Annotated in this window: 60 protein-coding genes (1 of these 60 cut by a window edge); 43 read left to right on the forward strand and 17 right to left on the reverse strand. The window is 67.6% G+C overall.

Going from position 1 to position 53,772, the window contains the following annotated elements:
- The 3 genes from RQG82_RS07990 to RQG82_RS08000 form a co-directional block, all read left to right on the forward strand.
- Nucleotides 1-837, forward strand: partial view of a Gfo/Idh/MocA family oxidoreductase gene (locus RQG82_RS07990; RefSeq protein WP_311258562.1) — the 3' portion only. Its footprint begins 135 nt before the window's first position; the window shows 837 of its 972 coding nt (coding positions 136-972); the start codon falls outside the window, past its left edge; its stop codon occupies nt 835-837.
- Between the two features lie 29 nt (nt 838-866).
- Nucleotides 867-1,682: an SDR family oxidoreductase gene (locus RQG82_RS07995; protein ID WP_311258563.1), complete on the forward strand. Its 816-nt coding sequence runs from the start codon at nt 867-869 to the stop codon at nt 1,680-1,682.
- A 408-nt stretch (nt 1,683-2,090) separates the two neighbouring features.
- A complete protein-coding gene (locus RQG82_RS08000; protein WP_311258564.1) occupies nt 2,091-3,155 on the forward strand; it encodes an HIRAN domain-containing protein in 1,065 nt (354 codons plus the stop codon).
- Between the two features lie 60 nt (nt 3,156-3,215).
- Here RQG82_RS08000 and RQG82_RS08005 read toward each other — a convergent pair whose 3' ends face one another.
- Together RQG82_RS08005 and RQG82_RS08010 are read right to left on the reverse strand one after the other, a co-directional pair.
- Nucleotides 3,216-3,836 carry a DUF1349 domain-containing protein gene (locus RQG82_RS08005; protein WP_311258565.1) on the reverse strand — a complete coding sequence of 207 codons (621 nt, stop codon included), beginning with the start codon at nt 3,834-3,836 and terminating at the stop codon, nt 3,216-3,218.
- A 77-nt stretch (nt 3,837-3,913) separates the two neighbouring features.
- Nucleotides 3,914-4,354 carry a hypothetical protein gene (locus RQG82_RS08010; RefSeq protein ID WP_311258566.1) on the reverse strand — a complete coding sequence of 147 codons (441 nt, stop codon included), beginning with the start codon at nt 4,352-4,354 and terminating at the stop codon, nt 3,914-3,916.
- 229 nt (nt 4,355-4,583) lie between these two features.
- On the opposite strand from RQG82_RS08010, the gene RQG82_RS08015 reads away from it, so the two are divergent.
- Nucleotides 4,584-5,312 carry a MerR family transcriptional regulator gene (locus RQG82_RS08015; protein WP_311258567.1) on the forward strand — a complete coding sequence of 243 codons (729 nt, stop codon included), beginning with the start codon at nt 4,584-4,586 and terminating at the stop codon, nt 5,310-5,312.
- Between the two features lie 43 nt (nt 5,313-5,355).
- On the opposite strand, the gene RQG82_RS08020 is transcribed toward RQG82_RS08015, so the two are convergent.
- A complete protein-coding gene (locus RQG82_RS08020; protein WP_311258568.1) occupies nt 5,356-6,024 on the reverse strand; it encodes a GPP34 family phosphoprotein in 669 nt (222 codons plus the stop codon).
- A 221-nt stretch (nt 6,025-6,245) separates the two neighbouring features.
- Here RQG82_RS08020 and RQG82_RS08025 point away from each other — a divergent pair, with 221 nt between their 5' ends.
- A complete protein-coding gene (locus RQG82_RS08025) occupies nt 6,246-6,857 on the forward strand; it encodes a small multidrug efflux protein (protein ID WP_311258569.1) in 612 nt (203 codons plus the stop codon).
- A gap of 10 nt (nt 6,858-6,867) precedes the next feature.
- Here the strand turns inward: RQG82_RS08025 and RQG82_RS08030 are convergent, their stop codons facing one another.
- Together RQG82_RS08030 and RQG82_RS08035 are read right to left on the reverse strand one after the other, a co-directional pair.
- A complete protein-coding gene (locus tag RQG82_RS08030; protein ID WP_311258570.1) occupies nt 6,868-7,749 on the reverse strand; it encodes a helix-turn-helix transcriptional regulator in 882 nt (293 codons plus the stop codon).
- Between the two features lie 97 nt (nt 7,750-7,846).
- Nucleotides 7,847-8,209, reverse strand: a complete 363-nt coding sequence (locus RQG82_RS08035; RefSeq protein ID WP_311258571.1) for a cyclophilin-like fold protein — start codon at nt 8,207-8,209, stop codon at nt 7,847-7,849.
- A 142-nt stretch (nt 8,210-8,351) separates the two neighbouring features.
- Between RQG82_RS08035 and RQG82_RS08040 the strand changes: the two genes are divergently transcribed.
- The 10 genes from RQG82_RS08040 (at nt 8,352) to RQG82_RS08085 (ending at nt 16,707) form a co-directional block, all read left to right on the forward strand.
- Nucleotides 8,352-9,608, forward strand: coding sequence for a multidrug effflux MFS transporter (locus tag RQG82_RS08040; RefSeq protein WP_311258572.1), 1,257 nt, complete (start codon nt 8,352-8,354; stop codon nt 9,606-9,608).
- Nucleotides 9,609-9,664: 56 nt separating this feature from the next.
- Nucleotides 9,665-10,087 (forward strand): cupin domain-containing protein, encoded by a 423-nt coding sequence (locus tag RQG82_RS08045; RefSeq protein ID WP_311258573.1) that lies wholly within the window; start codon nt 9,665-9,667, stop codon nt 10,085-10,087.
- Nucleotides 10,084-10,428 (forward strand): carboxymuconolactone decarboxylase family protein, encoded by a 345-nt coding sequence (locus RQG82_RS08050; RefSeq protein ID WP_311258574.1) that lies wholly within the window; start codon nt 10,084-10,086, stop codon nt 10,426-10,428. Before RQG82_RS08045 ends, RQG82_RS08050 begins: the two co-directional genes overlap by 4 nt.
- Complete coding sequence (locus RQG82_RS08055) at nt 10,425-10,958, forward strand: cyclophilin-like fold protein (RefSeq protein ID WP_311258575.1); 534 nt, start codon at nt 10,425-10,427, stop codon at nt 10,956-10,958. Before RQG82_RS08050 ends, RQG82_RS08055 begins: the two co-directional genes overlap by 4 nt.
- 28 nt (nt 10,959-10,986) lie before the next feature.
- Entirely contained in the window at nt 10,987-11,652 is a 666-nt protein-coding gene (locus RQG82_RS08060) for an SDR family NAD(P)-dependent oxidoreductase (protein ID WP_311258576.1), read from the forward strand.
- 43 nt (nt 11,653-11,695) lie between these two features.
- The gene (locus tag RQG82_RS08065) at nt 11,696-12,805 is read left to right on the forward strand and encodes a PQQ-dependent sugar dehydrogenase (RefSeq protein WP_311258577.1); all 1,110 of its coding nucleotides are present in this window, start codon (nt 11,696-11,698) and stop codon (nt 12,803-12,805) included.
- Nucleotides 12,806-12,829: 24 nt separating this feature from the next.
- Nucleotides 12,830-13,864: a zinc-binding dehydrogenase gene (locus RQG82_RS08070; RefSeq protein WP_311258578.1), complete on the forward strand. Its 1,035-nt coding sequence runs from the start codon at nt 12,830-12,832 to the stop codon at nt 13,862-13,864.
- 149 nt (nt 13,865-14,013) lie between these two features.
- On the forward strand, nt 14,014-14,901 hold the full coding sequence (locus tag RQG82_RS08075) for an aldo/keto reductase (protein WP_311258579.1): 888 nt from the start codon (nt 14,014-14,016) through the stop codon (nt 14,899-14,901).
- Nucleotide 14,902: 1 nt separating this feature from the next.
- Nucleotides 14,903-15,796, forward strand: coding sequence for a helix-turn-helix transcriptional regulator (locus RQG82_RS08080; RefSeq protein ID WP_311258580.1), 894 nt, complete (start codon nt 14,903-14,905; stop codon nt 15,794-15,796).
- Nucleotides 15,797-15,819: 23 nt separating this feature from the next.
- Nucleotides 15,820-16,707: an aldo/keto reductase gene (locus RQG82_RS08085; protein ID WP_311258581.1), complete on the forward strand. Its 888-nt coding sequence runs from the start codon at nt 15,820-15,822 to the stop codon at nt 16,705-16,707.
- 428 nt (nt 16,708-17,135) lie between these two features.
- Here RQG82_RS08085 and RQG82_RS08090 read toward each other — a convergent pair whose 3' ends face one another.
- Nucleotides 17,136-17,681 (reverse strand): cysteine hydrolase, encoded by a 546-nt coding sequence (locus tag RQG82_RS08090; RefSeq protein ID WP_311258582.1) that lies wholly within the window; start codon nt 17,679-17,681, stop codon nt 17,136-17,138.
- Between the two features lie 26 nt (nt 17,682-17,707).
- A complete protein-coding gene (locus RQG82_RS08095; protein WP_311258583.1) occupies nt 17,708-18,727 on the reverse strand; it encodes a zinc-binding dehydrogenase in 1,020 nt (339 codons plus the stop codon).
- Nucleotides 18,728-18,790: 63 nt separating this feature from the next.
- Here RQG82_RS08095 and RQG82_RS08100 point away from each other — a divergent pair, with 63 nt between their 5' ends.
- The 12 genes from RQG82_RS08100 to RQG82_RS08155 all read left to right on the forward strand — a co-directional run bounded on the left by RQG82_RS08100 (nt 18,791) and on the right by RQG82_RS08155 (nt 31,878).
- Complete coding sequence (locus RQG82_RS08100; RefSeq protein WP_311258584.1) at nt 18,791-19,735, forward strand: LacI family DNA-binding transcriptional regulator; 945 nt, start codon at nt 18,791-18,793, stop codon at nt 19,733-19,735.
- A 221-nt stretch (nt 19,736-19,956) separates the two neighbouring features.
- The gene (locus RQG82_RS08105) at nt 19,957-21,189 is read left to right on the forward strand and encodes an ABC transporter substrate-binding protein (RefSeq protein WP_311258585.1); all 1,233 of its coding nucleotides are present in this window, start codon (nt 19,957-19,959) and stop codon (nt 21,187-21,189) included.
- A gap of 30 nt (nt 21,190-21,219) precedes the next feature.
- Entirely contained in the window at nt 21,220-22,095 is an 876-nt protein-coding gene (locus RQG82_RS08110) for a branched-chain amino acid ABC transporter permease (protein WP_311258586.1), read from the forward strand.
- The gene (locus RQG82_RS08115; protein WP_311258587.1) at nt 22,092-23,114 is read left to right on the forward strand and encodes a branched-chain amino acid ABC transporter permease; all 1,023 of its coding nucleotides are present in this window, start codon (nt 22,092-22,094) and stop codon (nt 23,112-23,114) included. Before RQG82_RS08110 ends, RQG82_RS08115 begins: the two co-directional genes overlap by 4 nt.
- The gene (locus RQG82_RS08120; RefSeq protein ID WP_311258588.1) at nt 23,111-23,878 is read left to right on the forward strand and encodes an ABC transporter ATP-binding protein; all 768 of its coding nucleotides are present in this window, start codon (nt 23,111-23,113) and stop codon (nt 23,876-23,878) included. The genes RQG82_RS08115 and RQG82_RS08120 overlap by 4 nt, the downstream gene beginning before the upstream one ends.
- Entirely contained in the window at nt 23,871-24,653 is a 783-nt protein-coding gene (locus RQG82_RS08125; protein ID WP_311258589.1) for an ABC transporter ATP-binding protein, read from the forward strand. The genes RQG82_RS08120 and RQG82_RS08125 overlap by 8 nt, the downstream gene beginning before the upstream one ends.
- 99 nt (nt 24,654-24,752) lie before the next feature.
- On the forward strand, nt 24,753-26,225 hold the full coding sequence (locus RQG82_RS08130; RefSeq protein WP_311258590.1) for an aldehyde dehydrogenase: 1,473 nt from the start codon (nt 24,753-24,755) through the stop codon (nt 26,223-26,225).
- Between the two features lie 50 nt (nt 26,226-26,275).
- Entirely contained in the window at nt 26,276-27,874 is a 1,599-nt protein-coding gene (gene tcuA / locus RQG82_RS08135) for an FAD-dependent tricarballylate dehydrogenase TcuA (RefSeq protein WP_311258591.1), read from the forward strand.
- Nucleotides 27,871-28,770, forward strand: a complete 900-nt coding sequence (locus RQG82_RS08140) for an NAD(P)-dependent oxidoreductase (protein WP_311258592.1) — start codon at nt 27,871-27,873, stop codon at nt 28,768-28,770. Before tcuA (RQG82_RS08135) ends, RQG82_RS08140 begins: the two co-directional genes overlap by 4 nt.
- Nucleotides 28,770-29,558 carry an N-acyl homoserine lactonase family protein gene (locus RQG82_RS08145; protein WP_311258593.1) on the forward strand — a complete coding sequence of 263 codons (789 nt, stop codon included), beginning with the start codon at nt 28,770-28,772 and terminating at the stop codon, nt 29,556-29,558. Before RQG82_RS08140 ends, RQG82_RS08145 begins: the two co-directional genes overlap by 1 nt.
- A 27-nt stretch (nt 29,559-29,585) precedes the next feature.
- On the forward strand, nt 29,586-30,671 hold the full coding sequence (locus tag RQG82_RS08150) for a PrpF domain-containing protein (protein ID WP_311258594.1): 1,086 nt from the start codon (nt 29,586-29,588) through the stop codon (nt 30,669-30,671).
- Between the two features lie 28 nt (nt 30,672-30,699).
- Nucleotides 30,700-31,878: an MFS transporter gene (locus RQG82_RS08155; protein ID WP_311258595.1), complete on the forward strand. Its 1,179-nt coding sequence runs from the start codon at nt 30,700-30,702 to the stop codon at nt 31,876-31,878.
- A gap of 73 nt (nt 31,879-31,951) precedes the next feature.
- Here the strand turns inward: RQG82_RS08155 and RQG82_RS08160 are convergent, their stop codons facing one another.
- From RQG82_RS08160 to RQG82_RS08170, 3 genes are all read right to left on the reverse strand, one after another.
- On the reverse strand, nt 31,952-32,668 hold the full coding sequence (locus RQG82_RS08160) for a GntR family transcriptional regulator (RefSeq protein WP_311258596.1): 717 nt from the start codon (nt 32,666-32,668) through the stop codon (nt 31,952-31,954).
- A gap of 90 nt (nt 32,669-32,758) precedes the next feature.
- Entirely contained in the window at nt 32,759-34,243 is a 1,485-nt protein-coding gene (gene tcuA / locus RQG82_RS08165; RefSeq protein ID WP_311258597.1) for an FAD-dependent tricarballylate dehydrogenase TcuA, read from the reverse strand.
- A gap of 94 nt (nt 34,244-34,337) precedes the next feature.
- The gene (locus RQG82_RS08170) at nt 34,338-34,658 is read right to left on the reverse strand and encodes a TraR/DksA C4-type zinc finger protein (protein ID WP_311258598.1); all 321 of its coding nucleotides are present in this window, start codon (nt 34,656-34,658) and stop codon (nt 34,338-34,340) included.
- Nucleotides 34,659-35,199: 541 nt separating this feature from the next.
- On the opposite strand from RQG82_RS08170, the gene RQG82_RS08175 reads away from it, so the two are divergent.
- From RQG82_RS08175 to RQG82_RS08185, 3 genes are all read left to right on the forward strand, one after another.
- Entirely contained in the window at nt 35,200-35,751 is a 552-nt protein-coding gene (locus tag RQG82_RS08175; protein ID WP_311258599.1) for a hypothetical protein, read from the forward strand.
- A 137-nt stretch (nt 35,752-35,888) separates the two neighbouring features.
- Complete coding sequence (locus tag RQG82_RS08180) at nt 35,889-36,023, forward strand: hypothetical protein (RefSeq protein ID WP_311258600.1); 135 nt, start codon at nt 35,889-35,891, stop codon at nt 36,021-36,023.
- Between the two features lie 149 nt (nt 36,024-36,172).
- On the forward strand, nt 36,173-36,307 hold the full coding sequence (locus tag RQG82_RS08185) for a hypothetical protein (RefSeq protein ID WP_311258601.1): 135 nt from the start codon (nt 36,173-36,175) through the stop codon (nt 36,305-36,307).
- Between the two features lie 149 nt (nt 36,308-36,456).
- On the opposite strand, the gene RQG82_RS08190 is transcribed toward RQG82_RS08185, so the two are convergent.
- Nucleotides 36,457-36,765: an NIPSNAP family protein gene (locus RQG82_RS08190; RefSeq protein WP_311258602.1), complete on the reverse strand. Its 309-nt coding sequence runs from the start codon at nt 36,763-36,765 to the stop codon at nt 36,457-36,459.
- 90 nt (nt 36,766-36,855) lie between these two features.
- Between RQG82_RS08190 and RQG82_RS08195 the strand changes: the two genes are divergently transcribed.
- The 7 genes from RQG82_RS08195 to RQG82_RS08225 all read left to right on the forward strand — a co-directional run bounded on the left by RQG82_RS08195 (nt 36,856) and on the right by RQG82_RS08225 (nt 44,281).
- Complete coding sequence (locus RQG82_RS08195; protein WP_311258603.1) at nt 36,856-37,740, forward strand: aldo/keto reductase; 885 nt, start codon at nt 36,856-36,858, stop codon at nt 37,738-37,740.
- Nucleotides 37,741-37,920: 180 nt separating this feature from the next.
- Nucleotides 37,921-38,853: an ATP-binding cassette domain-containing protein gene (locus RQG82_RS08200; RefSeq protein WP_311258604.1), complete on the forward strand. Its 933-nt coding sequence runs from the start codon at nt 37,921-37,923 to the stop codon at nt 38,851-38,853.
- A complete protein-coding gene (locus RQG82_RS08205) occupies nt 38,850-39,692 on the forward strand; it encodes a hypothetical protein (protein WP_311258605.1) in 843 nt (280 codons plus the stop codon). Before RQG82_RS08200 ends, RQG82_RS08205 begins: the two co-directional genes overlap by 4 nt.
- Nucleotides 39,689-40,876, forward strand: coding sequence for a histidine kinase (locus tag RQG82_RS08210; RefSeq protein ID WP_311258606.1), 1,188 nt, complete (start codon nt 39,689-39,691; stop codon nt 40,874-40,876). Before RQG82_RS08205 ends, RQG82_RS08210 begins: the two co-directional genes overlap by 4 nt.
- Nucleotides 40,873-41,565 carry a response regulator transcription factor gene (locus RQG82_RS08215; RefSeq protein WP_311258607.1) on the forward strand — a complete coding sequence of 231 codons (693 nt, stop codon included), beginning with the start codon at nt 40,873-40,875 and terminating at the stop codon, nt 41,563-41,565. Before RQG82_RS08210 ends, RQG82_RS08215 begins: the two co-directional genes overlap by 4 nt.
- 89 nt (nt 41,566-41,654) lie before the next feature.
- A complete protein-coding gene (locus RQG82_RS08220) occupies nt 41,655-42,620 on the forward strand; it encodes a TIGR03885 family FMN-dependent LLM class oxidoreductase (protein ID WP_311258608.1) in 966 nt (321 codons plus the stop codon).
- Nucleotides 42,617-44,281, forward strand: coding sequence for an alpha-amylase family protein (locus RQG82_RS08225; protein ID WP_311258609.1), 1,665 nt, complete (start codon nt 42,617-42,619; stop codon nt 44,279-44,281). Before RQG82_RS08220 ends, RQG82_RS08225 begins: the two co-directional genes overlap by 4 nt.
- 19 nt (nt 44,282-44,300) lie before the next feature.
- Here the strand turns inward: RQG82_RS08225 and RQG82_RS08230 are convergent, their stop codons facing one another.
- Nucleotides 44,301-44,552: a hypothetical protein gene (locus RQG82_RS08230; protein ID WP_311258610.1), complete on the reverse strand. Its 252-nt coding sequence runs from the start codon at nt 44,550-44,552 to the stop codon at nt 44,301-44,303.
- 127 nt (nt 44,553-44,679) lie between these two features.
- On the opposite strand from RQG82_RS08230, the gene RQG82_RS08235 reads away from it, so the two are divergent.
- Nucleotides 44,680-45,072, forward strand: a complete 393-nt coding sequence (locus RQG82_RS08235) for a hypothetical protein (protein WP_311258611.1) — start codon at nt 44,680-44,682, stop codon at nt 45,070-45,072.
- An 18-nt stretch (nt 45,073-45,090) separates the two neighbouring features.
- Entirely contained in the window at nt 45,091-45,711 is a 621-nt protein-coding gene (locus RQG82_RS08240; RefSeq protein ID WP_311258612.1) for a cyclodeaminase/cyclohydrolase family protein, read from the forward strand.
- Here RQG82_RS08240 and RQG82_RS08245 read toward each other — a convergent pair.
- Genes RQG82_RS08245 through RQG82_RS08260 form a run of 4 tightly spaced genes read right to left on the reverse strand, consistent with a single transcriptional unit; the run spans nt 45,680 to nt 49,819 of the window.
- Nucleotides 45,680-46,531 carry a glycosyltransferase gene (locus tag RQG82_RS08245; protein WP_311258613.1) on the reverse strand — a complete coding sequence of 284 codons (852 nt, stop codon included), beginning with the start codon at nt 46,529-46,531 and terminating at the stop codon, nt 45,680-45,682. The two genes, RQG82_RS08240 and RQG82_RS08245, sit on opposite strands and share 32 nt — an antisense overlap.
- Nucleotides 46,528-47,574, reverse strand: coding sequence for a hypothetical protein (locus RQG82_RS08250; protein ID WP_311258614.1), 1,047 nt, complete (start codon nt 47,572-47,574; stop codon nt 46,528-46,530). The genes RQG82_RS08245 and RQG82_RS08250 overlap by 4 nt, the downstream gene beginning before the upstream one ends.
- A complete protein-coding gene (locus RQG82_RS08255; RefSeq protein WP_311258615.1) occupies nt 47,571-48,740 on the reverse strand; it encodes a glycosyltransferase in 1,170 nt (389 codons plus the stop codon). The genes RQG82_RS08250 and RQG82_RS08255 overlap by 4 nt, the downstream gene beginning before the upstream one ends.
- Nucleotides 48,707-49,819: a glycosyltransferase gene (locus tag RQG82_RS08260; RefSeq protein WP_311258616.1), complete on the reverse strand. Its 1,113-nt coding sequence runs from the start codon at nt 49,817-49,819 to the stop codon at nt 48,707-48,709. Before RQG82_RS08260 ends, RQG82_RS08255 begins: the two co-directional genes overlap by 34 nt.
- A gap of 85 nt (nt 49,820-49,904) precedes the next feature.
- On the opposite strand from RQG82_RS08260, the gene RQG82_RS08265 reads away from it, so the two are divergent.
- Genes RQG82_RS08265 through RQG82_RS08280 form a run of 4 tightly spaced genes read left to right on the forward strand, consistent with a single transcriptional unit; the run spans nt 49,905 to nt 53,412 of the window.
- Entirely contained in the window at nt 49,905-50,834 is a 930-nt protein-coding gene (locus RQG82_RS08265) for a WcbI family polysaccharide biosynthesis putative acetyltransferase (RefSeq protein WP_311258617.1), read from the forward strand.
- Nucleotides 50,831-51,805 carry a hypothetical protein gene (locus RQG82_RS08270; RefSeq protein WP_311258618.1) on the forward strand — a complete coding sequence of 325 codons (975 nt, stop codon included), beginning with the start codon at nt 50,831-50,833 and terminating at the stop codon, nt 51,803-51,805. Before RQG82_RS08265 ends, RQG82_RS08270 begins: the two co-directional genes overlap by 4 nt.
- A complete protein-coding gene (locus RQG82_RS08275) occupies nt 51,802-53,103 on the forward strand; it encodes a glycosyltransferase (protein WP_311258619.1) in 1,302 nt (433 codons plus the stop codon). The genes RQG82_RS08270 and RQG82_RS08275 overlap by 4 nt, the downstream gene beginning before the upstream one ends.
- A gap of 15 nt (nt 53,104-53,118) precedes the next feature.
- A complete protein-coding gene (locus RQG82_RS08280; protein WP_042540001.1) occupies nt 53,119-53,412 on the forward strand; it encodes a hypothetical protein in 294 nt (97 codons plus the stop codon).
- A gap of 24 nt (nt 53,413-53,436) precedes the next feature.
- Here the strand turns inward: RQG82_RS08280 and RQG82_RS08285 are convergent, their stop codons facing one another.
- Complete coding sequence (locus RQG82_RS08285) at nt 53,437-53,718, reverse strand: hypothetical protein (RefSeq protein ID WP_311258620.1); 282 nt, start codon at nt 53,716-53,718, stop codon at nt 53,437-53,439.
- Nucleotides 53,719-53,772: the final 54 nt, after the last annotated feature.

Here is a 53,772-nt window from a genome sequence, read left to right on the forward strand (position 1 = left end):
GGCATCCCCTCGTCGACCGACGAGCGGTCCGCGCTGTTCGCTCGTGACGACGTCGACGTCGTCTACATCGCCACCCCTGCCGTCACGCATACTGCGATCACGCTCGAGGCCCTCGACGCGGGTAAGCATGTGCTGGTCGAGAAGCCGATCGCGACCTCGGCCGCCGACGCCGAATTGCTCTTCGAGCGCGCCGCACAGGCGGACCGATTTCTCATGGAGGCGATGTGGATGCGGTTCAATCCGCTGCACGTCGAGGTCTTCGACCGGATCGCCGCGGGAGAGCTCGGTGCGATCCGACACGTGCGGGCGAGCTTCGGCACCCCGTTCTTCCCGCGACCGGGCAAGGAACGGCCGGAGGACGGCGGAAGCATCCTGCGCGACAGGGGCATCTACCCGGTCACGCTGGCCCACTGGTTCCTCGGTGCGCCCGACGTGGTGCAGACGCGAGGAGTCCTCTCTGAGGGGGTGGATCTCGCGGGGCATGCCACGCTCGAGCGCGCCGACGGCGCCTTCGCGCAGCTCGCCTGGTCAGGAGTGGACTTCCTCGATCTCTCGGCAGCGATCAGCGGTGAGCGTGGCTGGATCACGCTGGATCCCATGTTCTGGGCAGGCAGCGATGCCCGCGTTCATGCAGGGTCGGCGGAGCGCATCTTCCGCGAGCCGGAGCAGGTGCGGCATCCCCGAGTGGGCAACGGCTACGGCGCGATGCTCGAGGCCGTGACCGCGGCGATCGCATCCGGTCTGCGCGAGCACCCCTGGCATGATGCGGCGGCGACGATCTCGATCACCCGTACCCTCGACCGCATCCTCGCGGACATCTCCTCCGAGTCGCGCTGATCGCGGCCCGACCCACCCAGAAGGAAACCATGGACATCTCAGGCAAGGTCTTCGTCGTCACGGGCGCAGGAAACGGCATCGGACGCGAGGTGACGCTGCGGCTGCTTTCTAATGGCGCCTCGGTCGCCGGTGTCGACCTCAACGCCGCGGGCCTCGACGCGACGGCGGCACTCGCGGCTGTCGGCACACGATTCACTCAGCACGCGGTGAACATCACCGACCGGGATGCGATCGACGCGCTTCCCGACGCCGTGATCGCGGCTCACGGCCAGGTCGACGGCGTCGCGAACATCGCGGGCGTGATCCAGAAGTTCGTCAAGGTCAATGACCTGCCGTTCTCCGAGATCGAGAAGGTGATGAACGTCAACTTCTGGGGAGTGATGAACGTGTGCAAGGCCTTCCTGCCCCACCTTCTCGCCCGGCCGGAAGCGTCGCTGCTCAACGTCGCGAGCATGGGATCGTATGCCCCGGTGCCCGGTCAGGCGGTCTACGGCGCGTCCAAGGCGGCGGTGAAGCTTCTCACCGAAGCCCTGTACGCCGAGCTGCTCGACACGAACGTGCACGTGACGGTGATCTTCCCCGGTGCGATCAGCACCGGCATCGCCGCGAACTCGGGTGTCGATCTCGGGGGCGATGCGTCAGCCGAGAACAGCGCGTACAAGACGACGACACCCGAAGAGGCCGGCCGAGTGATCGTCGACGCGATCCGCAAGGACCGCTTCCGCGCGACAATCGGTTCGGATGCCGCGGCTATGGATCGCCTGTCGCGCCTCAACCCGAAATTCGCTACGACCATGATCGCGAAGCAGATGGGAGCCCTGCTCGCTGCAGATCAGCCCGCCTGACAACATCGCCATCTTCGTCCGGGGCCACCTCGAGCGATCGCGTCCCGGTCGCGTCCCGAGAAGCGACGCTCTGATGTCAGATGAGAAGGGGCGCTCTGATGCGAGACGAGGATCCGCGGATAGTTGCGATAAGTGGTCTCATCGTCGGCAAGTGGCCAGACAGGGAAGTAAGGAGAGGGTGAGCTGCGGAGCGCAGACAGCGGCACCTCAGCGGCAATGAGCTCACGCCCGCGGAGATCAGAGTGCGACGCATCGGCGTCGCGCTAGGTCGAGCGGGATTCGTCTGAGGCGCTCGCACGCCGTCGGTCATGAGCGATCTCCTGATCACTGGGTCCTTGACCGAGGCGGTACCCGGGGCGGTAGATTCCCGATAGCGCCAGAGCCTGTCATCAGACGAGGGGATCCAGAATGACCACCGCTTCTCCGCCGGTTCCTGCCGCGTGGCATCCTGACCCGTCCGGCCGGAATCAGTATCGCTACTGGGACGGCGTCGCCTGGACCGACTGGGTCGCGAACGACGGTGTGCAGGGGACGGACTATCTTCGTCCGCCCGTCGCACCTTCCGTGGCTCAGAAGAGGAGTACCGCGGCCGAACCGCTCACGAGCAAGAAGGACCCTGAACGCGAGAGGGCGACTCGAACCGGATACCTGCTGCTTGGCGCGGACGGGTACCAGAACACCGAGGTCGCTGGCGAGTTCGCCCGGATGGAGAGCATCCACAAGGCGATCGGTCGGAAGCCGAAGAAAGACGAGGAGATCGAACGCACTGATCTGATCGCCGCTCTCGTTCCAGAACCGACCAATCCGCACGACGAGAACGCCGTCATGGTGCAGATCAACGGGCAGCACGTCGGGTATCTGGAGAAGGAGGTGGCAGCCCTCTACGTCTCCGTGATCCGTGATGTATGGGACTCTGGACACGTCGCGGTGACCGGAGCGCGCATCTGGGCGTCGGCTCGGGAACCGTGGGACTCGTCGCGCAAGCTGAAGTATGTGGCGCGAGTCTCGATCGCCTTGAGTGAGCCTCATCTCGTCTTGCCGATCAACGAGCCGCCGGCTGGGGCGTACAGCATCCTGCCCTGGGGGCCCGCACTCCAGGTCACAGGGGAAGAGCAGCATCAGGATGTCCTCGCGGACTTCACCACTGCCGTGGGTGACGGTATCGCGCTCGGCACGCTTGCGATGATCGAAGGCGGAACAGTGCGCGCACCGAAGACACTGATCGAAGTGCGACTTGATGGCGAAAGGGTCGGCCAGCTCACCCCCGCGTCGAGCCAACACTTCGTCCCGACCGTTCGTCACCTCGAGTCGCAGGGACAGGCGGCTGCGGCGTGGATCAGGGTGAAGGGCAGTGCGATCGCTGCTCAGGCTACGGTCCAGGCCGCCAAAGCACATGAGTTGCCGGCAGATTGGTTCGCAGAGCCGAGCACGATTCCAGTCCTGAACCGAAGCACAAGCCAATCGAGTCCCTGAACGGACAACTTCCCGTGTGTGTCGAAGGCAATGATGAGGGTGGGGCTGTTGGATACCGTGTCAGGAGCCGTCGCGAAGATTCCCGAGGGTCGCCGCAGCGTATTCGACGGTGTCAAACCGCACGTCGCAGCCATCTCCCATCGGACTTTGGGCTTCGAGCCCGATTGTGACTTCCTGATCTTCGGCGCCCAGTGCGAATCCCCGCACGAACTCCCACCGTGTGCCGTCGGACGATGCGTGGAAGGCGTAGACCCTTCCAATGCGTGCGATGCGCAGCCATACTTGGTCGCCCTCGACGACGAACGCGTTCGCGTCGTCCGAGACTCCACGGGTGACTACTGATACGACCATGGGCTTGCGGTCAGGGGAATACTCGAAGCAGAGCTTGGCCCACCGCGTCTCGCCGGCCCAGACGATCAGCACTCCCGCGTCGAACGTATCGACGAAGGAGACCTGGACTCGCGCAGTCAGGGTGAAGTCGCCCTCGGGCGGGCGGCCTGTCAACGAGACTGCGTTCAGCTGACTCTCTGCTGCCACACTGCCACCGCCGCTCGGGTCGATGAAGAAGTCGCTGTGCGGTTTGGCCGTCACCAAAACGGTGTCGGCCTCCACTCGCCACGGCCAGTCCTCCGAGGACTGTAGGGAGAAGGGCACGTCAGGGAGGTCGACTCGAGTGTTCATTGAACTATTGTCGCGAACTCGGCCCCCCATCACATTCTCGGCTCGATGGCGGGATGCCAAGCAAGGCAGCGCCTGGATCAGCCCTCGACGGCCGCGCTCCGCTCCCCCTCCGAGTTCGGGGTCCAGCCGTACCAGCCGTCGTCGGTGGCCATGATTGTCCAGTCACCGCAGGCGAAGACCGTCTTCGCCGTGTACGGGTCTGGAGCATCGTCGAGCACCCACGCGGGCGCCGAGAGCCGCTCCACTTCGGCGCAGTCGTCGGCGAGCGCCGACCCACTGGTGAGCAGGATGACGGCATCCGATGCCTTGTCCACCGTCGATGTTCGCACGGTGATCGCGGTCGCGTCGGCGGGAACCCAGTCGGCGTCGACGTCGGCTCCGTCGCCGAAGGCCTTCACATCGTCGAATGTCGATGTGGCGTGCTTGTGGACGAAGCTGTCATAGGCGGAGCATCCGGTCAGAGACAGCAGTCCCGCGACGATCACGGCGGGTACGGTGAGGGTCGTTCGTGCGTTCATGCACCCAGCCTCGTCGGGCGGCGTCGCCGGGGCATCGGGCGCACGAGGTATCGGCATCCTCCTCGAGGATGATCCCCGACGGCGTGCGGCGTCGACGTCGCAATCCTTGAGTGTGTGGTGACCACAGGGTTTCTACTACGACATGCACTCGACGGAACAAGGCGTCGCCACAGGCGCCGCCGACGGCCAGAATGAGTCAGGAGACGGCCGCGCAGGAAAGGGACCCTTCATGGCGTGGAGCACGAGAGAGGTCGCCGACCTCGCCGGAACCACGGTGAACACCGTGCGGCACTACCACCAGGTGGGCCTGCTCGAGCAGCCGAGCAGATCGTCGAACGGGTACAAGAGCTACGAGGTGAGTCACCTCGTGCAGCTGCTCCGCATCCGTCGTCTGCGCGAACTCGGGGTTCCCCTCGATCAGGTCGATCGTGTCGCCGTCGGTGACGATCGTGCTCTCGCGGCGCTCGAAGACATCGACGCCGAGCTCGCCGTCACGATCGAACGTCTGCAGCAGGCCCGGGTGGAGATCCGCACGATCATCGACGGCGCGACGACGACGGATCTGCCTCGGGGTTTCGAGAACCTCTCCGCACGCCTCACCGAGACCGAACGGTCGCTGATGCTCATCTACTCCCAGGTCTACGACGACGAGGCCATGCGGGACCTCCGAATGATGCTCGAATCCGATCCGGCCGACGTGCGCGCCGATTTCGATGCGCTGCCACCGGATGCCGACGAGCAGACGCGGATCCGCATGGCGGAGAGGTATGCGGTCGGGCTCGCTCATGATCTGACGACCTATCCGTGGCTGCAGGATCCGCTGGCGCATCACCGGGGGCGGCCGCAGATGACGTGGGAGGCGGTCGCGGAGTCGGTCGCCGCGCTCTACAACCCCGCCCAGCTCGATGTGATCGCCCGAGCGCATGTGATCGCGCTGGCGACGATCGCCGCCGGCTGAGCGCGGTCACGACTCCGGCGCCTCGCCTCCGGGCGCCCTCGATTCACAGACGCGGCAGCACCGTCGCCGCGATCACCGTGTTCATGATGACCGCGTTCATCGTGCGCACCACTGCGCTCGATGCCGCTGCGGCACCCCAGTCTCCGTCTTCGAGCTGCTTCGCCCGCGTGTAGACGTCGCTGCCCCAGGGGATCTCCGCGTGGAACTGGGGGAGCGTGCCGCTCGCCGACAGGAGCGCGATGCTCGCTGCGGTGCGGGGGGCCGGAGCATCGCCGTCGACGAGCGCGGCTCTCACTCTGCGGATGAGGCCCGCGCGACGTTCGCTGGCGAGTGTGATCTTCGTCGTCGGGAAGAGTCCGAGGACCTTGCCCTCCGCGCGGTCCAGGTCGCCGCGCGCGACGACACGGTCGAGGACCGGGCCGCGCAGGTGCGGACCGATGCCGGCGAGAACGGCCTGGACGTCCTGAGCCTTCTTCGACAGCGACGTCAGCGCCGGCGCGAGCAGTGGGTCGGGCGCATCGCCGTCGCCGACCGCGCGCACCCGCGTGAAGAGTCCGTGCTCCTCGGCCTCGACACGACCGGCGAGCGCCAGGTCGACCAGCACGGCACCGCCGAGCACGTAGAAGAGGATGTTCTCGCCGGCGATGGTGCCCGAATCGGGTTGGAAGAGCAGGAGCAGGGTGTCTTCGACGATCAGGGGTTCTTCCGACATGGGTGCTCCTTCGGTCTGCGGCGTCGAGGCCGCGACCTGTCGTCATGGCCGTCGCGAGCGCTCGTGGACACACAGTCAAGACGATGTTCCGACCACAGGGTCAAGCGGGTCGGCGATCGGAGAGCTCACGCTTGACCCTGTCCCGGGCACACGGTCTTGGCTGCCCTCTGACATCCGCGGTACGCACCGTCCGCGGCATCCGACAGAGAGAGAAACGACCGATGGACAACCCCTATCCCTGGTTGCAGGACTTCATCAACCAGGTTCCCGAGATCCTGCAGCCGGTCATGGTCGCGCTCGTCGCAGCCATCCCGTACATCGAGGGTGAGGGCGCCGCCGCGTTCGGCATCATCGCCGGGATCAACCCGCTCGTCGCTGCGCTCGCCGCCATCACCGGCAACGTGCTCTGCGTGATCGCGGTCGTGCTGCTCGGATCGCGGATCCGCGGTGGGGTCGTCGCGCGCCGCGCGAGGCGATCGGCGGCGGCCTCGTCCGCAGCGGTGGGCGGCTCGGCACGTGCCACGTCGACGGTGGCCACCGCGACGGCATCCGACGCCGCCTCGGTCTCCGGACCCGCGACAGCCGGCGAGGACGACACGACCCGGCGCGGGAAGGGACGCACGAAGCTGCGGCGCTGGCTGGTCAGGTTCGGCGTCCCCGGCGCCAGCATCCTGGCACCGATCGCTCTTCCGACGATGCTCACCGCTGCCTTCTTCGTCGCCTCCGGCGTGCGCAAGGAATGGGTGATCCTCTGGCAGATCATCGCGATCGTGCTGTGGACGGGAGCTGTCGCGGCCGCTGCTGCGGGACTGCTCGCGCTGCTGGGCTGGTGAGGCGGCGCGCTCAGGTCGCAGCGGGACGTGCCGCCGGAGAGGTCTCGGCGCCCCAGGAGGCCAGCAGGCGCAGCCGCTCGGCCGACGGCGAACCGGGTTCCGCCGTGTAGATGAGCAGAACCTGACCGGGCTCGGCGGTGATCGCGAGCTCCTCGTACACGAGGGTGAGGTCTCCGACGACGGGGTGACGGAAGCGCTTCGTGCCGGATCCGTGGGTGCGCACGTTGTGCGCCGCCCAGAGGCCGCGGAACACCTCGCTGCGGGTGGAGAGTTCTCCGACGAGATCTTGGATCCCCTTGTCGTGGGGGTCACGGCCCGCTTCGGCGCGGACCACGGCGACGCACATGTCGGCGAAGGCATCCCAGTCGGGGTAGAAGTCATGGGCCGCTGGGTCGAGGAACTGGAACCGTGCGAAGTTCGGCGTCCGTCCTCCGTCTCCGATCAGCGGGGAGTAGAACGCTCGGCCGAGGTCGTTGAAGGCGACGAGGTTCTGTCTCTGGTCTCTCACGACAGCGACGGCATCCGTGATGGAGGCCAATGCCCATTCGAGGCTCGGGCGGGGCGGGCCCGGCTTGGCGCTACGCCGGCGGTGACGACCGGAGGAGGGGATGCCGTCGGCATTGCGCGCCAGATCGAGCAGATGCGCGTGCTCGGCGTCGGAGAGCTGGAGGGCGCGGGAGACGGCATCGAGCACGGCCCCGGATGCTCCGGCGATCGCACCGCGTTCCAGCTTGGAGTAGTACTCCACGCTGACTCCGGCGAGGGTGGCCACTTCGCTGCGTCTCAGACCCTCGACTCGCCGGTTCGACCCGGCGGTCAATCCGACGGCTTCCGGCGAGATCCGCGCTCGGCGGGTCATCAGGAACTCGCGGACCTCTTCTCGATTCTCCATGGCACTCAGGCTAGATCGGCGGATCTCCGCCAGGGAACGCCCTGATAGGGAACCCCTCGTTCAGTTTCGCCGTGAACGGCCTCGGACGGCGACGGTCTCAGTCGTCTTCCGTGCGGACGAAACGAGCGGTGAAGCCATCGGGGAGGTCGCGGAGAGTGTCGACCGGGAGGTCGAAGCGACCGATGCGGACCAGCCCGGGCCAGGTGCCGACGGTGCCGTAGTAGAGGACGAGCGAGCGCGTAGGCGCGTAGTAGCCGATCTCGCCCGGCTGCGGAGAGTCCTTCGGCGGCACGCCCCGCAGGCGCAGAGGGTTCTCGAGCGCCGCGACCTTCTCCACACCGTTGAAGTCGGTGAAGACGGCTTCCACAGGGAGGCGTGTCGCCAGGTCCGCGGCGACGGGGTTCGCGTACAGGTCGGCATCGAATTCGAGCCCGGTCGACAGGGTCACACGCAGGTTCATGCTGATCCTCACCTTTCGTTTCCGCGAATGCGAGCTGCATCTCCGCCGATTCTCCCGGATGCCGCGCTAATCACGGGTGCCCTGTCAGTACACCCCTCATCAGAGACTCCCACTCACGGCAGTGCGAGCGGACCATGGAACCATGCACACCGAATCGCCATCTGCTCAGAGCATCCGCAGCCGTCTGCTGCCCTCCCTGCTCCTGCTCCTGACGGTGTTCGGCCCGATCTCGATGGACCTCTACCTTCCCGCGTTGCCCGCACTGACCGAAGAGCTCGGGGCCGTCACATCGGTGGCCCAGCTCACCGTGACCGCATGCCTGATCGGCCTCGCGGCCGGACAACTCATCGCGGGTCCTCTGTCTGACCGGTTCGGACGCCGCGGAGTCCTCCTGGTGGGCATCGTCGCGTACATCATCACATCGGTGCTGTGCGCGCTCAGCCCCTCGATCGAGGTGCTCATTCTGGCGCGCCTGGTGCAGGGCCTCGCGGGCGGTGCCGGAATCGTCGTCGCGACGGCCGCCGGGCGGGATGTGTTCGACGGCACGACTCTCATCCGGTTCTACGGTCGTCTCACGGTCATCGGCGGTTTCGCGGCCATCGTGGGGCCTCTTCTGGGCGGAGTGCTCACTGCCTTCACCGACTGGCGAGGTCTGTTCATCTTCCTCGCCGTGATCGGCGTGGTGATCCTCATGATCACCCTCATGGTGTTCGGCGAAACGCTTCCGGTGGACCAGCGCACTCGAGGCGGGTTCGGCCAGACGCTCGACGACTACCGCACGCTGCTTCGCGATCGAGTCTTCGTCGGTGCCGTGCTGAACCAGGGCTTCCTGTACGCCGCTCTGTTCGCATATCTCGCCGGTTCCACGTTCGTGCTTCAGGACATCTACGGGCTCACGCCGCAGTGGTACGCCGCCGCGTTCGGACTCAACTCCGCGGGACACATGCTCTGCGGCTACATCGCCGGACGCACGGCAGAGCGCTGGAGCGTCCCCGGCACCCTCGCCGTGGGCGTCGCGGTCACCGGTCTGGGATCGATCGGGCTGGTCATCGGGGGCCTCGTGACTCAGCCGCTCTGGGTCGTCATCGTCTCGCTGTTCGCGCTGTCGAGCGGCGTGGCGATCACCGCACCTCCGGCGACGACTCTCGCGCTCTCGGACTATCCGCAGATGGCGGGAACCGCCTCGTCGCTGCTCGGCATGGTCAGGTTCGGATTCGGAGGGATCGCCGCTCCCTTCGTCGGGGTCGCCGGCGCCCTCAGCATGCTCCCCCTCGGAACCGTCACCGTCGCGAGCGTGCTGCTCGCCGCCGCGGCGTGCCTTCTGCTGCTCCATCGCCGCGACCGCGTAAGCGGCGCGCGGCGGCGAGACGAGGCGTTTCACAGCATCTCCCGTCCCTGACATCGACAGAGACGCATCACCGACAAAGGCCGCGCACAACAGAGGAGAGGTAGTCCATGAACATCGAGCCGGGTCGACCGACCACACTCAACCCGCCCGAGCAGTTCGCAGGGAACGTCTGGGTCGACATGATCGTCGTCCCGCATGAGCCGGTGCAGCGCACGACCGTCGCGCGGGTGCGGTTCGAACCCGGTGCGAGGACTGCCTGGCATTCGCACGCGCGTGGTCAGTATCTGCACGTGGTCTCCGGGATCGCTCGCTTCGGGGATCGAGACGGGAACATCGTCGAGGTCCACCCGGGTCAGACCCTGTACACACCCCCCGGTCAAGAGCACTGGCATGCGTCCGCACCCGGCGTCTTCATGGAACACCTCGCCGTCCTCGAGGCGGATGACGGCGCTGACATCGCCTCATGGTGGGGCGAGCACATCACGGATGCCGAGTACGACGGCGCAACCGCAGAAAGGACCCAGTCATGACAGAACGAGGATCAGCCGCAGCGCAGATGCTCGGCGGCTTCGCCGACAAGCTCGTCTCCCTGACAGACGAGGTGCTGTTCGCCGACGTCTGGGAGCGTCCCGATCTCGCCGCGCGCGACCGAAGCCTCATCACCATCGCTGCACTCGTCGCCGGCGGGAACACAGAGCAGCTCCCGTTCCATCTGAACCTCGGCGCGCAGAACGGTCTGACCGAGAAGGAGATCGTCGAAGCCATCACACATCTGGCCTTCTACACAGGATGGCCGCGCGCGATGTCAGCGATCACGAGCGCGAAGGACACCTTCCAAATCGACGAATCCGCCGAAGGAGAGCCCGCATGAGAAACCGCATACTCGCTTCGACGGCAGCGGCCTTTCTGGTTGCAGCGCTCGCGTCGTGCGCGCAGACACCGAGCGCGCCGGTCGACGCATCCACGCCCACGCCCTCTTCGACACCGGCGACCCCCACAGCGCCGGCCACGCCCGAGCAGAGCGTGCCCACTGAGGTCGTCGGCACGGTCGTGCGTTTCACCTCCGACCGTACGAGCGTCGACGTGACGATCGGCGAAGACAGCCCCGCCGTTCGAGACTTCCTCTCGATGCTCCCGCTCGAACTGACGGTCGAGGAGTTCGCGGGCGCCGAGAAGATCGCCTATCTGCCGCGCGAACTGAAATACGAAGGCTCGCCCGGCTCCGACCCGGAGGACGGCGACCTCATCTATTACACGTCATGGGGCAACCTCGGTTTCTACTACGACACATCCGGCGTCGGATACTCCGACGCGACCCTTCATCTCGGAACCTACAGCGCTGACGAACAACAGCTTTCGCTCCTCGAAGGCAGCCCGGTGACGATCGCGATCGTCGGCTGACCACCGCCCGCAGAACGGAGACTCTCGCATGACCATCATCGCCATCATCGGCGCCGGCCCCGGCCTGGGCGCCGCCATCGCTCGCCGCTTCGGCGCCGAGGGCTACAACGTCGCCCTCATCGCCCGAAATCAGGATCGCCTCGACGCGCTCGCTGCGCAACTCGCAGAGACAGGTGTCTTTGCCCGGGGTTACTCGGCGAACGTGCGCGATGCGATGAGCCTCCGGGCGGCACTCGACCAGGCGACGCAGGATGGCGGCCCCATCGAGGTGCTGACCTACAACCCGCTGCCTCAGAAGGAGTTCCTCCGACCCGTGCTGGAGACGGCCCCGGAAGACCTCAACGGCGCGGCCGAGTTCTCGCTCTACGCTCCCGTCGCGGCCGTGCACCAGGTCCTGCAGGGCATGCGATTCCTCAAGACCGGAAGCATCCTGTTCGTCAACGGCGCCAGCGCCGTGCGTCCGCATGCCTCGTACGCCGGAACGTCGATCGCCTTCGCAGGTCAGAGCGCCTATGGGCAGATGCTGCACGAGACGCTTCAGCCCGAAGGCATCCACGTCGGGCAGCTGATCATCCCGCGCGGCATCGAGCCGGGCGACGCCACCCATGACCCCGACGTCCTCGCCGGTGTGCTCTGGGAGATGCACACACAGCGAGGCGACTTCCGACGGTACGCCGAAGCCTTGGACAGCTGACAGCCTTCTTTGCCCAGAGACCGAGCCCCGGAGAGACAGAGATATGACGAAACTTCCTTCCCGCGTGATCAGCACCGCGATCGCGGCACTCGCCGCTTCGACGATCCTGGCCGGCTGCACCCCGTCCGTACAGCCCGACAGCGACCCTGCCCCGTCAGCGACGACCACCGGAACTGTGGTGAGTCCGGCGGAACCCCAGGGGGATCCGACCGTGCTCGCGACCGGACTGGTGACGCCGTGGTCGGTCGCGTTCGCGGGCGAGACAGCGCTGATCAGTGAGCGGAACACCGGCAACATCCTCGAGCTCACCGGAGACACCACCCGGGTCGTCGGCACGATCGAGGGCGTCGTGCAGCAGGGGGAGTCGGGGCTGCTCGGAATCGCCGTCGATGACCAGCAGCGACTGTATGCGTACTCGACCGGACCCGACGGCAACCGCATCCAGCGCTTCTCCCTCACCGGAGAGCCCGGGTCTCTCGCCCTCGGAACCCCCGAGACGATCGTCGACGGGATCGCGGCAGCGAGCTACCACGACGGCGGCCGGATCGCCTTCGGGCCGGATGGCATGCTCTACGCCACCACTGGCGACGCGGGCGGTCGCGACAACGCACAAGATCTCGACAGCCTCGCCGGAAAGATCCTGCGGATGACACCGGACGGCGCCGCTCCCGGCGACAACCCGTTCCCCGGGTCACTCGTCTACAGTTACGGGCACCGCAATCCGCAGGGCATCGCCTGGGCAGACGACGGCACCCTGTTCGCGGCCGAGTTCGGGCAGGACACGTGGGATGAACTGAATGTCATCGCATCTGGAGGCAACTACGGCTGGCCCCTCGTCGAAGGAATCGGCGAGAACACGGACTACATCGATCCGGTGCAGCAATGGACGCCCGACGACGCCAGTCCCAGCGGCATCGCAGTGATCGGCGGCACGGTCTTCATCGCCAACCTCCGGGGTCAGACCCTCCGCGCTGTCCCGGTCGCCGACCCCAGCACCTCCGCCGACTACTTCAGCGGCGCGTACGGGCGGATCCGTCACGTCGCCGAGGCTCCGGACGGGGCACTCTGGTTCCTCACCAGCAACACCGACGGATACGGATCGGGACCCCGAGAGGGTGACGACCGGCTCCTCAGCGTTCCCCTCACCGACTGAACCACCACAGAAAGAGACAGCATCATGCGCGCGACACTCATGTACTCCGCCGGCGACGTCCGCGTCGTCGACGTTCCCGAGCCCACCATCGAGGCGGCCACCGACGCGATCATCCGCGTCACCTATGCCTGCGTCTGCGGGTCCGACCTGCACCCGTACCACGACCTCGGCGACACCCCCGAGGGCCGTCACATGGGCCACGAGGCCATCGGCGTGATCGAGCAGATCGGCGACGACGTCACGACCCTCGCCGTCGGCGACACCGTCATCGTGCCCTTCGCATGGTCGGACGGCACCTGTGCCTTCTGCCGCGATGGCATCACCACCTCCTGCGTGCACGGCGGCTTCTTCGACGCGGCAGCCTCCGCCACCCAGGCGGAGAAGCTCCGCATCCCCTACGCCGATGGCACCGCCGTCGCGATCCCCGCCGGCACCGATGAGGCGCTCATGCCGTCTCTCCTCACACTGTCGGACGTCTACCTCACCGGCTACCACGCGGCCATCCGCGGGGGAGTCGAGGCGGGTAAGACCGTCGTCGTGATCGGCGACGGCGCCGTCGGCCTCTCCGCGGTCCTCGCGGCGAAGCAGCTCGGTGCGGAGAAGATCATCCTGATGGGCCGCCACACAGCCCGCACGGATCTCGGTTGCGAGTTCGGCGCTACCGATGTCGTCGCCGAACGTGGCGCAGAAGGAGTCGCGAAGGTTCTGGAGCTGACTGGCGGCGAGGGTGCTCACGTGGTGCTCGAAGCCGTCGGCCACATGCCCGCCTATGAGCAGGCATACGGGGTCGTCCGTCCCGGCGGAGTGATCTCGCGGGTGGGCGTGCCCCAGTACGAGGATGCAGCGGTCGGTTTCATGTCGCTGTTCGGCAAGAACGCCACGCTCACCGGCGGGCCGGCGACCGTTCGCGCCTACCTCGAGGCGGCCATCCCACAGGTGCTCGACGGCACGATCGACCCCGGTCGGGTCTTCGACCGCGAGCTGCCGCTCGATGAGATCGCCGAGGCCTACCGGCTGATGGACTCGCGAGAGGCGCTGAAGGTGCTCATCCGGCCGTGATGTTCGCGCCGCGGTGGTGAATAGGGGTCACGGCGCTGATCGCGCTGACCGGTTGGAACGGTGTGGGGTGGTCTGGTGGACAGTGGTTCATCTGGGCCTTCCACGCTTCACCGCCGGAAGGTTGACTGGAGAGCGACGAGAGGAATGTCATGTCTGACACGATGATCACCCTGAACAACGGAGTCCTTCTTCCGACGATCGGACTCGGAGTTCTCCAGAGCGAAGGAGCGGAAGCCAGTGCTGCGGTGGCCACCGCTCTCCAAGGCGGATACCGCCTGATCGACACCGCAGCCGGGTACTTCAACGAGCGGGAAGTGGGCCGCGGCATCCGCGACTCCGGCGTGAGCCGTGAGGAGATCTTTCTCACCACGAAGCTCTGGATGACGGATTACGGCACGGATGAGACTGTGCGCGCGTTCGAAACGAGCATCGCGAAGCTCGGCGTCGACTACCTCGACCTCTACCTGTTGCACTGGCCCTGGCCCGCCGACTGGGCTCGCACGGTCGCCGCGTACCGCGCGCTCGAAGGCTTGCTCGCCGACGGTCGCGTGCGAGCGATCGGCGTCGCGAACTTCAGTCCCGAGCACCTGAGGGCCCTCACGAAGGACACGGATGTGGTGCCCGCGGTGAATCAGGTCGAACTGCACCCGAACTTTCAGCAGCCCGCCCAGGTCGCCGCTCATGCAGAACTCGGAATCGCGACCCAGGCATGGTCGCCGATCGGCGGCGTCTACGGGTGGGCAGGCGAGAACGGAGCCGTCCCTCCGCTGCAGAACGAGACCATCCGCGCCATCGCGGATGCCCACGGCAGAACGCCGCCGCAGGTGATCCTGCGCTGGCACCTGCAGAACGGCCGCAGTGCGATCCCGAAATCCGTGACGCCCGCGCGGATCGCAGAGAACTTCGCCGTCCACGACTTCAGTCTGACCGGCGCGGAGCTGGCCGCCATCGACGGTCTGGACACCGGCCGTAGGGGAGCGATCGACCCGGCTGATGTGACGCCCGAGGCCATCGATCTCACCATCGACCCGGCCTGACATGTCGACGCCTGACGAGATCAGCAGCTTCCTCGTATCCCGGCGCGCTCGGATCACTCCGGAGAAGGCGGGTGTGGTCGCCTTATCCGGGCGCCGCAGGGTTCCCGGTCTGCGGAGGGAGGAAGTCGCCTATCTCGCGGGCGTGAGCACCGATTACTACGCGAGGCTCGAGCGTGGGAAGACGCGCGGTGTGTCGCGCGAGGTTCTCGAGGCCATCGCGCGCGCCCTCCAGCTCGACGACATCGAACGCGAGCACCTGATGAATCTCGTGGAGATCACGACCACGCCCCGCAGCCGTGCTCCACGGCGCACGGCCCACGTCGCGATCTCTTCGACCGTGCAGGCGGTGCTCGATTCGCTGGTCGTGCCCGCGCTGGTCCAGAACGCGAGGTTGGACATCGTGGCGGCCAACCGTCTGGGGGCGGCGCTGTACGGGCTGACACCGTCCGACCTCGCGAGCGCGACGTTCAACGGCGCCCGTTTCCAGTTCTTGGACAGCCGCGCGAAGGATTTCTACGTCGACCATGATCGGGGCAAACGCAACATCGTGGCCTTGCTGCACCAGGCGGCAGGACAGGATCCGTACGACGAGGACACCATCCGGCTGGTCGGGCAGCTGTCGACGCAGAGTCCCGAATTCCGCGCGCTCTGGGCGCAGCACGACGTCATCCGCTATCAGCGCGGTACCAAGCGGTACAGACACCCGGCGGTCGGCGCGCTCGAGTTCGCCTACGAGTCATTCGACCTCACCACTGAGCGCGGGTTGACGATGCTCGTCTACACCTTCGAACCGTCGTCACCCACAGCCGAACGAGTCGCGCTGCTGGGGTCCCTCGCTCGGACCGACTCGATCGCCGACGTGCGCGGCGGCGACATCGCCATCGACCACACCTGAACAACTCACACCTCGGAGGAATCGTGAACGAACTGATCACGCTGAACAACGGCGTCCGCATCCCCGCAATCGGGCTGGGCGTCTTCCAGAGCGCCCCGGAAGAGACCGTCGGCGCCGTCGAGACCGCGCTGAAGGCCGGCTACCGCCACATCGACACCGCGGCCGGATACGGAAATGAACGCGAGGTCGGCGAGGGGCTCCGCCGATCCGGCGTCGACCCCGCCGATGTCGTGATCGAGACGAAGGTCTGGGTGAGCGATTACGGCTTCGACGAGACCCTGCACGCGTTCGAGAAGAGTGCGGCGAAGCTCGGCGTCTCGCAGATCGATCTCCTGATCCTTCACCAGCCCATGCCTCAGCATTTCGAGCGCACCGTCGCGGCATATCGTGCGCTCGAGCGACTTCTCGACGACGGTCGGGTGCGAGCCATCGGGGTGAGCAACTTCATGCCTCGCCACCTCGCGGCCCTGCGGGAGCAGACGACCGTGATCCCCGCGCTGAACCAGGTGGAACTGCACCCGTATTACACGCAGGATGCGGTGCAGCGGGCGAACGCAGAACACGGCATCCTGACGCAGTCGTGGTCGCCCATCGGGGGAATCACTTTCTACCCCGGATGGGGCGACGATCGCCGGAGCGTGATGGACGACGACACGATCGCCAGGATCTCGGCGGTCCACGAGAAGACACCGGCGCAGGTCATGCTGCGCTGGCACCTGCAACAGGGGCGATCCGTCATCCCCAAATCCACGAACCCCGTGCGTATAGCTCAGAACATCGACGTGTTCGACTTCGACCTCTCCGCTGCGGAACTGGCCGACATCGATGCCCTCGACCGCGGAGTCCGCGGCGGCCCCGACCCCGATGAGGTGGATCCCTCGACCTGGGGTCTCGAGATCCCGGAAGCCTGAGGAAGCCGAGAGCGCGTGAGTGGAAGCGTCGCGCCGAGCGACTAGTCCGAGCCAGCGGTCATCAGTGCACGATCGGCGGGACGAGCACCGTATGCAGCTCCCGCAGGGTGACGCCCGGGGTGCCGGGAACTCGTCGGACGGCCCCATGGCCCGTTCTCAGATCGCCGTCAAGCCCGTGGCGGTCCGTCAGGAGGTGGGCGAGTTCACCGGCATCGCCACGGCCCGACCGCCCGTTCATGGGCACTGCGACTAGGTCGTGTCCCCGCGGACGAGTTCCCGCATTCGAGGGAGGTCGAACTCATTCCGCTGGGCGTCCGCATCCGCGCGGCGAGAAGACAAGGTGCCCAGATCCTTCATGAGAGCATCCATGAGAAGAGGCTGATCGCCGATCGCTCGGAAGCGGTCTTCGCCCGCGGGCAGCTTCTCGACTAGAGCGCTCCCACCAGGTCCTGCGTGGTGGTGACTCTTCCGAGCGCCGGGAAGACCCGGGTCACCGAGCGCTCGTGCCCTGCGGGGTCGGGATCAGACACCGCGTCGACGACCACCGTGACGTTGAAGCCCAGGTCGGCTGCGGCTCGAGCTGTCGATTCGACACCGAAGGTCGTTGCGAGTCCGACGACGACGACGTCCGTGATCTGCTGCATGCTGAAGTCGCGGGCAAGGGGTGTTCCGGCGAAAGCGCTCCATCCGGCACGTGGATAGACCGGCTCGTCGTCGCGGTTCTCGATCCCGGGAGCGAGGTCGGCGAAGCCTTCCGGCCACACTCGTCCACCGGGTCCATACTCCGTCGCGCCGGCGGCCGTGCCGCTCGACACCACGAAGCTGACGTCGCGATCGGAGCGTCGGAAGGCATCGATCAACTGCTTGACCCGCGGCAGGAGGTCGTCGGCGGGCACGGTTCGCGCGTTCGGCAGCGTTCCGGTCTGCACATCGACGACGATCAGTGCCGTGGTGGGTGGTAGTCGCTCGATCACGGGCATCTCCTCGTCTCCTCTCATCGTCACGCGAAGGTGACGACGACCTTCTCGGCTGCTCCTGGTGTGGCGGCCAGCGCCAGGGCTTCCTGCACCCGGTCGAACGGGATGCGGTCGCTGATGATCAGTTCGTACTTGCGCCAGTTCGCGATGATGTCGTCGGTGACCTCGAAGATCTCGGTGGGGTACCCCATCGAGAGCGCGACGGTGAGCTCGGTCGTGAGCAGTGCGCCGAAGTCGATCTCGACCGGCTTCTTGTGGACGGCGACGATGCCCAGGGTCGCTCCCTGCTTGGCGGCCGCCGTGGCTGTGGCGATCACGGCGGGTGCGCCGGCCGCATCCAGGTACACGTCCGAATCCGGGCGCTCCCCGCGCACGCCGACGACCTGGGGGGCAGTGCCGTGCACCTCGATCAAGCGCGCGAAGACATCTTCTTCCGCCGAGTTGATCACCGCATCCGCTCCGATGAGGAGCGCTTTCTCGAGCCGGTTGGGAACGATGTCGACGACCACGACATGGCCCGCGCCGCGCGCCTTGAATCCCAGGACTGCGCCGAGTCCGATAGGTCCCGCGCCGAACACGACCACCTTGTCGCCGGGCTTCGAGCCGGTGCGGTTGGTCGCGTGCCGGGCGACGGCCATCGGTTCGTTGAGCGCCGCGACCTCCCAGGGGATCTCGTCAGGGATGACCCGGAACTGCGCTCCGGGCCGGGCGTCCTTCAGCACGATGTAGTCGCTGAACCCGCCCTGGGCTCCACCGCTGCCGAGAAGTCCGTCGACCGTGGCCATGACGTTGACCACGACGTGATCGCCGACCTTCGCTCCGTCTACCTCGGAGCCGACCTCGACGACCTCGCCGGCGGGCTCGTGCCCCAGCGGCGTGGCGCCCTGACGGGGCGGGATGCCTCCGTAGGTCGTGTACATGTGATCCGACCCGCAGATTCCGCAGGCCTTCATCTTCACCAGCACATCGCGGTGTCCCGCCGTGGGCTGCTCGACATCGAGCACCTCTGTGGTTCCCGGACCTGTGATCAGCACCGACTTCATCTCATACTCCTCGTTCAGCAGACTGGATTCACTAAACAACATTAGTGACTCTAGGCTGTCGGTGTGGCTGGGAATTCGCGCAAGACTCCGACCGTCCGGGACATCGCTCGGGCGAGCGGGGTCTCGGCGACGACCGTGAGCTTCGTGCTCAACGACACACCCGGACAGACGATCCCCGACGGCACGCGTGAGCGGGTGCGCAGCGCGGCGCGGGAACTGGGATACCCGACCGTGCTCGCCCGCGCTTTCCGCGAAGGCACCACGCGAACGGTCGTCGTCGCCATCGGCGGGCTCCCTCGTGGCACGGCGCTCGATTCGTTTCTCGATGGCCTGGGTGGTGAACTCGCTCGCCACGGCCATTCGGTCGCAGTGCTGCCCTCACGCGGTGATGCGCTCACCCGCACGATCGATGCGATCTCCCCACGCGCCGTGATCGACCTCGGTGCGATCTACTCCGGCGCGGAGAGCGACGGCCAGGACGGCGGGTGGATCGACGGCCTCGCATCGCACACTCTCACGCAGGTCCGCCACCTGGCCGACCTCGGGCACACCCGCATCGCATTCGCGCAGCCCGCATCGCAGAACGTCACTGCGATGGTCACCCTCCGTGAGCGCCATCTGTGCGAGTCGGCGGCAGTGCTGAACATCGCTCGACCGGTGCGACTCACGCTCCCCGATGGATCGGATGTAGACGCCGGTGCTCTGACGGCGATGGTGGAGGAGGGCGTCACTGCTGTGGCCGGTTTCGACGACCGCTCGGCGGCTCGCGTCCTGCGGGCGGCTGCCATGAGCGGCATCCGCATTCCGGAAGATCTGTCGCTCATCGGCTTCGACGATGCGGGGTGGGGTGAGTTCACGGCGCCTGCTCTCACCACCGTGCGGATCGAAGCGTTCGATTACGGCCGCCGCGCAGCGCGAGGCGCTCTCGGTGCATCGACGTCTACGGCGCCGTCGCCGCACTCCCATGTCGTGGAGCGCGGATCGACCGCGGCCGCAGCGCAGGTCTAGGCGGGAGTCGACGGTCGATCGCCTCGTGGCCGTTGCTCAGTTCGAACGGGCTCCGAGAGCGGTGTCGAGCGTGTGCCGGTTTCGCTCGCAGTGCCCGTCGGCGAGCGCCGTGACCATCAGGGAGTGAACCCATTCGTTGACAGCGGGTGCCGCCCTCGCTACTCTGATCTCGGGTCGGTATACCGACTGCATACAATCTTTAATCGGAGCAAGGAGGCCCCGTGAAAAGCTCGTCGAACTCACGTCCCGCAGTCACCGCCATGGCTGTCGCTGTTGCAGCAGGACTCGCGCTCACAGGTTGCGCACCTGCGAGCAGCAACGCCGAGGGCGGCTCCGGTGGTGGTGGCTCCGCCTCCGGTGACACGATCAAGGTGGGGTACATCGGTCCGCTCACGGGCGGCTCGGCATCGTTGGGCGTCCCTGCGCAGCATGGCTTCGAGCTGGCCGTCAAGCACCTGAACGACAGCGGTGAACTCGACCGCACGATCGAGCTGGTGTCGGTCGACGACGAAGCCGACCCGACCAAGTCCGCCGCCGCGGCGCAGCGGATGATCACCGAAGACGACGTCATCGCGGTCCTCGGCGGGCCGAACTCCGGCCCCGTGCTCGCGAACAACCCGGTCATCACCGAGGCGGGCGTCGTCCAGCTCGTGACGATCGCCCAGGCTGACGGCCTGATCGATCCGGAGAGTCCCGGGTACGATCTCACGTTCCAGGTCACCGAGAACAACACCTACAACGTCGGCGCGACGGTGCAGTTCTTCCTCGACGCCGACTACGCCTCGATCTGCGCCGTGGCCGACACGACCGAGTACGGACAGAGCGGAATCGCGTCGATCGAGGCGGTCTTCGCCGACAACGGCCTCGACGTCGCTCAGACCGTCTCGCACGAGGTGAACGCCACCGACCTCACGCCACAGGTGCTGAGCCTCCGCGACGCGGGATGCGAGTCGATCTACCTCTTCAGCTACGGCCAGGACGCCGCGGTGTTCATGAAGACCGTCAACCAGATCGGGTGGGATGTCGACGTCATCGGCGGACGAGCCCTCAACCAGGCGGCGTTCCTCTCGATCGCCGGCGACGCGGGTGACGGGCTCATCTTCCCGAGTGTCATCGACCTCGACAAGGCCTCGACGAAAGACTTCATCGACGCCTACACCGAGGAGTACGGCGCCGATGACGACCCTGCCCACACGTTCTCCGCGCTCGCCTACGACAGCATGATGATGCTGGCCGAGGGACTCAAGGGCAGCGACTACGAAGGTGGCCAGGCTCTCGCGGACGCTCTCGGCGAGGTGACGCTGGACGATGCCGTGTCGGGGCGAGACGGCTCGAGCCTGAGCTTCGCGTTCGGCGACCACCGCGCTCCGAGCGACGACTTCCAGACGTTCTGGACGATCGAGGACGGCGAGTTCGCGATGTACCGCAACGACGTCCCCTCGACGCGCCCGTAACGCCGACCGCACCGACAGAGGGCGACCACGATGTCTACATTCCTCCAGCTCGCAGTGAGCGGGATCGCGCTCGGTTCGATCTACGGACTGATCGCGCTCGGGTTCCTGGTGATCTACCACGCCACCGGCCTGGTCAACTTCGCCCAGGGACAGCTGCTCATGGTGGGTGCCATGACGACCTACCTGCTTCTCATGCAGGTGGGGCTCGGGTACCCGCTGGTGATCCTCGGGGTCATCGTGGTCGCTCTCCTCCTCGCCCTCCTCTTCCGATACGGCCTTCATCGGCCGATGGTGAAGAGGGGCGCTCCCGCCACGAACATGGTGGTCGCCACGATCGCCTTCGGTCTCGTGCTCACCGCGGCCGTCGAGCTCTTCATCGGCAACACGAAGTACGGCGTCGATGCCGTGTTCCCCGGCGCGCCGATCACCCTCGGCGGCATCTCGATCCAGAGCCAGTCGCTGCTCATCGTGGCGGTGTCGTGGGCGCTGGTCGGCGGAGTGTGGTTCTTCTTCACGAAGACGCTCACCGGGGTCTCCCTGCGAGCGGTCGGGTTGAACCGCACTGCTGCCGCGGTCAGCGGAGTGAGGGTGTCCCGGCTCATCACGATCGCCTTCATCCTCAGCGTGGTGGTCACCGTCATCGGCGGAATGCTCGTCGCCCCACTGATCGGTGCGGGGCCCGAGATGGGCCTCTCGATCGCCGTGAAGGGGTTCGCGGCAGCAGTCATCGGCGGGATGTCCAGCGTGTACCGGGGCATGGTCGCCGGCGTCGCGATCGGCCTCATCGAGATGCTGTCGTCCTACTACATCAGCAGCGCCTACGCGCCGGTCATTGCCTACGCGATCCTCTTCCTCGCCCTGGTACTCATGCCGGCTCGAGTCCGACAGAGCGGAGCCCACGCATGAGCACCACCGCCATCCGCACCCAGGTCGAGAACCCGCGCGCCCGACGTCACGGCGTGAAGCGCACGGGGTTCTGGGTCGAGATCGCCGTGAGCGCGATCGTCATCCTCCTGCCGACCTTCATCGGAAGCGCGTACACGATGCGTCTTCTGCAGGACGTGGCGATCTGGAGCATCCTCGCGCTGAGCCTCACACTCGTCCTCGGCTACACCGGACAGATCTCGCTCGGACAGGCGGCGTTCTACGCCGTCGGGGCCTACACATCAGTCATCCTGCAGACGAAGCTCGGCATCCCGGCACCGATCGCCTGGGTGGGTGCGATCGCACTCGGCATGGCGCTCGCCTACCTCATCAGCGTCCCGCTGCTCCGAATACACGGACACTTCCTCGCCCTCGGCACACTGGCACTCGGGCTCATCGTCGAGACGCTGCTCGTGCAGCTCGCCCCGATCACCGGCGGTCACGACGGCATCCGCATCCCCGGCGCGCAGTACCTCGGCGACTGGGTGCAGCTGCGCTTCCCCTACATCGTGCTCGGCGTGCTCGTGCTGTCGTACTGGCTGGTGCGCAACCTCACGCAGCGGAGCGCGGGGCGCTCGTTCCTCGCCCTGCGCGATGACCCGGCGGGCGCCGCGGCCCTCGGCATTCCCGTCGCACGATACAAGACACTCGTCTTCATGATCGGCGGGGGACTGGCTGCGACCGCCGGCGTCCTCTACGCCCATCACACACAGGTCGTCACTCCCGATTCGTTCGGGTTCGACACCTCGATCGAGGTCCTTCTCATCGTCATCATCGGCGGAATGTCGAGCCGCGTCGGCGCGATCGTCGGAGCAGCGGTCATCGTCTTCTTCCCGGAGTGGCTGGTGTTCCTCGAGAAGGCCGAGAATCTCGTGTTCGGTCTGGTCGTACTCGCGCTCCTGCTGTTCCTGCCCGGAGGCATCGTCGGAGGCATCCGCTCGCTCATCGCCACGATCACCCGGCGACGACGCACCGACCCGACCGAGGAGGTCGCAGCATGAGCCTGATCGTCGACGGCGTCACGAAGCGCTTCGGAGGCAACACCGCGCTGTCGGATGTGAGCTTCGAGGTCGCGAGCGGAAAGCTCACGGCGCTGATCGGTCCGAACGGGGCGGGCAAGACGACGATGTTCAACTGCATCGCAGGTCTCCACCGCCCGAGCGAAGGGACGGTCACGCTCGACGGCCGGGACATCACGGGGCTTGCGCCCGCGAAGATCCTCGACGCCGGCATCGCTCGCACCTTCCAGCTCGTCCGGTCGTTCCGGGAGCTGACGGTCCTCGAGACGATCATGGTCGCGGGGCACTGGCGCTCGGCGCAGTCGTTCTGGAACTCGATCCTCGCGTTCCCCTCGGTGCGCAGGAGCGATGAACGCCTGGAGGAGGAGGCCCGAGCGACGCTCGTGGCGCTCGGACTCGATCATCTCGCCGACAAGCGGGTGCACGAGCTTCCCTACGGTCAGCAGCGACTGATCGAGATCGCGAAGGCCCTGATGACCGGGGCGCAGACGCTGCTGCTCGACGAACCGGCGGCCGGGCTGCATCCGGAGGAGGCGCTGGCACTTCGCGGGATCCTCGCGGCGCTCCGCGAGCGCGGCACCACGATCCTGCTCGTCGAGCACAACATGCCGTTCGTGCTCTCGATCGCCGACCACGTCGTCGTCCTCGAGTTCGGCCACAAGATCGCCGACGGCACAGCCGCAGAAGTCGCCAAGGATCAGCGGGTCATCGACTCGTATCTCGGAAAGGAGGAGGACGTTGCTTGAAGCCACAGGCCTCAGAGCCGGATACGGCAAGGGACCGGATGTTCTGCTTGATGCGGAGCTGAACATCGGAACAGGCGAGATCGTCGCCATGATCGGACTCAACGGTGCGGGCAAGTCCACGATCGCACGGACCCTGGCGGGCCTCCTGCCGGTGCGGGCGGGAACGGTCGCCTTCGACGGCGAAGATATCACGACCCTCACCACAGACGAGCGCGCGCGCCGAGGACTGCTGCTCGTCCCGGAAGGACGCGAGCTCTGCGGGAGCATGACCGTCGAGGAGAATCTGACTCTGGGGACCGTTCCGCTGCCGCGTGCTGAGCGGCGACGGCGAGGCGCTGAGAACCTCGAACTCGTGTACAGCCTGTTCCCTATCCTCCAGGAGACGGCGAGACAGGATGCGGGAAGCCTCTCTGGTGGGCAGCAGCAGATGGTCGCGGTCGGGCGAGCGCTCATGGGATCGCCGCGACTGCTCATCCTCGACGAACCGTCACTGGGGCTCGCGCCGCTTCTGGTGCGCGAGATCTTCCAGGTCGTCGCACAACTGAACGCCGATGGTCTGAGCGTGCTGGTGGCCGAGCAGAACGCCGCGTTGGCGATCTCGCACAGCAAGAGGGCGTATCACATCGAACTCGGCCAGATCGCAGAGACCGACGGAGCCAGCGAGCAGCGTTCGCTCCTTCGCGGGGGTGCGCTCGGCGGTGACGAGATCGAGGTCGCGGCCCTCGAGCTGCCGGAGTACCGAGCGATGGGGCGCCGAGCGGCTCGCAGCGGATAGCCGTATACGAGAAGCGGGCCCGAGGAGAACCCCCGAGGGGATGATCCGTCGACCCCGCGACACAGACTTCCACGAACGATCAGAGAGACCAGGCAAGAGATGATCCAGGCGCAGATGGTGATCGATGGCAGGCAGGTACCCGCTTCCGACGCCGCGACGACGGATGCCGTCAACCCCTTCGACGGACAGATATGGGGCACGGTGCCGGTGGCCACGGCGGAGGACGTCGACGCTGCCGTGTCCGCAGCTCGCGCAGCGTTCCCCGCATGGCGGGCGACACCCGGTGTGGAGCGAGCTCGACTTCTGAACCGGCTCGCGGATGCCGTCGAGGAGCACGCCGACCGTCTCGCCGAGTGGGAGACCACCGACAACGGCAAGGTGATCCGCGAGACCCGACCTCAGATGAGCTTCGTCGCGAGGAACCTCCGTTTCTTCGCGGGCTACGCCGACAAGCTCTACGGGCGCACGATCCCCCTCGACAATCCCGCCGTCTTCGATTACACGGTGCGTCGGCCCCGGGGTGTGTGCGCCCTGATCACCGCGTGGAACAGCCCACTCGCTCTGCTTGCGAACAAGCTGCCGCCCGCACTCGCGACGGGCAACACCGTGGTGGTGAAGCCGAGTGAACACGCGTCCATCACGACCACAGAGCTTGCGCGACTGGCGATCGAGGTCGGATTCCCACCCGGAGTCATCAACGTCATCACGGGTGCCGGCGAGACCGGCGACCTTCTCACGCGCCATCCCGGCATCGACATGATCAGCCTCACCGGAGGCGGAGCCGTCGGCCGCCGGATCGCCGCGAACGCCGCCGAGCGTCTGATACCCGTGAGTCTCGAGCTCGGGGGCAAGTCGCCGAACGTCATCTTCGCGGATGCCGACATCCGGCGCGCGGTGCAGGGCGCGGTCGCGGGGATATTTGGGGCAGCCGGACAGACCTGCGTGGCGGGCTCACGACTGCTCGTGCAGCGGTCGGTGTACTCCGAGGTGCGGGACGCCGTCGCGGAGCGCGCCGGGCGCGTGCGGCTCGGCGACCCCCGGGATCCCGCCACCGAGATGGGGCCGGTCGCGAACCGACCGCAGTTCGACAGGATCCTCGCACTCATCGACGCTGCGAAGTCGTCTGGCGCGTCGCTCGCGGCAGGCGGCGGGCGAGCGACCGGCGCCGCGTTGGACGACGGCTTCTACGTCGAACCGACCGTCTTCGCGGACGTCGACCCCACGAGCTCGCTCGCGCAGGACGAGGTCTTCGGACCCGTGCTGTCGATCATCCCCTTCGACGACGAGGCCGACGCGATCCGTATCGCGAACGACACCGAGTACGGCCTCGCTGCGGGGGTCTGGACGAGCGACGTCTCTCGGGCCTTCCGGATGACGGAGGCCCTCGACGCCGGTGTCGTGTGGGTGAACACGTATCGCACGTCTGCTGCGCAGGCGCCCTTCGGCGGCACGAAGCAGAGCGGCTACGGCCGTGAGCGCGGCGAGGAGGCCCTCGATGACTACACGTTCGTGAAGAACGTGATGATCGACACCTCCACCGAGGACCGCGACCCGTTCGTGATCCGCACCTGACCCGCAGCACGAGCTGCCCCACACGTCACTCATCCAAAGGAGCACGACCGATGACCGAGCACCACTCGACCGACCACCGCCCGACCGCCCAGACCGAAGGACACCGTTACGACGTCATCGTCGCCGGCGGCGGCAATGCGGCACTCACCGCTGCGCTCGCCGCACATGATGCCGGCGCACGCGTTCTAGTGCTCGAGGCTGCCAGCCGCGAACTCCGCGGGGGCAACAGTCGCTTCACCGGAGCGATCTTCCGCGTCACTCACGACGGCCTCGACTCGCTGAAGCCCATCCTCGACCCCTCGAACGAGCAGTGGTACCCGCGGGTGTCGGTGGCGCCGTACTCGAGCGAGGACTACGCGGCCGATTGGAACCGCACCTCCGAGGGGCGGCAGGATCCGGAGCTCGTCCGCATCACCATCGAGCGCTCCCTCGAGACCGTCCGATGGATGCACTCGAAGGGCGTCAAGTGGGAGCTCACCGCGAACAAGCTCGTCGACCCGTCGAAGGTCGACGACGGCACCACGATCACGCTCGCTCCCGGAGGTGCGCTCCGGACCCTGCACGAGGGCGTCGGACTCATCGACGACCTGTACGCGGCGGTCGAAGCGACCGACATCGAGGTCTGGTACGACTCTCCGGCGCATGACCTGATCGCGACAGGTTCGACGGTGCACGGCATCCGCGTGCGCAAGGGAGCCGAGTTCGTCGACGTCCTCGGCACCGTGATCCTCGGCTGCGGCGGTTTCGAATCGAACCCCGAGATGCGACTGCGGTACCTCGGACCGGGGTGGGACCTCGTGAAGGTGCGCGGCACCCGCTTCAACATGGGCCAGATGCACACGAAGTCGATCGCCGCGGGAGCCCAGCCGGTCGGTCACTGGGGTGGCGCGCACGCCGTGCCCATCGACGCCGCAGCTCCCCCCGTCGGTGACCTGCGCATCACCGACAAGATGAGCCGGTACTCGTACCCCTACGCCCTGCTGCTCAACCGCGACGGACAACGGTTCATCGACGAGGGCGAGGACAACGTCTTCCTCACCTACGCCAAGACGGGGTGGGCTGTGCGCGCGCAACCGGGTGGCATCGCGTACCAGATCTTCGATCAGAAGACCGCGCACCTCCTCGAACCGCGGTACTCCACCGGCACGCCTGTCGTCGCCGACACGCTCGAAGAGCTCGCGGACAAGCTGGGAGTCAACAAGCGCGGGATGCTGCAGACGGTCGCTGACTACAACACCGCTGTCGCCTCCGACGCAGAGGATCGCGCCGACCCGTTCACGCTCGACGGCGTCTCGGCGGAACCGGTGGGGCAGCCCGCGAAGTCGAACTGGGCCCGCACGATCACCGAAGGACCGTTCGTCTGCTACCCCGTGATGTGCGGGATCACCTTCACCTACGGCGGGATCAAGATCGACGGCGACGCACGGGTCATCACCCAGGAGGGTAAGCCGATGACCGGTCTCTACGCAACCGGCGAGATCACCGGTGGCTTCTTCTTCCACAACTACGGCGCGGGTGCCGGCCTCGTGCGCGGAGCCGTCTTCGGGCGCATCGCCGGCACGAACGCGGCCGCAGAATCGCACACCGACAGCTCTGTCGCAGCGCAGGCTACAGCCGGCGAACGAGAGACCGCGGGGGTCGCATCATGAGCACGACGGTCGCGATCGAACGGATCGGATTCATCGGACTCGGGGTCATGGGCTCGGGGCAGGCATCCAACGTGACCCGCCGATCGGGGCTGCCGGTGTCGGTGTTCGACATGTCCACCGACGCGGTGGATCGCCTGGTGGAGGTCGGCGCGGAGCGCGCGGCATCCGTCGCCGAGGTCGCGGCTCGCAGCGACGTCATCTTCCTCTCGCTCCCCGGAGGCCCTCAGGTCGAGGCGGTCGTTCTGGGAGAGGACGGCGTTCTCGCACACGCACGCGCCGGAGCGGTCATCGTCGATCTCTCGACCATCCCCGTCGAGGTCGCCCAGCGGGTGGGGGCAGCCGCGATCGAGCGCGGCGCCCACTTCATCGACGCACCCGTCGCCCGCACGCGCCAGGCGGCGATCGATGGCACTCTGAGCATCACGGCGGGCGGCGACCCGGCCACCTTCGCTCGGGTCGAGCCCCTGCTGCAGACGATGGCTTCCGACGTCATCCTCTGCGGGCCGAACGGCGCTGGCGCCCTCATCAAGCTCGTGAACAACCTCGTGGTCTTCGAGACCGTCGTCGCGTTGTCGGAGGCTCTCACGCTGATCCGCCGGACCGGCATCGTCGACCCGGAGCTCGCATGGACCGCGCTCGGCCAGGGGTCTGCCGCCAGCTTCACCCTCGAGAACCACGGCCGCAAGGCGCTCCTGCCCGATGTGCACGGCGAAGGCATCTTCCCGGCGGAGTACATGCGCAAGGACATCGGCTACGCGCTCGACCTCGCAGAACAACTGGGCGTCACCCTGCCGTCGGCGATCCTGGCGCACGACCTGCTCGGGCGCACCGTCGACGCTGGATACGGTAAGGCCTACCACACGGCCGTGGTGAAGGTGATCGAAGGAGAGGTCTGATGACGCAGCCGAGCGTGCACGAGATCTACGCGGTGAAGTACGGACAGAACCTCACGGGTGTCCGTGGACACTTCTTCCTCGGCCCGGACGGCGATCCGCATGACGAGCACATGCGACTCGACTACTACGTGTGGGTGATTCGATCGCTCGGACAGGACATCCTTCTCGATGCGGGCTTCACCGCCGAGACCAATCGCACCAGGAAGCGTGACCATTGGGAGGACCCGCATCAGGCAGTGACGCGAATCGGCGTTGATCCGGCCACCGTGCCGATCGTGATCCTCTCGCACCTGCATTACGACCACTGCGGCGATCTCGATGCGTTCCCCGCGGCGAACTTCGTGCTGCAGGAGGACGAACTGGAGTTCTGGACCGGACCGTACGCGTCGCGGGGGGAGTTCGCCCGGCATACGGAAACCACGGACATCGAGCGCATCGTGAGGTTGAACGGCGAAGGGCGCGTGCAGCTGGTCGACGGATTCCACGAGGTCGTCGATGGCGTGTGGGTGCAGAAGGTCGGCGGTCATACGCCGGGGATGCAGGCGACATACGTACGGACGGAGAAGGGCGTCGTCGTGCTCGCGTCAGACTCCTCTCACTTCTTCGAGAACATCGAGCAGGACAAGCCGTTCGCCGTGCATGCGGACGTCGTCGACATGTATCGCGCATTCGACACGATGCGGGAGGCGGCGACCTCCGGGCTCGTCATCGCCGGCCACGACCCGCTCATCGAGGAGCGCTTTCCCGCCGTTCCCGGACACGAAGGCCACGTGGTCCGGATCGCGTGAGCGACGGCCCGATCAGATAGGCATCCAGTGAACGCGACATCGATTCCCGCCGTGTACATGCGAGGTGGCACGAGCAAGGGCGTGTTCCTCCACGCATCCGATCTTCCGTCCGCCGCCCCTGAGCGTGATCGTGTGCTGCTCGGCATCATGGGGAGCCCCGACCCCCTTCAGATCGACGGCATGGGCGGCACCGTGTCGAGCACCAGCAAGGCGGTGATCGTGGAGCCGGGGCCGGGAGACGCCATCACCTACTGGTTCGCCCAGGTCGGGATCGATACGGCGCAGGTCGACTGGTCTGGCAATTGCGGCAACCTCACGACGGCAGTCGGCCCGTTCGCGATCGACGAGGGCCTGGTCGCCGTCACCGAGCCGCTGACTCGGGTGCGCCTCATCAACGGCAACACAGGTGTGGAGATACTCGCCGACGTCGAGACTCCGGACGGCAGGGCGGCGACGACCGGCGACCTGGCGATCGCAGGAGTACCAGGCACCGGCTCACCCGTCGTGACTCGATACCTCGACCCCGCGGGTGGAGTGCTCGGCTCGCTGCTTCCCCTCGGGGCACCGACGAACGCGATCGAGACTCCGAACGGCATGGTGACTCTGTCTGTCGTGGACGCCGCGCACCCGAACGCCTTCGCACGCCTGGATGCTCTCGGCGAGGTGGCGGGGCGCTCCGTCGCCGAGCTGAACTCGGACGCCGTCTTCCTCGCGAATGCCGAACGAGCGCGCGCCTCGGCCACGGTGGCACTCGGTCGCGCCCTCGACATGAACGACGCGACACGGAACGCTCCGGCTGTGCCGAGGCTCATGCTCGTGGGTCCGTCCACCGATGCGGACGCCGACGTCGACATCGTCGCGTTCTCAATGGGGCGCGTGCATCGAGGCCTGCCCATGACCGGCGCCCTCTGCCTTGCGGCAGCCGCATCGATCCCCGGCACCGTCGTCGCCGAAGCCGCCGGCGGTCCCAGAGGCGGACTGCGCATCCGGCATCCGCTCGGAATCACCGAGGCGCAGGTGGAGGTCGATCCCGACGGTGCCGTTCGATCGCTCGGCGTGGTGCGCACAGCGCGCCGACTCATGGACGGCCGCGTCTACCCGCGCGAGAACTGATGGTGCTGTGACGGCGGCACGGAGACGCGTGGCCGCCCCTGAGCGTGGAGGGTGGCTGTGGCGTCCGCTGCTCGGCGCGTCACTGTCCCAGATCGTGCTCTTCGCTGTGCGACCTGCAGCCAGCTACGCAGGGCTCGAGCTCGGCGCAGACCCGGCGACGATCGGGATCATCGCGGCGTCGTTCGCCGTTCTGCCGATGCTCATTGCGCTTCCGCTGGGGGCATTCGCCGGTCGGCTGTCGAGAATCGCGATCGTGCCCTTCTTCTCGGGCATGCTCCTGATCGCAGCATGCATCGTCGGCGCGATGACGACGACGGTTGCGGGGCTCCTCGCTGCGTGCGCGCTGATCGGCGTCTCGAATCTCGGCATCCTTCTCGGTGCTCAGGCGTGGATATCCCGCTCCGCGCCGGCTACGTCGTACAACGACGGTTTCGGCTGGATGACCGCCGGCATGGCGCTCGGGCAGGCAGCAGGACCGCTGCTCGCCGGGTTCACCGTAGGACCGGTGAACCCGTCTCGAGAGGGCATCTCTCTCACCTTCTGGCTGTGCGCGGTCCTGGCGGTGCCGGTGGTAGCGGCCTTCGCAAGCGGCGCGGTGCGACGATACGCCTCGCCGGGAAACGACGATGCGGCCGGCTTCGGTTCGATCCTTCGCACGCCGGGAGTGACACGCGCGATCGTCGTCAGCGCGGCGGTGCTCACCTCGGTCGATATCCTGACCGCTTATCTTCCGGTTCTCGGCGCACAGGCAGGAATCTCTCCTGCAGTGATCGGTTCGATGCTCGCGGTGCGAGGCATCTCGTCGATGCTGTCGAGGCTGCTGCTCGGCCCGCTCGGAAGGCGATTCGGGCAGCGGTGGCTGATCGTCGCGAGCGTTCTCGGCGCGGCCGCATGTCTGGCAGTGATCGCCGCTCTCCCCGCGCCGGCGGTGATGTTCAGCGCCCTTGCGATCGGCGGGTTCCTGCTCGGTATGGGACAGCCGCTGACGATGACCGCCGTGGCGGTCGCGCTGCCGGCCCGCCAGCGCTCGAGCGGATTGGCGATGCGGCTGCTCGGAAACCGTGTCGCGCAACTCGCGACTCCGCTGCTCGCGGGCGCCGTCGCATCGGTGTTCGGGGTTGCGTCGGTGATGGTCGTGCAAGTCGCCGCGCTGACGGCATCGGGGATCTGGGAGGCCGCAGTTCGCGAGCCTCCCAGAGAGCACTGACGGGATCGCGTGCGCGACGACATCCGCAAGTCAGGCAGGCGTGGTCGAGTCGCGTGAGCGAATCGACCACGGCTCAGATCGGACGGCCGAGCAGTCGACTGAGAGACGACGTCCGAGCGCTTGAGGCGTGCGATGCGGCGGCGGCACCCGCTCTCTCCGGGTCGCCGGCGATCATCGCATCGATGATGGCAGCGTGCTCGTCGAGAACGTCGCGCATGCGCTCAGGGCTCAGCGACCGAGTGCCGAACCGGCGGATGGCGACTTCGACGGTCGCCAGCAGGCGCGACAGGTATGCGTTGTCGGCCGCGACCGAGAGCAGATGGTGGAAGTCGACGTTCGCTCGGTAGAAATCGTCGAGGTCTGTGGCAGCTGTCGCTGCCGACATGCGCTCCTGCAGTCTCTGGAACTGCTCGAAGTGCTCGGGCTTTCCCTGCCGTGTCGCGTACTCCGCCGCCAACGACTCAAGGCTGCCCCGCACCTGGTATACCGCCGACATGTCTTCGAAGGAGAGTCTCGTGACCTGAGCTCCGACACCGGGAGTGCGTGCGACGAGCCCTTCTTCCTCGAGTCGATTGAGCGCTTCGCGGACCGGGGTACGGCTGACGCCGAGGGCCTCGGACAGCACGACCTCGCGCAACCAGACATCAGGGGCGAGCACGCCGTCGAGGATCGCCTCGCGGATCGCGTAGACGGTGTCGCCGACCGCCCCGCCGCGCGATGCAGTCGTGGGGCGATACCCGGCGAGCAGCTCGCTCATGCCGTCTGCAGTCGTCGGTACCGACGAACTCATAGCTGACTCACTCTCCTGCGCGCTCCCTCGATCGTCCTGGTCGGAGATTGAAAGCCGTGCGCACGCATTTTAGCCGGGCGTCCGCCGCCGTCAGGCGATGTTCCCGGCACGTCGCCCGAACACGATCCCGGCGGCGAGGCCGGAGCCGCCCGGGTAGTTTCCGCTGAAGAGTCCGCCGAGCATCTCACCGCAGACGAGCAGGCCGGGTATGGCCGTCCCATCTGCGCGGAGGACTCGACCTTCGGTGTCGCCCCGAAGGCCGCCGAAGGTGAAGGTGATTCCGCACGTCACCGGGTAGGCGAAGAACGGGGGAGTCGTGAGGGCTGATGCCCAGTTGCTCTTCGGAGGCGCGACGTTCGCTCTGCGGCCGTCCTTGACGGTCGGGTCCAGCACGATGGTCGTGTCGATGCTCGAATTGAACGTCTCGACCGTCTCGGTCAGAGCACCAGTGGGTACTCCGATGGACCGTGCGAGATCGGCGATCGTGTCGGCTTCGTGAACGCCGACGCCAGGCATGTCGTACTCCTCCGTGCGGAGCATCGGGCGCAACTCGGCATCGAAGATCTGGTAGGCCACAGAGCCTGGCTGCTCGAGGATGACGCCGCCGTACTTCGCATATGTGTAGTTGCGGAAGTCCGCGCCCTCATCGAGAAACCGTCGGCCCTCGGCATTGACGATGATTCCCAAGGGGTAGCTCTGGCGCGTGAGGCGGTTGGTGAGTTCTCGGTTGCTCGCGTTATCCGGCGCTTCGGCGTCCCACTGCACGCTGTGCGCCGTCGACCAATCGCCGCCGCGGTCGGCGCCGATCGCGATGGCTGCTTCGAGCATTCGGCCGGTGTTGTACGGCGTGCCGCGCACGACGGCGTGCTGCCAGCCTTCGCCGAGGTGCTTTCGCCGCAGTTCTGGGCTCGCCTCGAAACCTCCGGCAGCGAGGATCACGCTCTCTGCGCGGAACTCGACGAGGTCGCCCGCAGGATCGACGGCGCAGACACCGATCACCCGCCCGTCGTCCGAGACGAGCAGATCGCGGACTTCGATGCCGTAGCGGACATCTGTTCCGAGCTCATCGGCGATGCGAGTGTGATCTGCGATGAGCCCCTCTCCGCCGCCGACGTTTCCGACGTGCAGACCTCCCCAGAACAGGAAAGAACCATCAGGGCGCTCGTAGGCCTGACGTTCGTACATCAGCCGGTATCGCAGACCGAGCCTCGTCAGCCAGCGCAGAGTCGGGCCGCTCTGCTCGACGAGCACCGCGGTGAGGTCAGGGTCGTTGCGGCCATCCGTCACCTTTGCGAGGTCCGCCGCATATTCCGTGGGGGAGTACGGCGGGACGATGGTGCGCTCATGTCGTTCGTCCGGTTCCAGGGTGTCTCGTAGATCGTCCAGGCCTCCGTGCGCGATACGGGTGGCACCGGCCGTGTAATAGCTGTTGCCGCCGTGCATTCCGACTGGTCCGCGCTCGAGAAGAAGGACTTTGCGCCCGCGGACGGCCGCTGCGTGCGCGGCAGTGAAGCCCGCGTTGCCTCCACCCACGACGATCACATCGTGAGGATTCTCCGTGAGGGTGTCGACCATGACTTCTCGTTCCCATCAGGCGGTCACCGTTAATTGTGTGCGACCTGTATGCAATTTAAGCACACGAGAAGACGTAGGCGAAGTTCTCCGTCGACTACGCGGCGTCGGTATGGCTTTGGCACCTGATGCAGGCGGACGCGTGGGGGAGGGCTTCCAGACGTGCCGGTGCGATGCGTTCTCCGCAGCGTTCGCAGCGACCGTACGTGCCGGCGTCGATCCGATCGAGGGCGGCGGTGAGCTGACGAATCACGGCTCGGTGGGAGGCCGCGGTCTGGTAGGCGACGGGATCCACGGACGGGAGCGCGTGCGGTTCGAGCGCTCGGAGAACGCCCTCACGCTCGTCACGGAGACGCTCGAGCTGTGCTCTGGTCTCCGCGATGTTCGGAAGGGTGACGACAGTGGTGAGATCGGTCATGGCTGCTCCTTGGGTACAAAAAAAGCGCCGCAGGTGCGACGCGCTGGGTGGGATGTCGGGTAGACCGAGGAACGGTTTACGGGGACGCAGCGCGAGAGACGGACCGGATCAGCAGGCCACCGTCGGTGAACTGCTGCCGGGGCGGGAGAATCTCGTGTCGGGCTCCTGCGATGTCGACTGCGCTCGTCACCACAGACGCGTCAGAAAGACGCTCCGTACGGGTGAGGGCAGCCGACATGGTCATGGCCCTCACCATAGCCTCACCCACGGAAAAAGCAACTCTGGCAGCCGAAACCCCGTGGCGCTTGCGTTCTTTGCAGCGGTGGCTATGGTGAGGGGCATGGCGGCATTTCTTTCCGCGCGATTCTCCTGTCGCAGCGGTGCCGCCTGCCCGGCTTGCTGCGGCGAATTCCTTCCTGGTGGACACCGGAACGCGATTCTTGCGCATCCGCCGCGCGCCCCCGAACGGTTGGTGAATACCAAAGGGACGGTGAGCGTGTCACTTCCGTGACGCGCTTCTTGGCGTAAAAAGGACAGGTAATTGGTAATCGAAACCGCCCCGCTCGCCCGCAAGGGATTCGAGGACGACATCCGAATGATCGATTCGTCGACCCGCGTCGTCGAGGTCAGTGGAGATCCGCTGGCATGCCTCACTCCGATCGGTCGCGCCGATCGGCCCCCGCGGCTCAGCCCGACCCTCTTCGTCATCGGGGTCGACGCACGCTGCGTGCACACCAGATCCGGCTTCGCTGCTCTTCTGCAGAGCCACAAGCGCAGTGTTCCGCGGATTCCGTCCTCGGTATCGCACATCATCATCGTGATTCACCTTGCTGACGACCTCCCCGATGCGTGGATGTCCACGCGAGTGCACCGATGGGTGCTGTCCATCCACCGACGCATGCAGCGCACCCGTGGCATCGATGCGGACGTAGCGGCTCTCTTCGTGAATCGCTCCGTGAGTTCCACGCTCATCGCCGTCCGGCTGGAAGAACTCGCACAACGTCCCCCCGGGGCGAACCCCGCAGCGGTGCTGACCCTCGATGAGATTCGAGGCCAGACGATCGCACAGGCGTCGACGAATGATTTCATCTGATAAAAGCGGCTCAGGGGTCGCGGTCGTAAGGCAGGCGAACGGGCGCGAAAGACTGCGTTTGGCAGTGATTTGACTTTCCATGGAAGTGGGTTATGGTCAAAAGTCACGCGCCAGCCAGAAAAAGGGGAAGCGATTTTATGTCCGGTAAGACACCCAACACTCGAGGGGCGAAAAAGGCCCCGCAAATGTCCATCAAGGAAAAACGAGCAGCGAAACGCGAAAAGCGCGAGCCGGAAGAATTTCTGAAGCCGCGCAAGGTGGCCAGCCGCTGATCAGCGGAGTCCGTGCACCCCTGACGATGGTCGACCAGACTCCTCACGGAGTGTTCGGCCATCGTCAGCACCCAGGCCGCGCACGGTGATGCGCTCGCCGCGCCGTCGGGGGATGCCCGCGACCGCGCGGAGTCCGTAGCGTGGACCGCATGGATATCGCTTCGATGATCATGGGCGCCTCGATCGTCTCCATCGCCTGGATCGCCTTCTGGCCGTGGACGCAGCTGAAGCGCCTTCGCGAGCTCGAGGCGGGTTCCGCTGCGGATCCTGACCAGGAGACCTAGGCCCCGGGCACCGGGGTCAGGCGTCAGCCGTGTCGTCTCGGTCGACTTCGTCGTCCTCGCTCAACGACCGGGGGAACTCCGGGGCCGTTCCGGTCGTCGAGCGATCAGCGGAGCAGCGAGACGAAACGTGATGGATGTGCGGGATCGGCTCACGCCGAGAAGACGGGGCTGAGGAAGCGTCTTTCGTAGCGGCGGATGCACTGCGTTCTGCGGGCGAGTTCGAAGGCCTCCACGCACTCGGGATCGGTCTTCGAGGCCGTGCGGTACCTTTCGTACTCGGCCAGTGAGGGGAAGGTGAACAGTGCGAACGCTTCGTCGCTGTCGCCTTCGCTCGGCAGGAAATAACCGTGGTGGGTTCCGCCGTGCTTCGCCACCAGTCGGATCCAGGCGCGGCCGTACTCGGTGAAGTCGTCGAGCTTGTCCGGGTCGATCTCGTAGCGCAGGTGAACGGTGATCATGACGTTCATCCTCTCAGAGGGCGGGGACTCGATCGTCTGCTCGTTCGGCGACCACCGGAGCGACCGCTTCGACGGTCGTAGGATCGACCCATGCAGACGCGCACACTCGGCAATGACACCGTCGGTCGTATCGAGGTCGGGGCGGTCGGGCTCGGACTGATGACGTTCGACCAGACCGGTCATCAACCCCGGGAGCAGTTGCTCGACACCGTCCGCGCCGCCCTCGACGCGGGTGTCACGCTCTTCGACACGGCCGACGCCTACGGACCCGGCCAGGAACTCGGGCCTGACGCGCAGGGCGAGAACGAGAAGCTCATCGCCTCGATCCTCGACGAGTTGGGCGTGCGCGACCGCGTGCTCCTCGCCACGAAGGGCGGCGCCTTCCGCACTGACGGCGGCGGCTGGGATCACGATGGGCGGCCCGAGCACCTGCGCCGTGCCGTCGACGCCAGCCTGTCCCGCCTCGGGGTGGAGCAGATCGCACTGTGGCAGCACCACCGCCCCGACCCCAAGATCGACTACGCCGACATCATCGGCACCCTGGCCGAGATCGCTGCCAGCGGCAAGGTTCGGATGATCGGAGTGTCCAACGCCGACCCCGGTCAGATCCGAGTGGCGCACGAGACGCTGGGAGACAGCCTCGTCAGCGTGCAGAACCAGTTCAGCCCGAAGTTCCGCAGCAGTCACCCCGAGATCGATGTCTGCACCGAGCTGGGGCTGGCGTTCCTGGCTTGGAGCCCTCTCGGTGGGCTGTCGGACGCCAAGGAGCTCGCCTCCCGGCATCCGGCCTTCCAGAAGGTGGCCGAGGCCCGAGGCGTGAGCGCCCAGCAGGTCGCGCTGGCGTGGGAGCTGGCGCAGTCGCCGGTGCTCATCCCCATCCCGGGTGCCAAGCGGTCCCAGTCGATCCGCGACTCCGCTGCGGCCGCCGACCTCGAACTGACCACGGACGAACTCACCGCACTCGATCAGGACTGAGTCAGCCGCAGGATTCGTACGCCGTCACCGGGCCGACGGCCGGCCCGCCTTGGACAGTCTGTGTGACCACCGAGGTCGGGATGTAGACCCTGGTACTGCCTCACAGTCAGGGTCAGGACCGCAGCCCGATGTGCCCGCGCGCCGTCGTTCGTAACGTCGAAGGCGAACGAAAGGCACGACATGATTCGAGTTCAGTCTCTGACGAAGCACTACGGCGAGAAGGTGGCCGTGAACGGCATCGACTTCACCGTCGAACCGGGCACGGTCACCGGATTCCTCGGACCCAACGGGGCCGGAAAATCCACCACCATGAGGATGATCGTCGGCTTGGACCGGCCGACCGCGGGCACCGCGGAGGTCAACGGTCGGGCCTACGCGGATCTGCCCGCACCGCTGCGCGAGGTAGGCGTTCTGCTCGATGCGCGCTCGGCGCACAGACGCCGCACCGCCTACAAGCACCTGCGGGCGATCGCGGCCACTCATGCCATCGGCGCCGCCCGCGTGCGCGAGGTGATCGAGATCGCAGGACTGGATGCTGTGGCGGACAGGCGGGTCGGCGGATTCTCGCTCGGCATGAACCAGCGGTTGGGGATCGCCGCAGCTCTGCTCGGAGACCCGCAGACGATCATCCTCGACGAGCCGGTGAACGGCCTCGACCCCGACGGCATCCTGTGGATCCGCGGCCTGCTGCGACAGCTCGCGGGGGAGGGGAAGACCGTGCTGCTCTCGTCGCATCTGATGAGCGAGATGACGCAGACGGCCGACCATCTGCTGGTCATCGGCCGGGGGACGATTCTGGCGGACGGCCCTCTGCACGACGTGGTCGCGGGTGTGACCCGATCCGTGGTGCGCGTGCGGACCAGAGAGGTCGAGCGACTCCTGAGCACCCTCGCGGGCCCTCAGGTCACCATGACGACGCACCCGGATGGTGCGGTCGAGATCGAGGGCGTCGCCGCCGAGGACGTGGCGCGTGCCGCGTCCGATGCAGGCATCGTGCTGTACGAGATCGCCACCGTCGAGGGCTCGCTCGAAGACGCCTACCTCGCCCTCACCGCGCACGACACCGAATACCGCGCGACCGCGCAGGACGCCACCGAAGGAGCCGGACGATGACCCTCACCACCAATCCCCGACGAGCGGATGCGCGCACTCGCCGCCCCGCGTTCGCCCACGTGCTGCAGTCGGAGTGGATCAAGCTGTTCAGCCTGCCCTCCTCCGTGCTCGCCCTCGCGGCGATCTTCCTCATCGGGGTGGGCGGCAGCCTGTTCCTCGGCGTGACGCTCGAGTCGTCGGGTGCGCCGTCGGTGCTCCTGATCGAGCGCACCATGGCCGACGTCACGGTGCCGACCGTCGTCCTCGGCCAGATCATCGCCGGTATCCTCGGAGTCATGCTGATCGGCGCCGAATACGCATCGGGCTCGATTCAGCCCACGTTCGTCGCGGTGCCCGACCGGCTGCGCGTCCTTCGCGCGAAGGCGGTCGTGGCGTTCACCGCCATCACCGCGACCGCCCTCGTCACGGTGTTCAGCGCATGGGCGCTCACCACGCCGATCTATGCACAGTTCGGCCTCGCGGCACCGCTCACCGCACCCGGGGTCGTGCTCGCGCTGCTCAGCTCGGCGGGGTATCTCGGGCTCTGCGCACTCTTCGGGGTGGGCATCGGGGCACTCGTGCGATCGACGACCGCGGGAGCGATCATCGTCTTCCTGGCCACGCTGCTGCTCCCCGTCCTGACGTCGCTGCTTCCGTACGGGCTGCTGTCCCGCGCTCTGCGCATCGCCCAGCTGGGCAATGCGGGCGATGCGATGAGTCGCGTCGGGGCAGAAGGCGGTCCGTTCCTCGACCTGTGGAGCGGTCATATCAGCGTCGGTGCGGGGTGGATGATCGCGGCTGTCTGGGCGGCGGTCGCGCTCGCCGCGGGCGCGATCGCCCTGCGCACGAGAGACGTATGACACCGCGGCGATCCGATCTCGTGGCTCTCGTCGGGTATTCGGCGGTCTCGCTGGCTCTCGGGTACCTGTCGCTCGAGTCGTCTCTGACCACCCCCGCGTGGGCGCTCGTGGCGCTCTTCCTCGCCGGCATCGCGACGATCCTCGTCTCGCGACGGCATCCGCTCGTGGCCTTCATCGCGGCGCTCGCTCTTCTGCCTCTGTCGTTCGCCGGCGGATCGGGCGCCGAAGCGGTGCTGGTCGTCGGGGCGCTGTACCGAAGCGCAGTCGTCACCAGGCCGCAGCGTGCCTGGCTGGCGTTCGCCGCGGCGGCCGTGTCGGGCACGGTCGCCGCGCTGGTGCTGTCGATCCGCGTGCGCCTCGGCCCGCCCCTGCTCGGGCTCGCACCGCGGGTGGACGTCGACGCCTGGCCTCTAGACTGGCTCGGCATCACCACCGTCGTGATCGGGGTCTCATTGATCTCCACCCTCGTCGGGGTTAACGTCGGTCACCGGCGGCGCGAGCTCCGCACGCTCCTGGACCGAGCGGATCAGATGCGCCGAGAGCGCGACCAGGAGGCGCATATCGCTGCCGCGCTCGAACGAGAGCGGATCGCACGGGAGATGCACGACGTGATCGCCCACAGCCTCGCCGTGATGATCGCGGTCGCCGACGGTGCGCAGGCCGCGGCGGCCGCTCGACCGGACGAGTCCCGCCGGGCGATCGGGCAGGTCGCCGAGACCGGACGCCGGACGCTCGTCGAGATGCGTCGCCTGCTGACGACGGTCCGCGGCGAGGGCGACGCGGTCGACCGGCAGCCGACGCAGGCGACCATGGAGCGCATTCCGTCTCTCGTCGAAGAGTCGCGCAGCGCGGGTCTGCCTGTTCGATTCGAGCAGACGGGCGTCATCGATGCCGATGCCATGGTGGGGCTGACGGTCTATCGCATCGTGCAGGAGGCGCTGACCAATGTGCTGAGGCACGCGCGCGACGTGCAGGATGTCGTGGTGCAGATCAGCATCGGCGACGACGACGTGTCGATCCTCGTGGAGGACCGCTCGGCGCCGGCTCGCCCCATCGCCGACCCGGGCCGCGGCCTGGTCGGCATTCGCGAACGAGCCGCGTTCTACGACGGGCACGTCGAAGCCGGGCCCCGACCCGGCGGAGGCTGGCGCGTGTTCGTACGACTGCAGACGGAGAACCGATGACGACATCCGATGACCACGCCTCCCGGATCCGCGTGCTGATCGCCGACGATCAGGAGCTGGTGCGTTATGGCCTCCGTCTCGTGCTCGAGGCAGAGGACGACATCCAGGTCGTGGGCGAAGCCTCCGACGGGGCAGCTGCCGTCGACGCCGCGATCGCGCTGGGGCCAGACGTCATCCTGATGGATGTGCGCATGCCCGGCACAGACGGCATCGAAGCGACGCGCCACCTCACCGCGCGGCTGCCGCGAACCCGGGTGCTCGTGCTGACCACCTATGACCTCGACGAGTTCGCCTTCGGGGCGCTGCAGGCCGGAGCCGCAGGATTCCTGCTCAAGAACACCCGACCGGCTGAACTCGTCGCCGCGATCCGCACGGTCGCGACTGGCGACGCCGTGGTCGCCCCGCGGATCACCTCCAAGCTCATCGAAGTCGCCCTGCCGCACCTGGCTCCTCGCACCCCGCAGGCTCAGGATCACGCCCTCTCGGTGCTGACCGACCGCGAACGCGACGTCTTCGTGCACATCGGGCGCGGCCTCACGAACACCGAGATCGCGAAAGCCCTGCACCTGAGCGAATCCACGGTCAAGGCCCACTTCGGCCGCATCCTCGTGAAGCTCGATCTGCCCCATCGTGTGCAGGCGGTCATCCTGGCGTACGAGCTCGGCGTAGTCAGGCCCACTGGCCAGTAACCCCGCCGCGCAGGGCCGCCCATCTTCGCAGACTCGCTGCGGAGTGTCTACCACTGCCGTGCGCCCGTGTTCGTTGTCAGACTCGGCGCATGGTCTTCATCGGTTTTCATGCCTCGCACGAGCAGATCGCACCGAGCGCGCTTCTCGACGCGGTGATCGGCGCCGAGCGCGCGGGGTTCGACGGGGCGATGTGTTCCGACCACCTCGCGCCGTGGACCAGGGCCCAGGGCGAGTCGGGCTTCGCGCTGAGCTGGATCGCGGCAGCGCTCGCCTGCACGGAGTTCTCGATCGGAATGGTCAATGCCCCCGGCCAGCGCTATCACCCGGTGATGATCGCCCAGGCATTCGCGACTCTCGAGGAGATGTTCCCCGGCCGCTTCTGGGCCGCGATGGGCAGTGGCGAGGCGGTCAACGAGCACGTGACGGGCGAGGGCTGGCCTGAGAAGCATGTCCGCAATGAGCGACTGCGCGAGAGCGTCGACGTCATCCGTCGACTGATCGAGGGCCAAGAGGTCGACCACGACGGCCTGGTGCGCGTGCACCGGGCGCGAGTGTGGAGCAGGCCCGCCGAGCCGCCGCCGCTGTTCGCGACCGCCGTGAGCGCCGAGACCGCCGAGTGGGCGGCCTCGTGGGCGCAGGGCCTGGCGACCGTGGCCCAGGAGCCGGCCGCGCTGCAGCGCGTCGTCGAGGCCTACCGCGGCGCCGGGGGCACGGGGCCCTTCGTCTTGCAGGTGCACCTCAGCCTCGCGGAGAGCGATGAGGCGGCCTTCGCCATCGCCCGCGACCAGTGGACCAACGGTCTGCTCTCACCCCCGGCGACGTGGGATCTCGAGCAGCCCGAGGACTTCGAGGCGGCGGTGGCGGGCCTCGACAAGGGCGAGCTGCGAAAGGCCGTGTTGGTCGACCACGATGCCACGGCGTTGGCCGGCCGCATCGCCGACCTCGCGGAGATCGGATTCGATCGCGTGTATCTGCACCACGTCGGCACCGAGCAGTCGTACTTCCTCGCCGCCGCAGAATCCGAGCTCATCCCCGCACTCAAGGAGCGACTGTGAAGATCACCGATACGAGCGACCTCTGGTGGAAGACCGCGGTGGTCTATTGCCTCGATGTCGAGACCTTCCTCGACTCGAACGGCGACGGGGTCGGTGACCTGCAGGGCCTCGCGCAGCGCATCGACTACCTGTCGCAGCTCGGCGTCACCTGCCTGTGGCTGATGCCCTTCTATCCGAGCCCCGACCGTGACGACGGCTATGACGTCAGCGACTTCTACGGCATCGACTCGAGGCTCGGCAGCCACGGCGACCTCGTCGAGGTCATCCGCACCGCGCGCGATCGGGGGATGCGGGTGATCGTCGATCTGGTCATCAACCACACCTCTGACAAGCATCCGTGGTTCCTCGCCGCCAAGCGCAGCGTCGACTCGCCCTACCGGGACTACTACGTCTGGCGCGACGACGCGCCCCCGAAAGGCCAGAAGAACGCCGTCTTCCCCGGCCAGGCGAACGGCATCTGGGGCAAGGACGAGAAGTCGGGGCAGTGGTATCAGCACAGCTTCTATGAGCACCAGCCCGACCTGAACATCGCCAACCCCCGCGTGCGAGACGAGATCGCGAAGGTCATCGGGTTCTGGTTGCAGCTGGGCATCTCGGGCTTCCGCGTCGATGCGGTGCCTTTTCTCCTCGAGATCCCCGAGGGCGCCGGCATCCCCGAGCCGCACGAACTGCTGCGCGACATGCGCCGGTTCCTGCAGCGTCGGTCGAGCGAGGCGATCCTGCTCGGCGAGGTCAACCTGCCCTACGACGAGCAGGCGCAGTACTTCGGTGGCGACGACGGCGACGAGCTCACGATGCAGTTCGACTTCGTCGGGATGCAGTCGCTGTACCTCTCTTTTGCCCGCAAGGATCCGGGTCCGCTGATCGAGGCGCTGCGTGCCCGTCCCGTGCTCGGCGCCGAGGTGCAGTGGGCGAACTTCCTGCGCAACCACGACGAGCTGACCCTCGACAAGCTCAGCGACAGCGAGCGGCAGGAGGTGTTCGAGACGTTCGCGCCCGACGAGCGCCAGCGGGTGTTCGGACGAGGCATCACCCGGCGGCTCCCGCCGATGCTCGATGGCGACCCGCGCCGCGTCCGCATGGCCTACAGCCTGCTGTTCACCCTGCCCGGCACTCCGGTGCTGTTCTACGGCGAGGAGATCGGCATGGGCGAGAACATCGAGATCCCCGGCAGGGAAGCGGTGCGGACTCCGATGCAGTGGTCCGACGATCGCAACGGAGGATTCTCGGATGCCGTGCCGAGCCGTCTCGTGGCTCGCCCGCCGTCCGACGGGTATGCGCCGGAGCACGTGAACGTCGCCGCCCAGCTGGATGACCGTGGCTCCCTGCTGTACTTCATCCGCGCCCTCACCTCGAGCTACCGGATCTCCCCGGAGCTCGGTTGGGGCACGTTCGAGGTCATCGACCAGCCCGCCGAGTCGCTTCTCGTGCACTCGCTGACGGCCGACGTCGGACGCATGATCGCCCTCCACAATTTCGCAGAGGTGCCGGTCACCACGTCGTTCCGACTGGCTGACGAGCCGGAGGGCACGACTCTGGTCGACCTGCTCGAGTCGTCGCGCCTGGCGCTCGATCCGAAGGGCGGGGTCGAACTCGAGGTGCCGGCATACGGCTATCGCTGGCTTCGCGTGTCGCGCCCCGGCGACGGTCGAGTGACCTGAGCCCCCGGGTTCCTCTGAGTCACAGCTCCCATTCGTCGAACGGAAGGCTCCACGGGCCGTGGTCCGGCTCGACATGGTCGTCTTTCTCGACCGAGATCACCACCCGTGTCGTCGCGCGGATCAGCACGCTGATGCTCCGCCCCTCGGCAGACATAGTGACGAACGCGGGCGGCGAGGATGCGGCCGCTTCGATCTCCGCCATGATGTCGCTCAGGGGTTGATCGTCCTGAAGCACGAAGCTCGTGCCGTCGATCTCTATGTGAGTCCTCACGGTTCTCCTTCCCCTCGTCGGCGACGTTAGGCGAGCCGGGCGAGTGTGCAGAGGGCCTTGCGCCTGAGACGCGCAGTGGTTAGCGGATTCGCCGCCGAGGGTGGGCGACACTCTCTACGATGGGGTGATGCAGGTTCTGGACACTCTCGCTCTCGTCGGTGAGGTGCTCTCCTGGGTGGGCCTCGGCGTCGGCCTGCCGCTGCTTCTGCTGGGGTTTCTCATCCGCACCGTCGAGGGAGCGTGGCTGCCCATCGAGATCGCCGTCATCGAGCGCGACGGTCTGCTGATCGGGCGCTGGTTCGCCGGCGGAGACTTTCACGAGCGGCCGCTGAAAAGACATGAGTCCGCCGATGCGGAGGACGGCTGGGCCGACGGAGTGGTCAGCGCGAACAACCCCGCCCATGCGCGGGTGGGAGAGCCGCCCCACACGCGGCGCGTCATCCTGACTCTCGGGATCGTGTTCGCCGGCGTCGGGTTCGTGGGGCTGGTCGTGTCGCTGCTGCCGCTGCTGGTGTCCTAGCTCGATAGTGTGACGCTCATGCAGGACCCCGCCGACATCCCCGCATCCACACCGATGGATGACTGGTTCGACGCATTGAGTCGTCCGACGGGCTCTCCCGGGGGAGGAGCCGCGGCCGGTGTGATGCTGGCGATCGCCGCATCGCTGATGAGCATGGTCGGCGGGTACTCCGATGACGACCCGCGAGCGGCGGACATCCTCGACCGCCTCGCCCGGCAGCGGGCCGAGGCGCTGCGGGCGGTCGAGGCGGATGGCATCGTGTCAGCGAGTTTCGGAGCGGCCCTGGCGCTGGCGACCGACGACCCCTCCCGCGATGAGCGCGTCCGTGACGCCGCCGTCGAGGGGGCCAGGTCGGCGGCGCGTGTCGGGCTGATAGGTGTCGGGATGCTGCAAGACGTGCGTGTGCTCGTCGAGGTGGGCAACCCTCACATCGTCGTCGATCTCGCGGTCGCCGCAGAGGCGCTCCTGGCCGGATTGTCGGGGGCGTCCTTGAACGTCCGCGCGAATCTGCAGATCGCGCGTCGCCACCGGTCGCCGGCCGCTGAGATCGCCGACCTCGAAGCCGAGATCAGGCGCCTGGCTGATGCGAGGCGACAGGTCGCTCAGATCATCGACGAGCTGTCCGCCCGTCTGGACTGAGATCGACGCGGCGGTATCCGTCGCCGTGCGGTTCGACCGCACCGCCCTCGATGAAGCTGTCTATCCAGCCGAGCATCGGCCACTCGCCCCAGCGCTCGGCGAACAGGGCGCCGTTGCGCAGGATGTCGTCGAGGTGACGCCACGGCGGAGAACCGGCCGGGTGCCACTGGTGGTAGGCGTGCGCGCCACCGACCCATTGCACTCGCATGCCGTGCGACCGAGCCCGCCGGCCGAGGTCGGTGTCTTCGGCGCCATACCCCTGGTACGCCTCGTCGAAGCCGCCGAGGCGCGTCCACGTCTCTGCGGTCACCGCGAACGACAGCGACCAGAACAGGTCGAACTCGTCATCGGTCGCCGCCACGATGGCCCCGTCTGAGGGCAGGGGGCGAGCCGGATGCGGCCGGGTCATGGCGCTGAGTTCGAGCATCGTCGAGGGGCGCTGCACACTGTGCAGGTAGGTCACCGGTCCGCAGAGCAGGTCGTGCGGGTGGGCCTGCGCCGCGCTGACGTATCTCTCGAGCAGGTCGGGCCCTGGCAGGCAGTCCACATCGAGGAACACCAGCAGGTCGACACCGTGAGCCAGCGCGAGGGCGGCTGCGGCGTTGCGCGCCGCACCGACGCGCATGCCGTCGCGGCCCGGAGGCACATGCGCGAACAGGGCTGACGGTGCCGAGGGTGGCGCATCGACGTCGAGCCATGCCTCGACACGCACGACGTCGATGCCCGGCGTGCGCACCTCGTCGAGGAATCGGCGCTGGCGCTGCAGGTGGTCGAGACGGTTCACCGATGCCGGGGTGATGACGGCGACGCGGATGCTCATCGCGCCAGCTCCTCGATCGCGGCCGCGGCACGTGCGGCGGAGCCCGACACCTGCCACGCCTGCCAGTCGGGTGCGGTGTCTGCTGCCCGTCGGATGCTGTCGACCACCTCGGCCGGTGACGCGTCAGCCGCGACGGTCTGGGCGAGGCCGTGCGCGGCCATCACACGGGCCATGTCCTGCTGCTCGCCGAACGGGCGCTCCTGGGCGATGACGACTGTGTGGGCATCTGCGGCCGCGAGATCGGCGATGCTGTTCTGACCCGCCGCGCTCACGACGACGGTCGCACGGCACAGCAGCGGCCACACGTCGTCGACGCGATCGTCTCGGCCCGCCCCTGCGCTCTCGACGACCCACCCGTCTGCGCTCAGCAGCTCGATCGTCTGGGCGAGTCGCAGCGGGTCGAGGGCGAGGCCGAGGAACAGCACGCGACGCACTGCGTCAGCGTCTGCGGTGTCTGTGTCTGCGTCGGTGTCTGTGTCTGCGTCGGTGCGAGCGCGGCCGTCGTAGCGCGAGATCGCGCCCACCGGTCGCACGCGGTCTTCGCGACCGACAAGGGCCTTCGCAGGGATCATGCCCGGAGCCCACGGCGCCAGGATGCGGTCGGCGAGGTCGTACCCGAGACGGTGCGGCGCGTCGGTGCGATCGCCCGGTTGCGCGACGGCGATCGTCGGCACCCCGAGCAGGCGAGCGAGCGTCGTGACCTCGACGCTGACGTCGACGACGAAGACGGAGGTCGGGTGAATGGCCACCCACTCCGCGATCGCGGCGAGACGGGCCTGGTGCCCAGGGTGCCTCAGCGGCGCCCAGTGCAGGTTGCCTCGGGCCGTGACGTCGCCGAGCTCATGCGCCTCGCGGCGCACGCCGTCGGGCCCGACGACCGCATCGGAGTCCGAGGGCAGCTGCACCCAGATCGTGCCCGGGGCCAGCGACTCGGGTTCGGGAAGGCTCGAGAACACCGTCACCTCGTCTCGGAGGTGCGGGCGGATCGCCTGCATCCGAGTCATGTGGCCCCAGCCGTGATGATGCACGTACCAGCCGATCATGCGCCGACCGCCTCTACGAGCTCGTGGGCAGGCACCGCGCTCTGAGCGGCGACGGAGAGAACCCGCTCGATCTCGCGGTGCCTGTGGTCGAGCGAGTGGCGAGCAGAGGCCGCCTCGCGCACGTCTTGGCGGCGCAGTCCGAGTCGCGACTGCCCGACCAGCGCCGCTGCGGCGTGGGCGAGAGCGTCGGTGTCGGCGGCGGGCACGATGGCGGTGCCGGGGATTCCGGCCAGCACCTCGCTGGTGCCGCCGGAGTCGAACGCGGCGACGGGCGTGCCGGTCATGAGCGCCTCGGCCATCACCAGCCCGAAGGGCTCCGACCACACCGGGGTCACGAGAGCGACCGATGCGGCGCCCACGAGGGCCGAGAGCTCGGGCTGTCGCAGCGCCCCGACATAGTCGATGCCGCCGCCGAGAAGCGGCCGCACCTCCCGATCGAAGTACGCGGAGTCGCCCACTCGGCCCGCGAGCTTCAGGCGCGCCCCGGCGCGTCGGGCGGCGATGATGGCGAGGTGCGGTGCCTTCTCGGGCACGATGCGTCCGAACCACACCCAGTCGCCTCCGCCGGGCCCCAGGCTCCACTGCGCCGTGTCGACGCCGTTGGTGAAGACGAACGCCTCGACGCCCTCGGCCGACCAGGCCCGAGCGGTGTACTGGCTGACCGCGAGAAAACGGTGCGGCGACGAGCCGGCGAGTGCGTTCGAGGCGATCACCATGTCGGCGAGGGGCGGTGTGTGCAGCGTGGTGACGACCGGCACTCCGATGTCACGGCTCCAGAGGATCGGATCCCCGTGCAGGCTGTGATTGTCGATGACGTCGACGCGGGTCGCGGGGGAGTCGAGCTGATCCCGCACGCGCGCGAAGGCGTCGGTCATGAGTCGGCGGTGTCCCTCGGGGAAGTCGGTGTCCGACGCATCCCGTGACTGATGCCACCGGGGGCTCGGCAGGTGCAGATCGATGTCGTCGCCGAGGAAGTCAGACCCTTCTGCCGCACAGAGCTGCACGTCGTGACCCCGGCTGCGCAGCCAGCGCACACGGTTCCACACCACGGCCTCGAGGCCGCCGGCGTGCGGCTGGCGAAGGGCGTGACGCTCGGGGGCCACGACCAGCACCCGCAACCGCTCGCGACCGATCACGCGCTGGCCGCCGTCGAGATCTCGGCGCATGCGGTGGCGTAGAGCCGGGCGTGCGCGTCGCGCACGCCCTCCCGTTCGGCCACTCTCTCGGCCCGTCGCCGATCGACCACCGATGCACGGGGCGACGCGGCGCGCGCGTCTGAGGCGAGGGCCACGGCCTCGACCAGCGTCTGCGGGTCGTCGAGGTCGATGACGAAGAAGTCATCGGGATGCTGCGAGCTGATGTGCCCGACGTCCGTTCCGGCCACGGGCACCCCCAGGTCGTAGCAGAGCTCGACCCATCCGGAGTGGGTTCCGTGCAGGTAGGGCAGGACGAAGAGGTCGAGTCCTCCGATCCAGGCATCGATGCCCGCGTCGCTCAGACGCGGAGTGCGTCGCACCCGCACTGCGGGGTGCGCGTCAGCGGCGGCGGTCACGCGGGCGGCTGCGGCGGCATCGCGGATGCTCTCGTGCATCAGCACCTCGAACTCGACCGCCCGCCCTGTCTGTGCGAGCAGCGCGGCGGCGTCGACGGCTGCGCGCACCGCACGTTCGGCGGCGATGTTCGGGCGCAGGTCTCGCAGGTGGATTCCGATCCGCAGGGTCTCGTCGACCGCGCGCTCGGGCGCTGCGGCGCCGTCGAGCAGGGTGGGGTGAGCCAGCACCCGGCTGCTGCGGTGCCACCGCCGTCCGATCTCCTCCGCGGCCGTCGAGGTGAGTGTGATGAGGTGATCGGCCGACGGGATGATCACGTCGAGCAGCTCTCGATAGTGCCGCTGATCGACCAGCTGCGGGTTCTCGAGGTCGTGCACGGTGTACACGACGGGCCTGCCGAGCCGGTGCGCGGTCTCGAGAGCCTCGCGCAGGTCATCGGCAGAGAACGACTCGAGACCGAAGTGCACGTGCAGCACGTCGAAGTCTGCACCGTGTGCGTCGAGCCACTGCGAGGTCAGCGCGACCGGCGGCCACCACACGTCGGCGGGTGCACCCGCGACGGCAGGGTCGGGCAGAACGCGCACACGCTGTGCGTCGGTGATCGCACGCACATAGGGGTGGGCGGCCGGAATCGAGGCGACGCGAATGAGGGCAGGTTCGGTGACGATGTGGTTCTCCGTTGGCGGGCTGAGCACCCGACGTGCGTGTATCGCGATGACGGAGGGCCGCAGGGCAATGGGGGACGCAAGACTGATGAGATCGAGGGGGTACGTTCATATCATGAGCCAAGATCACGAAGTGGGCACGGCCGTTGCGCCGGAAGGCTCTCTGGTGCTAGCGCGCCGCAGGCACTACTCGGAGTTCTACGGGCTCGACCCTCTGCCCGAGCGTTTCGGGGTCGTCCTCGGCAACTGCCAGGCCGAGTCGCTGCGCCTGGTGATGGATGCTCCCGAGCACCGCTTCGTGCGCGTTCCCGCCGTGCACGAGATGACCGCCGCCGATGCCGTGCGTCTGCACGAGATCGTCCGTGCCGCCGACACCGTGGTGAGCCAGCCGATCCGCGACGACTATCGCGATCTGCCGCTGGGCACGCGCCAGATCGCCGCCGCGACGGATGCTCGCGTGCTGACCGTCCCTCCGGTGCGCTTCGCGGGCCTGCACCCCTTCCAGGCCGCGATCCGCGTGCCCGGCGTCGAGGGCGACCCGCCGATCGTGGCTTATCACGACATCCGCACGCTCGCCGCTGCCGCCGGCATCCGCGTCGTCGCCGCGCTGACACCCGACGGGGTGCGCGCAGTGGGGGAGTCCTCGATCGACACGCTGCGCGTCCGCGAGCAGAGCGCAGACGTGCGGGTCTCCGACCTGTTCGACGCGGTCACGGCCGATCACGCGCGCACCGTCAACCACCCGGGTGACGCGGTGTGGATGCCCTTGGGGGCCCGCGTGCTCGGGGCGCTCGGCCACACCGGTGGCCCCACAGACCCCGGCCGGCCGCTGCTGAATTCGGTGCGGGCGCCGCTGCAGCCCGAGGTCGTCGAGGCGTGGGCGCTGCCCGACGAGCCTCGCGCGCACTGGATCGTCGACGGCGCACCGATCGACGATGCCGAGGTGCGGGCCGCCCACCTCGAGTGGTACGCCGCCCACCCCGAGTTCGTCGATGCCGCCCTGACCCGTCTCGCTCCGCTGCTCGACGTCTGGCGGGCGCGATGAGCGCCGCTCCGCTGCTGCTCGTGCACCCTGGCACCCACGGCGTCGCGATGTACGGGCGCGAGGTGGCCTCAGCCGTGCGCGCACAGGATCCGTCGATCGGCACGATCGATGCGGCCGATCTGGATGCCGTGCCGGCTGACACCGCGCTGCATGTGCACTTCACCGATCGTCTGTGGGGCGATTCTCCCGAGCAGGCGTCGCTGGCGTTCGGCGCGCTCGCCGCGCGCCGAGCGATCAGCGTCACTCTGCACGATGTCCCGCAGGCGTCGGACGGCGAGCGCAATCTGCCCCGCAGGCGAGCGGCATACGCGGCCGTGGCCTCAGCCGCGCGAGGGGTGGCGGTCAACAGCGAGCACGAGCATGCGCTGCTCCGCGAAGAGGGAGTGTGGTCCGGCCCCGCGGTGAGCATCCCTCTGCCCGTCGCGCTCGATCCCGACATGCAGCGGATGCCGGCGGATGGCTCCGTCGGCGTGCTCGGCTACTTCTATCCCGGCAAGGGACACGATGAGGCGGCCCGTGCGGCGGCGCAGGCGGGCATCGGCAGCATGACGGTTCTCGGCCGCGCCTCGGAGGGTCACGCCGCCGAACTCGAGGAGTTCGTCCGCCGTGCCGGTGCGCTCGGGGTCGACGTCGAGGTGACGGGCTGGCTCGACGACGCCGAGATCGCGCGGCGCGGCCGCGCCGTGTCGGTGCCGGTGATCGCACATCGTCATGTGTCGGCATCCGGCTCCCTGGCGTCGTGGATCGGATGGGGCCGGCGACCCGTCGCGGTGCGCAACCGCTACATGGACGAGATGGCGACTCTGCGCCCCGGCACTCTGCAGACGGTCGACGAACCCGAGCTCGCGGTGGCGGTGCGGCAGGCTTTCGAGCACCCCGAGTCGACCTGGCACGGGCTGACGAGGCTGCCGATGTCGTGGCCGGAGGCGGCCGAGGCATACGTGCGCTGGTGGAGAGGGCTGGCCCGGTGACGCGGCGGCCCTGGGTGGTCGGCAACAGGTGGAACACGCTCGACGGAGTCGACCCCGAGACCCTGCCGACGGTGTCGGTGATCGTCGCGCACTACGAGCAGCCGGCTGAGCTCGCTCGGACGCTGTTCGCCCTGTCGGCGCAGGACTATCCGCACGAGCTTCTCGAGATCATCGTCGCCGACGACGGCTCCGCGGGCGACGTCCGGGTGCCTGACGGGGTGATCCTCGTGCGCCAGGAGGATCGGGGCTTCCGCCTCGCGGCCGCACGCAATCTCGGCGTGCGCGCGAGCAGCGGCGACGTGCTCTGCTTCCTCGACGCCGACACCGCCCCCGAGCCCGGGTATGTGCGAGCGCTCACCCGTCTTCCGGCTCTGCTTCCCGAGGCCGTCACCGTCGGACGCCGTCGGCACGCGGACTTCTCGGGCATCGCTCCGGAGGCACCCGTGCTCGAGGCCGTCGTCGACCGTGAGCTCCCCGAGCCGTCGTGGCTCGCGCGGGAGTACTCCCGAAGCCGTGATCTGCTCGACGCCGACGACCGGTCATACCGGTTCGTCATCGGCGCGGTGATCGCCTGCTCGCGCCGCCTGTTCGACGAGACCGGAGGGTTCGACGAGTCCTTCTCGGCCTACGGGGGTGAGGACTGGGAGTGGGCGCATCGGATGTGGCAGGCGGGCGCCGTGCTCGCTCACGTGCCGACGGCCGTGGCGTGGCACGACGGGCCCGAGTGGGCAGAGCGGAGCAGTTCGGGCCTCGAGCGCGCGAACGCCCAGACGATGAGGCTCGTCTCGTCGATCCCGGTCGGCGGTTCGGCCCCGCGAGGCGTGCTGTCGGACGTGCCCGACCTCATCGTCAGGCTGCGCGGAACGCACACCCCGGCGGCGCTGTTCGTCGCCGTGGATTCGATTCTCACCGCGTTCCCGCTGGCGCGGGTGGTGGTCGACGCGACGGTGCCGGCCTTCGTGGGAGATCCGCGCATCGTGGTCGGCGGTGGGCAGTTCGACGCCCGAGTGATCTGGGAGCTCGACAGACCGGTCGTGGTGCTCGAGCCGGCCTGGATCGCCGAGCGCATCGCGGGTCTCGGCACGGGCGACGTCGGCAGGGTCGATCTCGTCGACGCCGAGGGCTCGTCGCTGGGAGTGCTGCGCTCGCGGCGAGCGATGCGCCGCGCCGCGCGGTGGGGCACGTCAGACGCCTTCGAATCGCACCGCGCCGTCGCGGACGGCATCCACCTCCTGCGCTCAGACCCGAGGGTGGAGGCCTGGGTCGGAGGTTGGGGTGCGCGCGATCAGTTCTGCTGAGCGTACAGTTCTCCTATGGGGAAACTGGAGTACAACAGCTCGCGGCCGGCGATCGAGATCGAAGAAGTGACCTTGGCGCACGTGAAGATCGTGATCGGCACGAAGCTTCGTCGCAACGAGAGCTTCATGATGACCTGGCTGCCGAAGCCGGAGGCGTCATCGGGCCGCCTGACGATCTGGGTGCACCCCGCCATCCCGCTGGTGTTCGAGTTCGATCTTCCGACCGTGCACGCGATCGACCCCGCGCGGGTCGCTCACATGATGGATCAGCTGAACTCGCGGGGCGAACTCGTGCTCGACCAGCTCTGAGCCGCACGGCTCGGTCAGTCGGGGTCAGAGCAGGTCGTAGTGCCCGCCGAAGGGGAAGTCGACGTCTCCCGTGTCGCGGGCGTCGAAGAGCACCGTTGCCACGCTGATGGACACCCGTGAGCGCGGCGTGACCAGAAGACTCACCTGACGGTTGCCGACGACGACGAAATCGACGAACGTGCCAGCCGTGGCGATCGCCTCTTCGATGCGGCGTTTCAGCGCCTCGAGGTCCTGGTCCTGGGCGAGGAGATACGTCACTCCGTCGGCCAGGATCTCCGTCTGGATCATCGTCTTCTGTTCTGCCATGCACTCCACACTACGAGGAGTGACGGCCCTGACCGCAAATCGTTATCAGTCGCA

This window comes from Microbacterium sp. WCS2018Hpa-9 (genome assembly GCF_031843745.1).
Lineage (GTDB): Bacteria > Actinomycetota > Actinomycetes > Actinomycetales > Microbacteriaceae > Microbacterium.

What these genes read in the sequence shown, in the direction of transcription:
- RQG82_RS07995 (WP_311258563.1), top strand. Translation starts at nt 867, where the DNA reads ATGGACATCTCAGGCAAGGTCTTCGTCGTCACGGGCGCAGGAAACGGC.
- RQG82_RS08000 (WP_311258564.1), top strand. Translation starts at nt 2,091, where the DNA reads ATGACCACCGCTTCTCCGCCGGTTCCTGCCGCGTGGCATCCTGACCCG.
- RQG82_RS08005 (WP_311258565.1), bottom strand. Translation starts at nt 3,836, where the DNA reads ATGAACACTCGAGTCGACCTCCCTGACGTGCCCTTCTCCCTACAGTCC.
- RQG82_RS08010 (WP_311258566.1), bottom strand. Translation starts at nt 4,354, where the DNA reads ATGAACGCACGAACGACCCTCACCGTACCCGCCGTGATCGTCGCGGGA.
- RQG82_RS08015 (WP_311258567.1), top strand. Translation starts at nt 4,584, where the DNA reads ATGGCGTGGAGCACGAGAGAGGTCGCCGACCTCGCCGGAACCACGGTG.
- RQG82_RS08020 (WP_311258568.1), bottom strand. Translation starts at nt 6,024, where the DNA reads ATGTCGGAAGAACCCCTGATCGTCGAAGACACCCTGCTCCTGCTCTTC.
- RQG82_RS08025 (WP_311258569.1), top strand. Translation starts at nt 6,246, where the DNA reads ATGGACAACCCCTATCCCTGGTTGCAGGACTTCATCAACCAGGTTCCC.
- RQG82_RS08030 (WP_311258570.1), bottom strand. Translation starts at nt 7,749, where the DNA reads ATGGAGAATCGAGAAGAGGTCCGCGAGTTCCTGATGACCCGCCGAGCG.
- RQG82_RS08035 (WP_311258571.1), bottom strand. Translation starts at nt 8,209, where the DNA reads ATGAACCTGCGTGTGACCCTGTCGACCGGGCTCGAATTCGATGCCGAC.
- RQG82_RS08040 (WP_311258572.1), top strand. Translation starts at nt 8,352, where the DNA reads ATGCACACCGAATCGCCATCTGCTCAGAGCATCCGCAGCCGTCTGCTG.
- RQG82_RS08045 (WP_311258573.1), top strand. Translation starts at nt 9,665, where the DNA reads ATGAACATCGAGCCGGGTCGACCGACCACACTCAACCCGCCCGAGCAG.
- RQG82_RS08050 (WP_311258574.1), top strand. Translation starts at nt 10,084, where the DNA reads ATGACAGAACGAGGATCAGCCGCAGCGCAGATGCTCGGCGGCTTCGCC.
- RQG82_RS08055 (WP_311258575.1), top strand. Translation starts at nt 10,425, where the DNA reads ATGAGAAACCGCATACTCGCTTCGACGGCAGCGGCCTTTCTGGTTGCA.
- RQG82_RS08060 (WP_311258576.1), top strand. Translation starts at nt 10,987, where the DNA reads ATGACCATCATCGCCATCATCGGCGCCGGCCCCGGCCTGGGCGCCGCC.
- RQG82_RS08065 (WP_311258577.1), top strand. Translation starts at nt 11,696, where the DNA reads ATGACGAAACTTCCTTCCCGCGTGATCAGCACCGCGATCGCGGCACTC.
- RQG82_RS08070 (WP_311258578.1), top strand. Translation starts at nt 12,830, where the DNA reads ATGCGCGCGACACTCATGTACTCCGCCGGCGACGTCCGCGTCGTCGAC.
- RQG82_RS08075 (WP_311258579.1), top strand. Translation starts at nt 14,014, where the DNA reads ATGTCTGACACGATGATCACCCTGAACAACGGAGTCCTTCTTCCGACG.
- RQG82_RS08080 (WP_311258580.1), top strand. Translation starts at nt 14,903, where the DNA reads ATGTCGACGCCTGACGAGATCAGCAGCTTCCTCGTATCCCGGCGCGCT.
- RQG82_RS08095 (WP_311258583.1), bottom strand. Translation starts at nt 18,727, where the DNA reads ATGAAGTCGGTGCTGATCACAGGTCCGGGAACCACAGAGGTGCTCGAT.
- RQG82_RS08110 (WP_311258586.1), top strand. Translation starts at nt 21,220, where the DNA reads ATGTCTACATTCCTCCAGCTCGCAGTGAGCGGGATCGCGCTCGGTTCG.
- RQG82_RS08115 (WP_311258587.1), top strand. Translation starts at nt 22,092, where the DNA reads ATGAGCACCACCGCCATCCGCACCCAGGTCGAGAACCCGCGCGCCCGA.
- RQG82_RS08120 (WP_311258588.1), top strand. Translation starts at nt 23,111, where the DNA reads ATGAGCCTGATCGTCGACGGCGTCACGAAGCGCTTCGGAGGCAACACC.
- RQG82_RS08130 (WP_311258590.1), top strand. Translation starts at nt 24,753, where the DNA reads ATGATCCAGGCGCAGATGGTGATCGATGGCAGGCAGGTACCCGCTTCC.
- tcuA (WP_311258591.1), top strand. Translation starts at nt 26,276, where the DNA reads ATGACCGAGCACCACTCGACCGACCACCGCCCGACCGCCCAGACCGAA.
- RQG82_RS08140 (WP_311258592.1), top strand. Translation starts at nt 27,871, where the DNA reads ATGAGCACGACGGTCGCGATCGAACGGATCGGATTCATCGGACTCGGG.
- RQG82_RS08145 (WP_311258593.1), top strand. Translation starts at nt 28,770, where the DNA reads ATGACGCAGCCGAGCGTGCACGAGATCTACGCGGTGAAGTACGGACAG.
- RQG82_RS08160 (WP_311258596.1), bottom strand. Translation starts at nt 32,668, where the DNA reads ATGAGTTCGTCGGTACCGACGACTGCAGACGGCATGAGCGAGCTGCTC.
- tcuA (WP_311258597.1), bottom strand. Translation starts at nt 34,243, where the DNA reads ATGGTCGACACCCTCACGGAGAATCCTCACGATGTGATCGTCGTGGGT.
- RQG82_RS08170 (WP_311258598.1), bottom strand. Translation starts at nt 34,658, where the DNA reads ATGACCGATCTCACCACTGTCGTCACCCTTCCGAACATCGCGGAGACC.
- RQG82_RS08180 (WP_311258600.1), top strand. Translation starts at nt 35,889, where the DNA reads ATGTCCGGTAAGACACCCAACACTCGAGGGGCGAAAAAGGCCCCGCAA.
- RQG82_RS08185 (WP_311258601.1), top strand. Translation starts at nt 36,173, where the DNA reads ATGGATATCGCTTCGATGATCATGGGCGCCTCGATCGTCTCCATCGCC.
- RQG82_RS08190 (WP_311258602.1), bottom strand. Translation starts at nt 36,765, where the DNA reads ATGATCACCGTTCACCTGCGCTACGAGATCGACCCGGACAAGCTCGAC.
- RQG82_RS08195 (WP_311258603.1), top strand. Translation starts at nt 36,856, where the DNA reads ATGCAGACGCGCACACTCGGCAATGACACCGTCGGTCGTATCGAGGTC.
- RQG82_RS08200 (WP_311258604.1), top strand. Translation starts at nt 37,921, where the DNA reads ATGATTCGAGTTCAGTCTCTGACGAAGCACTACGGCGAGAAGGTGGCC.
- RQG82_RS08205 (WP_311258605.1), top strand. Translation starts at nt 38,850, where the DNA reads ATGACCCTCACCACCAATCCCCGACGAGCGGATGCGCGCACTCGCCGC.
- RQG82_RS08210 (WP_311258606.1), top strand. Translation starts at nt 39,689, where the DNA reads ATGACACCGCGGCGATCCGATCTCGTGGCTCTCGTCGGGTATTCGGCG.
- RQG82_RS08215 (WP_311258607.1), top strand. Translation starts at nt 40,873, where the DNA reads ATGACGACATCCGATGACCACGCCTCCCGGATCCGCGTGCTGATCGCC.
- RQG82_RS08220 (WP_311258608.1), top strand. Translation starts at nt 41,655, where the DNA reads ATGGTCTTCATCGGTTTTCATGCCTCGCACGAGCAGATCGCACCGAGC.
- RQG82_RS08235 (WP_311258611.1), top strand. Translation starts at nt 44,680, where the DNA reads ATGCAGGTTCTGGACACTCTCGCTCTCGTCGGTGAGGTGCTCTCCTGG.
- RQG82_RS08240 (WP_311258612.1), top strand. Translation starts at nt 45,091, where the DNA reads ATGCAGGACCCCGCCGACATCCCCGCATCCACACCGATGGATGACTGG.
- RQG82_RS08245 (WP_311258613.1), bottom strand. Translation starts at nt 46,531, where the DNA reads ATGAGCATCCGCGTCGCCGTCATCACCCCGGCATCGGTGAACCGTCTC.
- RQG82_RS08250 (WP_311258614.1), bottom strand. Translation starts at nt 47,574, where the DNA reads ATGATCGGCTGGTACGTGCATCATCACGGCTGGGGCCACATGACTCGG.
- RQG82_RS08255 (WP_311258615.1), bottom strand. Translation starts at nt 48,740, where the DNA reads ATGCGCCGAGATCTCGACGGCGGCCAGCGCGTGATCGGTCGCGAGCGG.
- RQG82_RS08265 (WP_311258617.1), top strand. Translation starts at nt 49,905, where the DNA reads ATGAGCCAAGATCACGAAGTGGGCACGGCCGTTGCGCCGGAAGGCTCT.
- RQG82_RS08270 (WP_311258618.1), top strand. Translation starts at nt 50,831, where the DNA reads ATGAGCGCCGCTCCGCTGCTGCTCGTGCACCCTGGCACCCACGGCGTC.
- RQG82_RS08280 (WP_042540001.1), top strand. Translation starts at nt 53,119, where the DNA reads ATGGGGAAACTGGAGTACAACAGCTCGCGGCCGGCGATCGAGATCGAA.
- RQG82_RS08285 (WP_311258620.1), bottom strand. Translation starts at nt 53,718, where the DNA reads ATGGCAGAACAGAAGACGATGATCCAGACGGAGATCCTGGCCGACGGA.